This window comes from Vannielia litorea, assembly GCF_018424695.1.
Classification (GTDB): domain Bacteria; phylum Pseudomonadota; class Alphaproteobacteria; order Rhodobacterales; family Rhodobacteraceae; genus Vannielia; species Vannielia litorea_A.
The window spans coordinates 169433-226974 of record NZ_QTNQ01000001.1; the positions used below are offsets into that span (position 1 = coordinate 169433).

53 protein-coding genes (2 of these 53 running past the window's edge) are annotated in these 57542 nt (G+C 60.8%); 23 read left to right on the forward strand and 30 right to left on the reverse strand.

All coding sequences use genetic code 11. From position 1 onward, the window contains the following. The 18 genes from DYI42_RS00830 to DYI42_RS00915 form a co-directional block, all read left to right on the forward strand. Positions 1–75, forward strand: partial view of an acyl-CoA dehydrogenase family protein gene (locus DYI42_RS00830; protein ID WP_238529675.1) — the final stretch only. 1215 nt of this gene lie to the left of the window's left edge; only the last 75 of its 1290 coding nucleotides appear in the window; the start codon falls outside the window, past its left edge; the stop codon is at positions 73–75. Further along, positions 72–851, forward strand: a complete 780-nt coding sequence (locus DYI42_RS00835; RefSeq protein ID WP_009803511.1) for an enoyl-CoA hydratase/isomerase family protein — start codon at positions 72–74, stop codon at positions 849–851. The genes DYI42_RS00830 and DYI42_RS00835 overlap by 4 nt, the downstream gene beginning before the upstream one ends. A gap of 9 nt (positions 852–860) precedes the next feature. Continuing rightward, complete coding sequence (locus tag DYI42_RS00840) at positions 861–2021, forward strand: acyl-CoA dehydrogenase family protein (RefSeq protein WP_009803512.1); 1161 nt, start codon at positions 861–863, stop codon at positions 2019–2021. A gap of 26 nt (positions 2022–2047) precedes the next feature. Continuing rightward, positions 2048–3439: a phenylacetate--CoA ligase family protein gene (locus DYI42_RS00845; RefSeq protein WP_040608814.1), complete on the forward strand. Its 1392-nt coding sequence runs from the start codon at positions 2048–2050 to the stop codon at positions 3437–3439. Further along, on the forward strand, positions 3436–5043 hold the full coding sequence (locus DYI42_RS00850; RefSeq protein WP_088652161.1) for an acyl-CoA carboxylase subunit beta: 1608 nt from the start codon (positions 3436–3438) through the stop codon (positions 5041–5043). The genes DYI42_RS00845 and DYI42_RS00850 overlap by 4 nt, the downstream gene beginning before the upstream one ends. 10 nt (positions 5044–5053) lie before the next feature. Then, positions 5054–7060 carry an acetyl/propionyl/methylcrotonyl-CoA carboxylase subunit alpha gene (locus tag DYI42_RS00855; protein WP_209227029.1) on the forward strand — a complete coding sequence of 669 codons (2007 nt, stop codon included), beginning with the start codon at positions 5054–5056 and terminating at the stop codon, positions 7058–7060. 4 nt (positions 7061–7064) lie between these two features. After that, complete coding sequence (locus DYI42_RS00860) at positions 7065–8024, forward strand: hydroxymethylglutaryl-CoA lyase (RefSeq protein ID WP_009803516.1); 960 nt, start codon at positions 7065–7067, stop codon at positions 8022–8024. A 12-nt stretch (positions 8025–8036) separates the two neighbouring features. Beyond that, complete coding sequence (locus DYI42_RS00865; RefSeq protein ID WP_040608815.1) at positions 8037–8951, forward strand: SDR family NAD(P)-dependent oxidoreductase; 915 nt, start codon at positions 8037–8039, stop codon at positions 8949–8951. After that, positions 8951–9745, forward strand: a complete 795-nt coding sequence (locus DYI42_RS00870; protein WP_009803518.1) for a citryl-CoA lyase — start codon at positions 8951–8953, stop codon at positions 9743–9745. The genes DYI42_RS00865 and DYI42_RS00870 overlap by 1 nt, the downstream gene beginning before the upstream one ends. Positions 9746–9748: 3 nt before the next feature. Continuing rightward, positions 9749–10900 carry an acyl-CoA dehydrogenase family protein gene (locus DYI42_RS00875; RefSeq protein ID WP_209227030.1) on the forward strand — a complete coding sequence of 384 codons (1152 nt, stop codon included), beginning with the start codon at positions 9749–9751 and terminating at the stop codon, positions 10898–10900. A 12-nt stretch (positions 10901–10912) separates the two neighbouring features. Beyond that, the gene (locus tag DYI42_RS00880; RefSeq protein WP_009803520.1) at positions 10913–11764 is read left to right on the forward strand and encodes an FAS1-like dehydratase domain-containing protein; all 852 of its coding nucleotides are present in this window, start codon (positions 10913–10915) and stop codon (positions 11762–11764) included. 187 nt (positions 11765–11951) lie between these two features. Then, positions 11952–12731, forward strand: coding sequence for an ABC transporter ATP-binding protein (locus DYI42_RS00885; protein WP_040608818.1), 780 nt, complete (start codon positions 11952–11954; stop codon positions 12729–12731). Positions 12732–12735: 4 nt separating this feature from the next. Beyond that, positions 12736–14733, forward strand: coding sequence for an AMP-binding protein (locus DYI42_RS00890; RefSeq protein WP_244867363.1), 1998 nt, complete (start codon positions 12736–12738; stop codon positions 14731–14733). Positions 14734–14748: 15 nt separating this feature from the next. Next, positions 14749–15633: a branched-chain amino acid ABC transporter permease gene (locus DYI42_RS00895; protein ID WP_209227031.1), complete on the forward strand. Its 885-nt coding sequence runs from the start codon at positions 14749–14751 to the stop codon at positions 15631–15633. A 3-nt stretch (positions 15634–15636) separates the two neighbouring features. Beyond that, positions 15637–16689 carry a branched-chain amino acid ABC transporter permease gene (locus tag DYI42_RS00900; RefSeq protein WP_244867365.1) on the forward strand — a complete coding sequence of 351 codons (1053 nt, stop codon included), beginning with the start codon at positions 15637–15639 and terminating at the stop codon, positions 16687–16689. A gap of 32 nt (positions 16690–16721) precedes the next feature. Next, entirely contained in the window at positions 16722–17960 is a 1239-nt protein-coding gene (locus DYI42_RS00905; protein WP_040608746.1) for an ABC transporter substrate-binding protein, read from the forward strand. A gap of 61 nt (positions 17961–18021) precedes the next feature. After that, a complete protein-coding gene (locus DYI42_RS00910) occupies positions 18022–18813 on the forward strand; it encodes an ABC transporter ATP-binding protein (protein WP_009803526.1) in 792 nt (263 codons plus the stop codon). A gap of 13 nt (positions 18814–18826) precedes the next feature. Further along, positions 18827–19615, forward strand: a complete 789-nt coding sequence (locus tag DYI42_RS00915) for an SDR family NAD(P)-dependent oxidoreductase (RefSeq protein ID WP_009803527.1) — start codon at positions 18827–18829, stop codon at positions 19613–19615. 22 nt (positions 19616–19637) lie between these two features. Here DYI42_RS00915 and DYI42_RS00920 read toward each other — a convergent pair whose 3' ends face one another. Continuing rightward, positions 19638–20741, reverse strand: coding sequence for a CaiB/BaiF CoA transferase family protein (locus tag DYI42_RS00920; protein ID WP_244867367.1), 1104 nt, complete (start codon positions 20739–20741; stop codon positions 19638–19640). Between the two features lie 113 nt (positions 20742–20854). Here DYI42_RS00920 and DYI42_RS00925 point away from each other — a divergent pair, with 113 nt between their 5' ends. The 3 genes from DYI42_RS00925 to DYI42_RS00935 are packed head-to-tail and all read left to right on the forward strand — an operon-like array spanning position 20855 to position 24081. Beyond that, complete coding sequence (locus DYI42_RS00925) at positions 20855–21643, forward strand: enoyl-CoA hydratase/isomerase family protein (RefSeq protein WP_238529680.1); 789 nt, start codon at positions 20855–20857, stop codon at positions 21641–21643. Positions 21644–21659: 16 nt separating this feature from the next. Next, on the forward strand, positions 21660–22898 hold the full coding sequence (locus tag DYI42_RS00930; protein ID WP_209227034.1) for a thiolase family protein: 1239 nt from the start codon (positions 21660–21662) through the stop codon (positions 22896–22898). 16 nt (positions 22899–22914) lie between these two features. Then, entirely contained in the window at positions 22915–24081 is a 1167-nt protein-coding gene (locus tag DYI42_RS00935; RefSeq protein ID WP_209227035.1) for an acyl-CoA dehydrogenase family protein, read from the forward strand. An 87-nt stretch (positions 24082–24168) separates the two neighbouring features. Here DYI42_RS00935 and DYI42_RS00940 read toward each other — a convergent pair whose 3' ends face one another. The 10 genes from DYI42_RS00940 to DYI42_RS00985 form a co-directional block, all read right to left on the reverse strand. After that, positions 24169–25365 (reverse strand): phenylacetate--CoA ligase family protein, encoded by a 1197-nt coding sequence (locus DYI42_RS00940; RefSeq protein ID WP_244867369.1) that lies wholly within the window; start codon positions 25363–25365, stop codon positions 24169–24171. Between the two features lie 27 nt (positions 25366–25392). Next, complete coding sequence (locus DYI42_RS00945) at positions 25393–26202, reverse strand: enoyl-CoA hydratase/isomerase family protein (RefSeq protein ID WP_209227037.1); 810 nt, start codon at positions 26200–26202, stop codon at positions 25393–25395. A 27-nt stretch (positions 26203–26229) separates the two neighbouring features. After that, a complete protein-coding gene (locus DYI42_RS00950; protein ID WP_009803586.1) occupies positions 26230–27381 on the reverse strand; it encodes an acyl-CoA dehydrogenase family protein in 1152 nt (383 codons plus the stop codon). Further along, positions 27378–28505 carry an acyl-CoA dehydrogenase family protein gene (locus DYI42_RS00955; RefSeq protein WP_244867371.1) on the reverse strand — a complete coding sequence of 376 codons (1128 nt, stop codon included), beginning with the start codon at positions 28503–28505 and terminating at the stop codon, positions 27378–27380. Before DYI42_RS00955 ends, DYI42_RS00950 begins: the two co-directional genes overlap by 4 nt. Continuing rightward, positions 28492–28941 (reverse strand): MaoC family dehydratase, encoded by a 450-nt coding sequence (locus DYI42_RS00960; protein ID WP_209226916.1) that lies wholly within the window; start codon positions 28939–28941, stop codon positions 28492–28494. Before DYI42_RS00960 ends, DYI42_RS00955 begins: the two co-directional genes overlap by 14 nt. Then, positions 28938–29657, reverse strand: a complete 720-nt coding sequence (locus DYI42_RS00965; RefSeq protein ID WP_209226917.1) for a transglutaminase-like domain-containing protein — start codon at positions 29655–29657, stop codon at positions 28938–28940. The genes DYI42_RS00960 and DYI42_RS00965 overlap by 4 nt, the downstream gene beginning before the upstream one ends. Positions 29658–29721: 64 nt before the next feature. Beyond that, positions 29722–30858, reverse strand: coding sequence for a CaiB/BaiF CoA transferase family protein (locus DYI42_RS00970; RefSeq protein ID WP_209226919.1), 1137 nt, complete (start codon positions 30856–30858; stop codon positions 29722–29724). 10 nt (positions 30859–30868) lie between these two features. Further along, positions 30869–31726 carry a MaoC/PaaZ C-terminal domain-containing protein gene (locus DYI42_RS00975; RefSeq protein WP_193371876.1) on the reverse strand — a complete coding sequence of 286 codons (858 nt, stop codon included), beginning with the start codon at positions 31724–31726 and terminating at the stop codon, positions 30869–30871. Between the two features lie 23 nt (positions 31727–31749). After that, positions 31750–32901, reverse strand: a complete 1152-nt coding sequence (locus tag DYI42_RS00980; protein ID WP_209226920.1) for an acetyl-CoA acetyltransferase — start codon at positions 32899–32901, stop codon at positions 31750–31752. Positions 32902–32904: 3 nt separating this feature from the next. Continuing rightward, positions 32905–33282, reverse strand: coding sequence for a Zn-ribbon domain-containing OB-fold protein (locus DYI42_RS00985; RefSeq protein ID WP_040608770.1), 378 nt, complete (start codon positions 33280–33282; stop codon positions 32905–32907). A gap of 104 nt (positions 33283–33386) precedes the next feature. On the opposite strand from DYI42_RS00985, the gene DYI42_RS00990 reads away from it, so the two are divergent. Both DYI42_RS00990 and DYI42_RS00995 read left to right on the forward strand, forming a co-directional pair. Next, positions 33387–34532, forward strand: coding sequence for a CaiB/BaiF CoA transferase family protein (locus DYI42_RS00990; RefSeq protein WP_209226921.1), 1146 nt, complete (start codon positions 33387–33389; stop codon positions 34530–34532). Positions 34533–34550: 18 nt separating this feature from the next. Next, a complete protein-coding gene (locus DYI42_RS00995) occupies positions 34551–35717 on the forward strand; it encodes a CaiB/BaiF CoA transferase family protein (protein WP_009803595.1) in 1167 nt (388 codons plus the stop codon). Positions 35718–35738: 21 nt separating this feature from the next. On the opposite strand, the gene DYI42_RS01000 is transcribed toward DYI42_RS00995, so the two are convergent. The 19 genes from DYI42_RS01000 to DYI42_RS01090 all read right to left on the reverse strand — a co-directional run. Continuing rightward, the gene (locus tag DYI42_RS01000; protein ID WP_009803596.1) at positions 35739–36896 is read right to left on the reverse strand and encodes an acyl-CoA dehydrogenase family protein; all 1158 of its coding nucleotides are present in this window, start codon (positions 36894–36896) and stop codon (positions 35739–35741) included. A gap of 213 nt (positions 36897–37109) precedes the next feature. Continuing rightward, the gene (locus DYI42_RS01005; RefSeq protein ID WP_009803597.1) at positions 37110–38036 is read right to left on the reverse strand and encodes an electron transfer flavoprotein subunit alpha/FixB family protein; all 927 of its coding nucleotides are present in this window, start codon (positions 38034–38036) and stop codon (positions 37110–37112) included. Next, entirely contained in the window at positions 38036–38794 is a 759-nt protein-coding gene (locus tag DYI42_RS01010) for an electron transfer flavoprotein subunit beta/FixA family protein (RefSeq protein WP_009803598.1), read from the reverse strand. Before DYI42_RS01010 ends, DYI42_RS01005 begins: the two co-directional genes overlap by 1 nt. Positions 38795–38836: 42 nt before the next feature. Then, positions 38837–39619, reverse strand: a complete 783-nt coding sequence (locus tag DYI42_RS01015) for an enoyl-CoA hydratase/isomerase family protein (protein ID WP_009803599.1) — start codon at positions 39617–39619, stop codon at positions 38837–38839. Between the two features lie 12 nt (positions 39620–39631). Then, positions 39632–40483 (reverse strand): enoyl-CoA hydratase-related protein, encoded by an 852-nt coding sequence (locus tag DYI42_RS01020; RefSeq protein WP_238529687.1) that lies wholly within the window; start codon positions 40481–40483, stop codon positions 39632–39634. A gap of 15 nt (positions 40484–40498) precedes the next feature. Then, a complete protein-coding gene (locus DYI42_RS01025; protein ID WP_244867373.1) occupies positions 40499–41752 on the reverse strand; it encodes an ABC transporter substrate-binding protein in 1254 nt (417 codons plus the stop codon). A gap of 92 nt (positions 41753–41844) precedes the next feature. Beyond that, positions 41845–43083, reverse strand: a complete 1239-nt coding sequence (locus DYI42_RS01030) for an ABC transporter substrate-binding protein (protein ID WP_342344582.1) — start codon at positions 43081–43083, stop codon at positions 41845–41847. A 32-nt stretch (positions 43084–43115) separates the two neighbouring features. After that, positions 43116–43928: an ABC transporter ATP-binding protein gene (locus DYI42_RS01035; protein WP_209226923.1), complete on the reverse strand. Its 813-nt coding sequence runs from the start codon at positions 43926–43928 to the stop codon at positions 43116–43118. Between the two features lie 11 nt (positions 43929–43939). Further along, complete coding sequence (locus DYI42_RS01040; RefSeq protein ID WP_209226925.1) at positions 43940–45013, reverse strand: branched-chain amino acid ABC transporter permease; 1074 nt, start codon at positions 45011–45013, stop codon at positions 43940–43942. A gap of 3 nt (positions 45014–45016) precedes the next feature. Further along, positions 45017–45904, reverse strand: coding sequence for a branched-chain amino acid ABC transporter permease (locus DYI42_RS01045; RefSeq protein WP_009803605.1), 888 nt, complete (start codon positions 45902–45904; stop codon positions 45017–45019). Beyond that, positions 45905–47824 (reverse strand): AMP-dependent synthetase/ligase, encoded by a 1920-nt coding sequence (locus DYI42_RS01050; RefSeq protein ID WP_209226926.1) that lies wholly within the window; start codon positions 47822–47824, stop codon positions 45905–45907. After that, a complete protein-coding gene (locus DYI42_RS01055; RefSeq protein ID WP_209226927.1) occupies positions 47817–48623 on the reverse strand; it encodes an ABC transporter ATP-binding protein in 807 nt (268 codons plus the stop codon). Before DYI42_RS01055 ends, DYI42_RS01050 begins: the two co-directional genes overlap by 8 nt. Positions 48624–48661: 38 nt before the next feature. Further along, positions 48662–49516 carry an SDR family oxidoreductase gene (locus tag DYI42_RS01060; protein WP_209226930.1) on the reverse strand — a complete coding sequence of 285 codons (855 nt, stop codon included), beginning with the start codon at positions 49514–49516 and terminating at the stop codon, positions 48662–48664. Between the two features lie 106 nt (positions 49517–49622). After that, on the reverse strand, positions 49623–50777 hold the full coding sequence (locus tag DYI42_RS01065; RefSeq protein ID WP_213544060.1) for an acyl-CoA dehydrogenase family protein: 1155 nt from the start codon (positions 50775–50777) through the stop codon (positions 49623–49625). 8 nt (positions 50778–50785) lie between these two features. Continuing rightward, entirely contained in the window at positions 50786–51997 is a 1212-nt protein-coding gene (locus tag DYI42_RS01070) for a CaiB/BaiF CoA transferase family protein (RefSeq protein WP_209226933.1), read from the reverse strand. Between the two features lie 197 nt (positions 51998–52194). Then, positions 52195–55284 carry an efflux RND transporter permease subunit gene (locus DYI42_RS01075; RefSeq protein WP_213544061.1) on the reverse strand — a complete coding sequence of 1030 codons (3090 nt, stop codon included), beginning with the start codon at positions 55282–55284 and terminating at the stop codon, positions 52195–52197. Positions 55285–55317: 33 nt separating this feature from the next. Beyond that, positions 55318–56460, reverse strand: a complete 1143-nt coding sequence (locus DYI42_RS01080) for an efflux RND transporter periplasmic adaptor subunit (RefSeq protein WP_213544062.1) — start codon at positions 56458–56460, stop codon at positions 55318–55320. Then, entirely contained in the window at positions 56447–56989 is a 543-nt protein-coding gene (locus DYI42_RS01085) for a TetR/AcrR family transcriptional regulator (RefSeq protein ID WP_213544063.1), read from the reverse strand. The genes DYI42_RS01080 and DYI42_RS01085 overlap by 14 nt, the downstream gene beginning before the upstream one ends. A 154-nt stretch (positions 56990–57143) precedes the next feature. Beyond that, positions 57144–57542, reverse strand: the 3' portion of a protein-coding gene (locus DYI42_RS01090) for a TetR/AcrR family transcriptional regulator (RefSeq protein ID WP_342344583.1). It continues 183 nt past the right edge of the window; 399 of the gene's 582 nt are visible here — the last part of the coding sequence; its start codon lies beyond the right edge, outside the window; the stop codon is at positions 57144–57146.

A 57542-nucleotide genomic window follows, 5' to 3' on the forward strand; every position in this document is an offset into this window, starting at 1 on the left:
CTTGTGATCGCCCGCGAAAAGGCCGGCCGCGTGGCGCTGCAATATGACAAGAAAGCAAAGGGGGCATCGAAATGAGCGCTCCCGTCGCAGTAATCACCCAAGGCAGCGTCGGCATTATCGAGCTGGCGCGCCCCGAGAAGTTCAATTGCCTGTCGCTTGAGGTGCATGAGTGCATTTCGAGCGCGCGCGCCAGGTTCGAGGCGGACCCGGATATCCGGTCGATCCTGATCCGGGCGCAGGGCAAACATTTTTGCACCGGAGCCGACCTGACCGAGGTGAAGGGCAAACTGAACGATCCCGCCGCGCTGGACCATTTCCTCGCCTTTGGCATGGAAAACCTGCGAGCGCTCGAAACCTCCTCCCTCCCTGTCGTAGTCGCAGTGCAGGGGTTGTGTCTGGCCGGCGGGGTCGAACTGATGCTGGGATGTGACGTGTGCTTTGCGGCCGAAACCGCGCAGTTCGGCGATCAACACGCACAGTTTGGGTTGATCCCTGGTTGGGGCGGCTCGCAACGGCTGACGCGGCTAATGGGGGAACGCCGGGCGCTTGACCTGATGTTCTCAGCGCGCTGGCTCAAAGCCGACGAGGCCAAGGAGGTCGGGCTGGTCAACTACATCGTACCGGATGCGGATCTGCACCAAGCCGCGCTGGAATATTGCGAAAAGATCGCGACCCGATCGCGCCCAGGGATCGCGGAAATGAAGCGGCTGGCGCGCGAAGGCGCAGATCTCGGCATCGACCAGCAGATGCGGCTTGAGCGTGACGCCGCCGTGCGCGCACTGCCCAGCGATGACGTCGCCGAGGGCCTCGACGCATTCGAGAACCGGCGCGCCCCCGAATTCAAGGCTTGAGGACGAAACATGGAATTCACTCTGAACGATGAACAGCGTCAGATTTACGAATATGGCGGTCAGCTGGCGCAGACATATGACAATGCTTATTGGCTGGAACACGCGCGCAAGCACGAGTTTCCCCACGATATGTTCAAGCAGATTGCCGATGACGGTTTTCTCGGCATCATGGTGCCCGAGGAATACGGCGGCGCGGGCCTCGGCATGACCGAAATGGCGCTGTTCATGGAAGGCACCGCCAATCACGGCATTCCGCTTTTGATGATGGTGGTCGGGCCGACCATGTCGCTGGCTCATATCGCCAGCCACGGGAGTGAATTCCACAAGAAAGAGCTGCTGCCGGCGGCCTGCCGCGGTGATATCCAGTTCTGTTTTGCGATCACGGAACCGGGCGCCGGGTCGAACACGATGAAGGCCACTACGCTGGCCAAACGTCGGGGCAACCGGTTCAGCCTGTCGGGCGAAAAGACCTTTATCACTGGCGCCGAGGTCTCGGACTATTGCCTAGTCGTGGCGCGAACCAAGCCGCATACCGAGGTCAGCCGCAAGACCGACGGCTTTACCCTGTTCGCAGTGGATCTGAAGAAAAAGGGCGTCGACAAGCAGCGGGTGAAGATCTCGATCCCCCTGCCCGAGGAACAGTGGACCCTGTTCTTCGACGAGGTGGATCTGGGCCCGGAGGACGTGGTCGGCGAGGTGGACGAAGGGTTCTCGATCCTGTTCGACAGTCTCAACCCCGAACGCATCATCCTGGCCGCCCTGTGCTGCGGCATCGGCCGGTTCGCCCTGAACAAGGGCGTGGCCTATGCCTCCGAACGCAATGTGTTCGGCCAACCCATCGGTGCGCATCAGGGCGTGCAGCACCCGATGGCCAAGGCGCACACAGCGGTCGAGATGGCCAGCCTGATGACCCGTCGGGCGGCCTGGGAGTTTGACAACAAACTGCCGGCAGGGGCGTCGTCAAACATGGCAAAATACGCCGCCGCCGAAGCCGGGATCGACGCGGTGGACGCCGCGCTGCAGGCGCATGGCGGATCGGGCTTCACCGAGGATACGGGACTATACGAGATGTACCCGCTGGTGCGCTTGTTGCGCACGGCGCCCGTGAACCGCGAGCTGTGCCTCAGCTTCATCGGCGAAAAGGTCATGGGTCTGCCGCGGTCTTATTGATCGCTCTGCCCGACATGGAGAACGACATGCAATTTGGAATGCGCTTCAGGCGGCAGGATGCCGCCGACAAGATAAATGATCGCTTCTGGCACACGATCGAGGGCACACCGCTCGACGAGGTGCGCCGTATTCAGGAAGAGCGGCTGCGCGATCAGATGGCGTATCTCAAGGCGAACTCGACCTTCTATCAGGAAAAGTTCGCCGAGGCCGGTGTGGACTTCGACGATATCCGCACCATCGAAGACCTGCAAAAACTGCCCTATACCTACAAGACCGAGATCCGCGAAAGCCTCGCTGCCGAGCCGCCCTTTGGCAAGCACCGTGCCGCGCCCATGTCGGACATCATCCAGATGCAGGCCTCGTCGGGCACGACCGGCAGCCCCTCATATGTGGCCCTGACAGAATCCGACGCCGAGATGTGGCACGAGATGACAGCGCGCTGCTTCTTTGCCAATGGCGTGCGCCCCGGCGACATGGTGTTGCACGCGTTTTCGCTGGCCAAGGGCTTTGTCGGCGGCATCCCCGTGATGCAGGGGTTGCAGTATATGGGCGCGATCGATGTGCCGGTGGGGGCGGATGGCGGTGCCGAACGGCTGCTGCGTGCCTGCGCGGATACGCGCCCGCGCTGCATCGTTGGTGCTCCGAATTTCGTTCTGCACCTGGCCGAAAAAGCGCCCGAAGTGCTGGGCTGCAAGGCTAGTGAGTTGGGCGTGGAACAGGTCATCGTCGGTGGCGAACCCGGCGGCGGCATCCCTGCTATCCGCGCCAAGATCGAAGCGGCTTGGGGGGCGAAATGCACCGAAATGCTGGGCGGAACCGATCTGGGCGTGACTTACTGGGCCGAATGCGACGAACAGTCGGGAATGCATATGGTCAACATGGACTATATCATCACCGAATTGCTCGATCCCGATAGCGGCAGGATCATTCCCTGGGAAAAGGGCGCCGAGGGCGAGATGATCTATACCGCGATCGGCCGCCAGGCGAGCCCGCTCGTGCGGTTCCGGTCAGGCGACTATATCGAGGTCATCGACACCGAATGCGCCTGCGGGCGCACCGGCCCCAAGATCCGCTGCACCGGTCGCACCGACGACATGCTGATCGTGCGCGGGGCCAATGTATTCCCGTCCGCCATCAACAGCGTAATCACCGAGATGGTGCCAGACACCAATGGCGTCATGCGGATCGTCGCTGATTTCGAGGGCCACACCACGCAGGGCGCGCTGACGGTGATTGTCGAACGCGGCCCCGGTCGTGATCCGGCCGATGACGCCGCCCTCAAGAAGAAGATCGAGCAACGCCTGCGCGACGCGCTTGTCTTCAAGGCCGACGTTCACCTGGTGGCGGCTGACACTTTCGAAAAACCCGGCGCCGCCAAGGTCGCCTTTGTTCTCAGGGAATATCCGAACCTGCCATGACCAAAATGAAATCCCTGCTTGATACCGGGTCCGACGACTTTCGGGCAAATGACGCACACTACCGTGAAAAACTCTCCGATCTGCACGCGCTGCGGCTGCTGCAACGTGTCGGCGGCCCCAAAAAGGCGCGCGACCGGCATGTGGAGAAGGGCAAGATCCTGCCGCGGGAACGGATTGAACGCCTGATCGACCCGGGCACACCATTTCTGGAACTCGGAGAACTTGCCGGGTTGAACAAATACAATGGCGTGCCGCCGGGCGCGGGCATCATCACCGGGATCGGTGTGATCGAGGGCCGTCAATGCATGATCATCGCCAATGATGCCACGGTAAAGGGCGGCACCTATTTCGGCATGACATCGCGCAAACATGTGCGGGCGCAGAAGATCGCATGGAAGAACCGTCTGCCCGTTATCACCCTCGTGGACTCCGGCGGCGCCTTCCTGCCGGATCAGGAAAACATCTTTCCCGACGAAGGCCAGTTCGGGTCCATCTTTCACCAACAGGTTGGCATGTCCGGCGATGGTGTGCCGCAAATCGCCGTGGTCATGGGGCCCTGCACTGCGGGTGGTGCCTATATCCCCGCGCTCTGTGACGAAGTGGTGATCGTGCGCGGTCAGGGCTTTATGTATCTGGGCGGACCGGAATTGACCTTTGCCGCAACCGGCGAAAAGGTCGAAGCCGAAGAACTGGGTGGCGGCAAGATGCATTCGTCCGTCTCCGGCGTGACCGACCATTTGGCTGAAGATGACGCCCATGCTCTGGCCATCACGCGCGAAATTGTCAGCCATCTTGGCGAAAAACCCCAACCCCGCAAGACGCCCGAAGCGCCCCGTGCGCCCGCCTACCCGGTCGAAGAGATTTATGGACTCATCAGCCGCGACCCCAAGGTACCGACCGACAACCGCGAAATCGTGGCTCGGTTGGTCGATGAGAGCGATTTTCACGAATTCAAACCGCTTTATGGCGACACGATCATGACCGGCTGGGGTCGCATCCACGGCCACGAGGTCGGTATTCTCGCCAATACAGGTGTGCTTTTCGTCGAAGCCGCGCTGAAGGCCACGCATTTCATCAATCTCTGCGTGCAGCGTGATATTCCGCTGCTGTTCCTGGCCGATGTGAACGGCTTCATGGTCGGGCGCGAGGTCGAGCAGATGGGCATCGCAAAAGCCGGTGCGAAGATGATCACGGCCATGTCTTCGGCCCGGGTGCCGAAATTCACAATCATCACCGGTGGCTCTTACGGGGCCGGATACCTGGCGATGCTGGGCCGCCCGTTCCAGCCGGACGCAATGTTCGCCTGGCCGACGGGACGGTCGGCGATCATGGGGCCGGAACAGGCCGCCAGCGTGCTGGCGCAGGTGCGCGCGCAGATCAACGAACGCGAAGGCAGAAACTGGACCGCCGAGGAGGAGGAGGCCTTCAAGGCACCGATCCGCGAGGAATACGAAGATTTTCAGGGAGCCTATAATTTTGCTTCCAACCTTTGGATCGACAGCGTGATCGAGCCCTGTGAGACCCGTGACGTCATGGCGCTGATGCTAGATGTGACATCGCGCAGACCCAAGGTCGAGACCAACTTCGGCGTGTTCAGGATGTGAGGAGCGAACCGTGAAAATCAAAACGCTTCTGATCGCCAACCGCGGCGAAATTGCCTGCCGGATCGCGCGCACTGCGCGGGCCAGCGGTATCACACCTGTCGGCATACATTCGCAGGCCGACGCCAATGCCCTGCATGTCCGCGAGATCGGCAAATCTGTCTGTATCGGCGGCGGACCGGCCTCCGAAAGTTACCTGAAGATCGACGCGGTGATTGCCGCCGCGCAATCGGTGGGCGCGGATGCGATCCATCCCGGTTACGGCTTTCTGGCCGAAAACCCCGATTTTGCCCGCGCGGTCGAAGCCGCCGGCATGATATTCATGGGGCCGACGCCGGAAACGCTGGAACGTTTCGGCGACAAGGCCAGCGCCAAAGAGGCCGCCGTGGCGGCCAGCGTCCCGGTGATTTCGGGCGCCGAAGGTGCGCGGTCCGATCCCGAGCAGATTGCCGAGGAGGTGCGCCAAATGGGCCTGCCGGTGCTGCTCAAGGCTGTCGGCGGCGGTGGTGGGCGAGGGCAACGGCTCGTCACCGACGAAACCACGCTGGTCGAGGACATCGAAGGCGCGCTGCGCGAAGCAAAATCCACCTTCGGTTCCGAAGGGCTGCTGTTGGAGCGTTTCCTGCCCGAGGCGCGCCATGTCGAAGTGCAGATCGCAGGTGACGGCAAGGGCCATGTGGTGCACCTGTTCGAACGCGATTGCACGCTTCAGCGCCGTCACCAGAAGGTCATCGAGGAAGCCCCGGCCTGGGGATTGCCGCGCACGCTTCTGGACGACATCGCGCGCGACGCGGTGCGCCTCGGTGAAACGCTGGACTATCGCGGGCTGGGCACGGTCGAATTTCTGGTCGCGGGGGACGAATATTTCTTTCTTGAGGTGAACCCGCGCATTCAGGTGGAACATCCCGTCACCGAAGCGATCACCGGGCTGGACCTTGTCGCGCTTCACCTGCGCATTGCCGAAGGCGCGGGCCTCGGGCTGGTGCAGGAGGATCTGGCGATCAACGGCCATGCGGTCGAGGCACGGCTATACGCCGAAGATCCGGCGATGCAATTCGCCCCGTCGACGGGTACGCTCACCACGCTCAGCCTGCCATCGGGCCTGCGTATCGACAGCGGCGTCGAGGAAGGCGATGCCGTCACGCCCTACTACGACCCGATGATCGCCAAGCTGATCGTGCACGCGCCCGACCGGGAAACCGCATTGGCACGTCTGGCCACGGCGCTTGATCATGTCGCGGTCGAAGGTGTCGAAACCAATCGCGCCTTTTTGACGGCGCTGGCGCGAAACCATGAATTCGAACGGATGCAGGTGCATACCCGCTGGATCGACGGCAGGCTGGATGAGCTGACACAGGCACCCGGCCTGACCCGCCCCGATCTGTGGAAAGCAACCGCTGCCATTCTCTTCGTGACCCAGTCGCGCAGCGACACAAACGCCAATCCCTGGACCAACCGTGATGCCTTTACCGGCTGGCGGCTTGGACTGGGCGGCGATGCGATGGAAGCGGGGCAGCGCGTGACGCTTACCGATTCTGACGAGGTATCCGAGGAATTGCGCGTCAGTCCTGTCAAACCGGGTGCCAGATACACCGTCTATTCGGAAAACGGCGAGGCGCTGACACTGTCGGCACGCGAAATCACGCCGGGCCGTTGGCGCCTGAACGAGGGCGACACTGTCCACCTGATCGAGGCACGTCTGCATGCCGGCGTGATCGAACTGGGCACGCCCGAAGGCCGCCTGGTCTTCCGCCCCGCCGCGCCCCTTGCCTTTGCCGGCGGCGATGCCGCGGCGGATCGCGCCGTGACCTCTCCGCTGACCGGCATGATTGTCGAAATCAAGGTCTCCGATGGTCAGAGCGTGGCCGAAGGCGACGTGGTTGCGGTCCTGGAATCCATGAAACTCGAAATCTCGATCCGGGCGGCCGCGGCCGGGATCGCCAGCCACATATCCGTCTCGAATGGAGACATGGTCGACCGGGGCCAGGTCATCGCCGAGATTCTGCCATCCGAGGAGTGATGAAATGAACGACTTTCCCAAATTCGTCGAATTTCGTGAAGAAGGCCCGCGCGAGGGTTTTCAGATCGAAAAGAAGATTTATCCGATCGAAGAGCGGATCGAACTGATCGACATGCTCAGCGAAACCGGTCTGAAGCGCATTCAGGTCGGAAGTTTCGTCAGCCCGAAATACGTACCGCAAATGGCCGACACCGGCGAGTTGTTCCAGCGTATCAAGCGCAAGCCGGGCGTGAATTACACATCGCTGTGGCTGAACGACAAAGGGTTTCGCAAGGCCCTGACCGCGCATGAGGTCGATATCGACCCGCGCCTGCTGTTCTATCCCTCCGAGGCATTCGCCCAATCGAACAACAATTGTTCCTCGGCGGAGATGCGGGAAAAACAACGCGACTGGGTCCGTCTTTACAAGGAAGAAGGATATACCGTCGACGCGGCCTATGTGATGACGGCATTTGGCTGCAACTTCGAAGGCCCCATCCCGCAAGAGCGAATCTTGGACGATTTCCGCTTTATCCTTCAGCTGTGCGAAGAAGAGAACATCCCCGTGCCGATCCTCGTGGTCGCCGACACCATGGGTTGGGGAAACCCCGAGGCGGTCAAACGGATGATCGGCGCGCTGCGCGAAATGGCGCCCGAGGCGCGCATCGGTATGCACATCCATGATACGCGTGGGCTGGGGATCGCCAATCTCCATGCCGCCCTGTCGATGGGCGTGGACATGTTCGAAAGCTCGGTCGCCGGTCTTGGCGGCTGTCCTTTCGCGGGCCACGGTCACGCCCGCGCCGCAGGCAATGTCTGCACCGAGGATGCGGTGTTCCTGTGTCACGAGCTCGGCATCGAAACCGGCATTGATCTGGACAAGCTGATCGCAGCGGCGAACAAGGCAGAAGAGATCATCGGCGTGCCGCTCATGGGCCGGGTCATGCATACCGGCGGCCTGGACAAATATCGCAAGGCAAGCTGAGGGAGAATGAAGATGACAAAGGCACTTGATGGGAAGGTGGTTCTGGTCACCGGGGCCGGCGGTGGGATCGGGCGTGATATCGCCTTGATGGCAGCCTCGGAAGGCGCCGCCGTGGTGGTCAATGATCTGGGCGCGTCACTGAAGGGCACCGGACAGACGGAAACCGCGGCGCAGAAAGTCGTTGAAGAAATCAAGGCGGCGGGCGGCGATGCGATCGCCGATGGCGGCAACGTCACCGATCCGGACGCCGCGCGCGCGATGATCGAAGCCGGAGTCAGCGAATTCGGCCGCATCGACGCGGTGGTGAACAACGCGGGCATCCTGCGCGACGGGTTCTTCCACAAGATGACCTACGAGGATTTCGACGCGGTTGTGAAGGTCCATCTCTACGGTGCGTTCAACACCAGCCGCGCGGCGGCCGATTATTTCCGCGAACAAGAGGGCGGTGCTCTGGTGCACATGACCTCGACCTCGGGGCTGATTGGCAATCTGGCGCAGGCGAATTATTCGGCGGCAAAGCTGGGCATCGCGGCCTTCTCGAAATCGGTCGCGCTCGACCTGAAACGCTGGAACGTGCGGTCAAACTGCATCGCGCCCTTCGCCTGGAGCCGGATGATCTCGTCTATCAAGACAGACACCCCGGAACAGGCGGCACGGGTCGAAAAGATCAAGGAAATGACACCGGCCAAAGTCGCTCCAATGGCCTGTTTCCTGATGAGCGACCGCGCGGCCGACGTGTCCGGACAGATCTTTGCGGTTCGCAAGAACGAAATCTTCCTGTTCAACCAGCCCCGCCCGGTGCGGTCGGTTCATTCCGGTGATGGCTGGACCGCCGACGAAATCGCCGAGCGTGCCATTCCCGCGCTCAAATCGCAATTCACACCGCTCGAAGTTTCGGCGGATGTCTTTTCGTGGGATCCTGTCTGATGGGAAGACGCAAAGAAAAAATCAGCTCCGACATTGCCTGGAGCACCTCTGACAAGATCAGCGTGCGCGGGCTCGATCTGCCCAACGAAATCCTGGGCCACATGAACCTCGGCGATCTGGCGTTTCTTCAGTTGACGGGTCGCAAGGCCACATCCGAGGAAAGCCGGGTGTTCAACGCCATCGTCATTACCCTGGTCGAACATGGCATCACGCCGTCGGCCCTGGCGGCGCGGATGACCTATATGGGGGCGCCGGAATCGCTTCAGGCGGCCGTGGCGGCTGGCTTGTGTGGGCTGGGCACCGTCTTTGTCGGTTCTATGGAAGGTGCCTCGAAAATGCTTTACGAGGCACTGCCACAGGACAAGTTGGGCACCGGTGTCGATCTGGATGCGCTGGCCGTCGAGACGGTGGACAAATTCCGTGCCCGCAAGGCCATCGTGCCGGGGCTGGGCCATCCGGTGCACAAGCCCGTCGATCCGCGCACCCCGCGCCTTTTCCAAATCGCCGCCGAGAACGGAAAATCCGGCGAATACATCGCGTTGATCCAGAAAATTCAGACCGTGGCCGAGGAAAGATCGGGCAAGATGCTGCCGATCAACGCCACCGGCGCGATCGGGGCGATCTGCTGCGAATTCGGCTTCCCCTGGAAGATCGTGCGCGGTTTCGGCGTCATGGCGCGGGCCATCGGCCTGGTGGGACATATCCTCGAGGAAAGCGAAAACCCGATTTCCTATGAGCTGTGGCAGCGTGCCGAAGAAGAAATCCTTGAAACCTCCGGACCGGGGGCGAAATAGGCGATGCAGACCTCGGCCCCCGACACCCATAATGATCTGCGCGACGCAATGCGCGCGCTTTGTGCGCAGTTTCCGCCGGAATATCATCGCCGCGAAAGCTACCCCGAGGAGTTTGTCGATGCGCTGACCCGCGAGGGCTGGCTTGCCGCGATGATCCCAGAGGAATACGGTGGCTCGGGTCTGGGGTTGACGGAAGCCTCGATCATCATGGAGGAGGTGAACCGCTGCGGCGGAAACGCGGGCCATTGCCACGGGCAGATGTATAACATGGGCACGCTTCTGCGGCATGGTTCGGATGAGCAAAAGCAGAAATACCTGCCCGGTATTGCCAGCGGCGCGTTGCGCCTGCAATCCATGGCCGTGACCGAACCGACAACCGGGACCGACACCACCAAACTGAAGACGACCGCGGTCAAGAAGGGTGACCGGTATGAGATCAACGGCCAGAAGGTCTGGATCAGCCGTATCCAGCATTCCGACCTGATGATCCTGCTGGCGCGCACCACGCCCTTGAAAGAGGTCAGGAAAAAGTCGCAGGGCCTGTCGATCTTCATGGTCGATCTGAAGGCGGCAATCGGCAAGGGCATGGAGATCTGCCCGATCGACAACATGCCCAACCACGAAACCAACGAAGTGTTCTTCGACAACCTGGAAATACCCGCCGAGAACCTGATCGGCACCGAGGGGCGCGGGTTTTACCATATCCTTGACGGTCTGAACGCCGAACGCACCCTGATTGCTGCGGAATGTATCGGTGACGGCTACTGGTTCACCGACAAGGCCCGCGCCTATGCCGGCGAGCGGATCGTTTTCGACCGTCCCATCGGGCAGAACCAGGGCGTGCAGTTTCCCATTGCCAAGGCCTATGTCAACATCGAGGCCGCCAATCTGATGCGCTTTGAAGCCTGCAGGCGCTTCGATGCCGGGCTGGATTGCGGAGCGCAGGCTAATATGGCCAAGCTGCTGGCCTCGGAGGCCAGCTGGGAAGCGGCCAATGCCTGCATCCAGACCCACGGCGGCTTTGGCTTCGCACGGGAATACGATGTCGAGCGCAAGTTCCGCGAGGCGCGGCTTTACCAGGTGGCCCCGATCTCGACCAACCTGATCCTCTCCTATGTCGGTGAACATATCCTCGGCATGCCGCGATCCTTCTGAGGTTTGAGGCCCATGAGCGAGATTGACCTTGAGGCGCTGGCACCCTGGCAGGGGCGCACCGAAACCCGCGAAGACTTGCTGACACAGGGGCTGATCGACAAGTTCCGCGCCACGTTTGGCGGCCATCTTTGGGACGGCGCGGGCGATGTTCCGCTGGGCATTCACTGGTGTCTGGCCCTTGATGCCGAGCCGACCTCGGCCCTCTCAGAGGACGGCCATGCCGAAAAGGGCGGGTTTCTGCCGCCTGTCCCGCTGCCTGCCCGCATGTGGGCTGGCGGCAATGTCACCCATATCGCGCCGCTGGCAATCGGCGAGACCGTCACCCGACGCTCGACGATCGGGGATATAGCGGCCAAGCAGGGCCGCAGCGGCGTGTTGGTCTTTGTTGACCTCGAACAGGAGTTTCAAAGCGGCGACCGGCTTTGCATCCGCGAGACACAAACCATTGTCTTTCGCGGGATCACACCGCCCGGCCCGGCGCGGACCGCACCTGCACCAGCCCCCGCAGCGCCCGACGCCGCCACGCTGGCATCAAGCCTGACACCCGATCCGGTGCTGCTGTTTCGCTATTCCGCGCTGACGTTCAATTCGCATCGCATCCATTATGACCACGTCTATGCGACCGAAACCGAGTCCTATCGCGGACTGGTTGTGCACGGCCCCTTGCAGGCCACGCTGCTTCTCAACCTGGCCGCGGATGCCTTAAAAGAACCGCCAGGACGGTTTTCTTTCCGGGGTCTTGCCCCGTTGACGCTGCCCTGCAACTTGCAACTGCATAATGATGGAACCGGTGCCTCCGGAACAGTATGGTGCCAGGATCAAACCGGGATGCGGAGTTTTTCCGCCGAATATTCAGAAGTCTGAATGGTTCTTTAGGGTCAACGGACTCCGGTGTTGATTTAAATTTCTAACATATGTTAGTTTTCAGCAAGCCTCTGAAAAAAGAGGTGGGAGGAGAAACGATGCGACGAAACCATGTCACAAGCGGATCACCGTTCGATCGGGTTGAATACGGCCCGGCGGGTTGCTCAGGCCAGTCATGTGCCTTGTCATGACACTGGATGCGGGACATGCTTCAACACCGCTCGCCGTGCGCGGCGCTACACTGAAATTCGGCGGTGTGACTGCGCTCAACGATGTGAGCATTTCTGTCAACGACGATGAATTGCTTGCGATCATCGGCCCGAACGGTGCCGGGAAAACATCTTTTCTGAACGTGACCGCCGGCTTTTACCGCCCGCAAAAGGGACATGTCGAAATCTCGGGGCAGAACGTGACCGGCCTGCGCGTCGATCAGATCGCCCGGCGCGGTGTGGCGCGTACGTTTCAGGGCACCCATCTTTTTGCCGGGCAGACCGTGGTGGAAAACATCATGATTGGTCGTCACATGCTGATGAAATCGAATGTGGTCCAGGCCTTCTTCCAGTTCGGTCCCGTGATGCGCGAGGAATCGGAACATCGGGAAGCCGCAGAAGAGATCATCGACTTTCTAGAGATCGAGGCAATCCGCAACCGGCCGGTGGGCACGTTGGGATATGGGCTGCGAAAGCGTGTCGATCTGGGCCGTGCATTGGCGCAGGAACCGTCGATCCTCCTGATGGATGAACCGATGGCCGGCATGAACTCGGAAGAGAAAGAAGACCTGGCGCGCTTCATTCTCGATGTGCGCGAGGCACGCAAGATCCCAGTGGTTCTGGTCGAGCACGACATGGGCGTTGTCATGGACCTTGCCGACCGGATCGTGGTGCTGGATTTCGGGCGGGTCATTGCCGAAGGCACCCCGGAAGAAATCCAGAAGGACCCGGCTGTCATAAAGGCATATCTGGGGTAGCGGCATGGTCAAACAACGGACAGCAATGGTCTTTTCGGACCCGGCAGTGACACCTAGCGAAACCCTGCCGCAGGTTTTGCTCGCGCGAGCGACATCTACACCGACCAAACTCGCGGAACGGCACAAGCGCCTGGGTATCTGGCGTGAGTTCACCTGGGCCGATGTTCTCGACAGGGTTCGCGCCTTGGCTCTCGGGTTGGAGAACCTGGGCTTGTCGGCCGGCGAATCCGTCATGATGATCGGCGAAAACGAACCCGAACATTTCTGGGCTGAATACGCGGTGCAGTCGCTGGGTGGTAAGGTTCTTTCCGTCTATCCGGATCAGACCGCCGAGGAGATCCTCTATCTGGCTGAGGATTCCCAGACGCGGATATTCCTGGCGCAGGATCAGGAGCAGGTCGATAAATGCGTCGAGATCTCTGGCACGTACTCGGGTGCGTTGGCGATCGTTTACTGGGACGATTCCGGCCTGTGGGGCTATGATCATCCCCTGTTGCATTCCTTTGAAAGTGTAAGCGCGGCAGGACGTCAGATCCACGCCAAGGAACCAACCAGATTTGAAGAACACGTAAAACGTGGACGGGCGGATGATATCGCGTTGCTGTCCTATACGTCGGGGACCACCGGAAAGCCCAAGGGTGTGGTCATCAGCCAACGCTATCTGTTCGACAACTGTTCGCGGGTGATGGGGGCGGTCGATATCGCGCCGGGCACCGAATACCTGACCTATATTTCCCCCGCCTGGGTAACTGAACAGATTTTCGGCCTTTCGATCGGACTGCTCGCGCCCATGGTCGTCAACTTTCCCGAAGGCCCCGAGGATGTGCTTGCCAACATCCGCGAACTGGCGGTTGACGCCCTGGTGTTCAGCCCGCGGCAATGGGAAAACCTTGCCTCGATCGTTCAGGCCCGGATGCTGGGCGCGGGCAAGTTTCGCAATGCGATGTACGACTGGGGTATGAAGGTTGGCCGCGACGTTCATGTCGAACGGCTGGAAGGGCGAAAGCCCAGGCTTGCCGCGCGCCTGCAGCTTCCCTTTGCCGAGGCGCTTGTGCTGCATCACCTGCGCGACAATCTTGGCCTTGGTAAGGCCAAAAACGCAATGAGCGGCGGCGCCCTGATGGCGCCAGACGTTTTTCGTATGTTCCACGCGATGGGGGTTAAGCTGCGCAACGTGTATGGCGCGACCGAAATCGGCCTTTTGACCGCGCATGTCGGCGAAAGCTATCAGCTGGAAACCAGCGGCAGTTGGATGCAAAGCAACAAGAACTACGGCGAACCGCTAGAATACAGGGTTTCGGACGAAGGGGAGCTTCAGGTGCGTGGCGGATCGGGCTTCGGTGGCTATCACGGCAAGCCCGAGAAGACCGCCGAGGAGCTGACCGAAGACGGTTGGTACAAAACCGGTGACGCGGTGTCGATGACCGACAGTGGCGAACTTTTGTTCTTTGACCGCGTCAAGGACATGCGCCGTTTGGCAAACGGGCACAGCTATCCGCCGCAATTCATCGAGACGCGGTTGCGCTACAGCCCCTATATCAAGGATCTCATGACGCTGGGCGACGAAACCCGAAACTTCGTCAGCGCGTTGATCAATATCGATATGGAAGTCCTTGGCCGCTGGGCGGAAGAGAACAATATCAGCTTTTCGACCTACACCGATCTGTCGCAAAAAACCGAGATTCTGGAACTTATAAAAAGCGAAGTGGCGCGCATCAATGCGCTTTTGCCCGAAGGCTCACGCCTGGAGCGGTTTGCGAATTTCCCAAAGGAACTCGACCCGGACGAAGGCGAGTTGACCCGCAGCCGCAAGCTTCGGCGTGCCTTTCTGGAAGAGCGATATGCCAAGCTTGTCGATGCAATCTATGGCGGCGACAACCAGACTGACCTTGAGATCGCCGTGACCTATCAGGATGGACGCCAAGGCGTGCTCAAAGCCACGGTTCGCATATCGGACGTCAAAAACGCATCGAAGGCTGCCAGCCGGCAGTCGCAAAATTAGGGGAGGTCGGCGACAATGGTCTATTTCATAAATGACATCATAACCGGGGCTTTGATCGGCCTGCTGTATGCATTGGTGGCCATGGGGTTCGTGGTGATTTACCGGGCCAGCAAGGTGTTCAACTTCGCTCAGGGTGAACTGGTGATCATCGGCGGTTTCATCGTCTGGTTCACGACGATGCAGGCAGGGCTTAGCCTGTGGTTGTCGATACCCCTTTCGCTGGTTCTGGCCGGGCTGGTCGGGTACGCAATCGAACGAATTTTCTTGACAAAGCTGATCGGTGAATCGGTCTTTTCGATGGTCATGGTCACGGTTGGCCTGCTGATCCTGTTGCGCGGTCTGGTGCTGCTTGTGTTCGGTCCCGCCGTGCGGCCCTTCCCGATCATTTTCCCACTGAAGCCCCTGTTCGTCGGCGATATGCTGATCCCGATGAACCTGCTGATCGGCGGGATCATCACCATTGTTGCCGCTGTCGGCCTGTCGTGGTTCTTCAACCGGACCCGGTCGGGCCTGCGGATGACCGCAGTGGCGGAAGATCACGTCGTCGCATCCTCGATGGGCATTTCGGTCAAGGGTTCGATTGCCTTTGCCTGGGTTCTCGGGGCAATCCTGTCCACGATTGGTGCAATGATCTTTCTCAGCGGCAAGTCGCTGACCTTTCTGGCCTCGGATATCGGGTTTGCCGCGCTGCCGGTGGCATTGTTTGCCGGGTTGGAATCTATCGGCGGGCTGATCCTGGCGGGTGTGATCATCGGTGTCGCCCAGAGCCTGACCACCAACTACCTTGATCCGTTGATCGGCGGCTCACTTGGCAGTGTCGTGCCTTACATCATCATGCTCGCCATCCTACTGATCCGGCCCACCGGCCTGTTCGGCTGGCGCACAATCGAGCGGGTGTAAACCATGGATCCTTCCGGCATTTTTTCCACAAGCTATCGCAGTGACAGACGTGTTGTCCGGACGCGCTGGCAGGCGCTTGCCCTGGTCGTTTTCATGGCTCTGATGCTGGCAGCACCCTATCTGGTGAGCGGGCGCATCATCGCCATCCTGAACATGATGCTGATCAGCGCCGTCATTGCTGTCGGGCTTCAGATCTGCACCGGTTATGCGGGCCAGATCAACCTGGGCCAGGCGGCGTTCATGGGGGTCGGGGCCTATACGGCTTCGATACTGGCCTCCAAGACCGGTCTGACATTCCTGCTGACGATTCCCCTGGCCGGGATCTCGGCCGCCCTGTTCGGTTTTCTCTTTGGCCTGACTGCGGCACGGATCAAGGGATTTTACCTGGCTCTGACCACGATTGCGGCGCAGTTCATCTTTCACTTTGCCGTCCTGAACCTGCCATCGAGCTGGATGGGCGGGTCAAACGGGATCACCGTCCCGCCGGCAGAACTTTTAGGACTGCGCTTTGTCGGCGAGTCTTCTCAGTTCTACCTGAATCTTGCAGTCGCGGCAATCATGATCGCGGGCGCGTTCGGGATCGTGCGATCCCGCTTTGGCCGCGCATTTGTGGCGGTCCGGGACGACGACGTGGCAGCGGGGATCATGGGGATCAATGTCGCGGCCACAAAGGCGAATGCCTTTCTGATCGGAGCGTTCTATGCCGGCGTCGGCGGGGCGCTGTGGGCCTATCTGATCCGCTTTGTCGGGGTGGATCAGTTCACCCTGTTCCATTCGATCTTCTTCGTGGCAATGATCATCGTCGGCGGCATGGGCTCGATCGTGGGGGCTCTGGTCGGGGTCTTCGTCATCCGCATCATTCAGGAAATCATCGCGACGGTTGGCCCCAATATCGCCGAGTCGGTGTCCTTTCTTGGCGGCGATATCGTGTTCGCCGGCATGAATGTCGTTCTTGGCGGCGTGATCGCGATGTTCATGATCCTTGAACCCAAGGGGCTGATGCACCGCTGGAACATCCTGAAATCATCATACCGTATCTGGCCGTTTCCTTACTGATCTGGGGCGGCATTCAACCTGGGAGGAAGAACATGACATACCAAACGAAACGGGGGCTTCGCGGCTTTCTGGCAGCGGGCGCCATGGCCGTCGCGGCGACCATGCCTTTGAAAGCGAAGGCCGAAGAGATCTATAATCTGGCCCTGCTGTCGGACTTTTCCGGCCCCTATGCTGACATCATGCCCATTCTGGCCGGCGGACGCGAAGCCGTGTTCACCTGGTGGAATGAAACCCGAGGTCAGGACCTTGGCGTCACGCTGAACTACAAGAATTACGAAACCCGCTATGACGCGGCACAGGTGGCAAGTCTCTGGCCCGGGATCAAATCGGAACTGGACCCGATTGCGGTTGTCGGGCTCGGCGGGCCTGACGTGGCGGCTCTTTCCGAACGCCTGCCGGAAGACAAAATTCCGATGTTCATGGCGACAGCGGCCTACGGTTTTGCCTGGCAGCCGGATGCCTGGATTTTCAACCCACGCCCGACCTACTCGCACGAAAGCGCGGGCTTTCTGAACTGGATGCGTGAACAGCGCGGCGGAGACGAACCGTTCAAGGTTGCAATCCTCGCCTCCGAAGCCTCGCCTGCCTATGTCGACATGGCAAAGGGCCTTGAACTCTATGCCGAAGAGCACCCCAAAGAGATCGACCTCGTAGAGGTCATTTATACCGAGGTGCAACCCACCGATCTGACGGGGCAAATGCGCCGCGTTGTACGGGCCGGGGCCGAGGCGCTGATTATCCAAACGAACACCTCTATCGTGGTTGCCGCGAAACGTGGCCTGCAGGCCAATGGGGCGAACATCCCGATCATGATGAGTTCGCATAACGGTCTTCCAGCCTCGGGGGCGGCACTTGGCGGCCTTGAGCAACTGGAGGGAGACTTTGAAGCCTACGGCATGGCGATTGCGGCCGATGAGGACACTCCCGCGCGACAATTCTACGAGACATTGGTTACAGAGTACGGGCTCGAGGCACCTTGGAACGTCGTGACAGCAATGGGTGTGTCGCAGGGTCTTTATACCGTGACCGTGATCCAGCACGCGATCGAGGCGAACGGCGCCGAAGGACTGACCGGCGAGAAAGTACGCGAAGCCCTCTTTGCTCAAACGATCACGACCGAAGAAACCCACGGCTTTCTTCCCTCCCTCACGTTTACTCCCGAAGCGCCTTTTCCATTGGAAGGCCTCAAAGTGAATGTCGGGACCGTCAAAAACGGGAAAATCACCATCGAAGCGACCGGCGTCGATATTCCTGAAGTCAAGAAATGGTGAACCAAACTGGGCACCGCATCAGCGGTGCCCGTCCTTATCCTCAGCCCCGGGCAATACGACCATGCTGGAACTCAACAACGTAGAAGTGACATATTCCGATGTCATCCTGGCGCTCAAAGGCGTGTCCATGACAGTGCAGGAAGGTCAATGTGTTGCGCTGCTGGGCGGCAATGGCGCGGGCAAGAGCACGACACTCAAGGCCATCTCGGGAACGCTCAAATCCGAGGATGGCAACGTCTCGGCGGGGTCCATCATTCTGGACGGCACCCCTGTTCAGAACATGGAAGCGTCGAAGGTTGTGAAGAACGGCCTGATCCACGTAATGGAGGGCCGGCGCGTGCTGCGTCATCTGACGTCTGAGCAAAACCTGATCGTGGGCGGGCATATGGTGCCCAACGCCGCCGAGCTGAAAACCCGGCTGGATCATGTTTATACCCTGATTCCGCGGCTTGCGGACCTGCGCAACCGCACCGCGGGCTTCATGTCCGGCGGCGAACAGCAACTGTTGCTGATCGGCCGGGCTATGATGGCCAAGCCCAAGATCATCGCGATCGACGAGCCGTCCCTGGGACTGGCGCCGATGATGATCCGGGATGTCTATGACGTTCTCAAGCAGCTCAAATCCGAAGGCACCACCTTTTTCCTGGTCGAACAGAACAGCGCAGCAGCGCTGTCCATCGCCGACTATGCCTATGTGATGGAAAACGGACGGATCGTGATGGACGGCCCGGCAGACAAGCTCGCCGACAATGAGGACATCAAGGAATTCTACCTTGGCGTTACCGCGTCCGGCGAACGAAAGAGCTATCGCGACATCAAACATTATCGCCGCCGCAAGAGATGGCTGGGATAGGAAGGGAACTGAAATGAGTGAATTGCTTGCCATCAAGGAACGCACCGCTTTCGTGACCGGGGCCGGTCAGGGCGTGGGCCGTCAGGTCGCGCTGTATCTGGCGGAACACGGCGCGGGTGCTGTTGTCGTCAACGATTTCCATGCCGACCGGGCACAGAGCGTTGCCGCAGAAGTGGAAGCCGCCGGGGCAAAGGCGCTGCCGCTGGCCTTCGATGTCTCGGATTTCGATGCCGTCCGCGCGGCGTTTGCCGAGGCGCAGACCGCCTTTGGCGGCGTGGATATTCTGGTCAACAACGCAGGCAATGCCGGGCCGACATCGGGGCTGGACGATCTTGTTCCGTTCTGGGAATCCGATCCCGCCGAATGGCGCCGCTGGATGGCCACCAATTTCGACGGGGTTCTGAACTGCACCCGACACGCCATGCCCCTGATGGTCAAGGGCGGCTATGGCCGCATCGTAACCGTCATTTCCGATGCCGGTCGCGTCGGCGAACCGCATCTGGCGGTTTATTCCGGGGCCAAGGCCGGCGCGGCGGGCTTCATGCGGGCAATTGCCAAGGCCGGCGGCCGGTTCGGGATTACCGCGAATTGCGTCGCTCTGGGTGGCACAAGAACCCCGGCGGTTGCCGACCTGATCCCGGATGAAGCGACCGAGAAGCGGGCCTTGTCGCAATATGTGATCCGCCGTCTGGGCGAACCGGAAGATCCCGCCGGAATGATCCTGTTTCTCTGCTCTGATGCCGCCAGCTGGATCACCGGCCAGACCTATCCGGTGAACGGGGGATATTCCTTTGCCTGCTGACCGCAAATGTGGGTGGGCTCCGTCAAACGGAGCCCACTGCAAGAACGCTGTCAGTGTCAGCGCCCAGCTCTGGCGGCAGGCCAGGCGTCGCACATTCGAAATCGTCGAATTTCAGAGGTTGGACGAGGAATGTCTCGGTCTTGCCGCCTTCATGCGCAATCGTGCGCAGCAACTGCCGCGCACGAACATGCGGGTCGTCCAGCGTTTCGACCAGCGAATTGACCGGTCCCCATGGCACGCCCGCCTTGTCCAGAAGATTGCCCCATTCGGCGCGCGTCTTGCCCACCATGACCGCCGCGATCTCTTCGCGGAGCGCGTCTTTGCGGGCGACACGGTCGCGGCCTGTCAACGGCGCAAGATCCGCTCTGTCGATCACATCGCAGAACGGTTGCCAGAACCAGTCCTCATGCGCGATGGACAAGGTCATGAGCTTGCCGTCTTTACAGGTGAACACGCCATAGCCCGGCTCGGCGATGAACTCGCCCAGCGGCGTGCCGTTGGCGGCCGGAACGAGGAAAGCGGTCAGCATGGAAACCACCGCATCCGACATCGAGACATCCACATAACGCCCCTGCCCCGTCCGCTGGCTCGACACCACCGCCGACAGGATTGCGATCGCCGCGAACAGCGCCGCGCCAACATCCGCCAGCGGGATCGCGGGCACGGCACCGGGCTGCCCGGCATCGGCCTGTTCGGCCAGCAGGCCCCCAACGCCCTCATAGCTCAGGTCATGCCCCGCCCTGTCACGGTAAGGGCCGTCCTGCCCGTAGCCCGAAATCGACACATATACCAGCTGTGGGTTGACCCGGCGCATGTCTACGAACCCGGCACCAAGGGCTGCCAGTTTGCCGGGTCGGAACCCTTCGACGATAACATCCGAGTCCTTGGCCAGACCGCGAAACCGTGCCAACCCCTCGGCGGATTTCAGGTCAAGCGCCACGCTGCGCTTGCCGCGATTCAGAGCCCGAAACAGCGGCGGAAACTGCCGGGCCGGATCGCCGACGCCCGGTCGTTCGATCATGATCACCTCGGCCCCCATGTCCGACAACAGCATGGTCGCATAGGGACCGGGGAATTGTTCGGCGAGGCTGAGGATTTTCAGGCCGGCCAGGGGTGCGTTGCTCATATCGGGCTCCAATGTTCGGTTTATCCGCGTGCGGGTCCGCCTCATAGCAGCGCAAATTGCTGGAAATGACAAGTTGAAAATGGCATAATATCCATATCTTTCAGGAGCTTACCGTGATTGAAGCCAAGCAAACGCTATCCGTCGAACGGATAGCCCGAACCGAATGGATCACCTTCCAGCGGACCGACCAGTTAAACGCCATGTCCACGCAGATGCTGCGCGAGATGACAGATGTGCTGGAAGCGGCGATGGCAGACGACGCGGTGCGCGCGATCGTCCTGACCGGTTCGGGCCGGGCGTTCTGCGCCGGCGCCGACCTGAAAGAGGTTGCCGGCGCCAAACATGCGCCCGGCGAACCGGATCTTCTCGACCTCGTCGATCACACGTTTGGACTGATGCGACATGGCCCCAAACCCATGATCGCCGCCGTGAACGGGCTGGCCATGGCGGGCGGTCTGGAAATGGTGATGGCCTGCGATCTGGTCTTTGCCGCCGAAAGCGCGCAGATGGGCGACGCACACTCCAATTTCGGGGTCTTTCCCGGAGCAGGCGGTGCGGCGGTCCTGCCGCGCAGGATTGGCCTGAACCGCGCGAAATACCTGCTGTTCTCGGGCGAGAACGTTTCGGCGCGGGACATGATGGACTGGGGGCTGGTCAACAAGGTCGTCGCGGACGAAGACCTGCGCGACGCGGTGCAGACCTTTACCGACAGACTGGCAGACAAAAGCCCGGCGGTTTTGCGCCGTATGAAGGCGGTTGCCAACCGATCAATGGACGTGGACGGAACCGCCGCCCTGTCCGAAGAGATGCTGAACCTGCGCGCGCACATGCGGTCCTGGGACATGCACGAGGGCCTGTCGGCGTTCAACGAAAAGAGAAAACCGCAGTTTCGCGGATACTAGATCAGGAGGACAAACGATGCAGGACATTTACGTCGTTGGCATCGGGATGACGCCGTTCGGAAAATTCCGGGACAAAACCATCAAGGCCATGACCGGCGAGGCCGTCGTCGCCGCCCTTTCAGACGCCGGAGTTACGGTTGATCGCATCGACGGCGCGTTCTTCTCGAACGCGGTGCAGGGTCACATGGAAGGCCAACACATGATACGGGGCGAGATCGCACTACGCGAGATGGGCCTTCAGGGCATTCCGGTGGTGAATGTCGAAAACGCCTGTGCCAGCGCCTCGACCGGGTTCAAACTGGCGGTGGATTTTCTCAAGGCGGGCAATGGCGATTGCTGCCTCGCCGTAGGCGCCGAAAAGATGTATTCCGACGACCGCGCGTTAATGTTTTCGGCCTTCGACAGCGGCTGGGACGTCAGCAACGGCGACGAGGTCGCGCAACGGCTGGCCGATCTGGGTGCCGGAGTCGAGGAACCCGAAGGATCTAAATCGCCCAAGCCCTACAGCGTGTTCATGGATGTCTATGCAGGCTTCGCGCGGTTGCATATGAATACCTTTGGCACCACGCAGGAACAGTTCGCCGCCGTCGCCGCCAAGAACCATGCACATTCCGCGCATAACCCGCTGGCGCAGTACCGCGATGTAATGAGTGTCGATCAGGTTCTGGCCGCCCCGCCCATCACCTATCCGCTAACGCTGCCGATGTGCGCCCCGATTTCGGACGGTGCCGCGGCGGCGGTGCTTTGTACGGGCGAGGGCCTCAAACGGCTGGGGCTCGATCCCGCCCGCGCGATCAAGGTCAAGGCCGCGATCCTGCGCTCGGGCACCGATCGTCCGCCGGAAGATTACAAGAACCACCTGACCCGGCTGGCCGCGCTTCAGGCCTATAACCAAGCCGGGCTCGGCCCCGAGGATATGTCGGTGGCCGAAGTGCATGACGCCACCGCCGTCGGTGAAGTAATCCAGATCGAGAACCTCGGGTTTGTCGAATTCGGTGAGGGCGGCCCGGCCAGTTTGCGCGGCGACACAAAGATCGGCGGACGCATTCCGGTGAACCCCTCGGGCGGATTGGAATCCAAGGGCCACCCGGTCGGGGCCACCGGTATCGGGCAGGTCTTTGAACTGGTCACGCAACTGCGCGGCGAAGCCGGCGCGCGTCAGGTCGAAGGGGCGCAGAACGCCATCGCCGAAAACGGTGGGGGCTTGCACGGGGTAGAAGAAGCTGCCGCCTGTGTCACCATTCTCGGCCGCTGAAACAGGGAATAGAATTATGGAAAACGTGATCGCCGCCGCTCAGGCAATCTATACAGACGAGCAACGCATGTTGCTGGAGAACTTCCGCAAGATGGCCGAGGCAGAGTTCGCTCCGCTGGCGGAGAAATACGAAGAGCTGGGCCACCCGCCCGACGCGGACACGTTGAAATCATTGTTCGCCAAGGTCGAGGAATTTGGGCTGATCAGCGGCTTGATCCCCGAGAAAGACGGCGGTGCCGGAATCGACCGCATGACCTATGGCATCCTTTACGAGGAACTGGCCCGGATATGGGCAGATCTGGCAATTGCGGTCCTGATCCAAGGCCACGCCGTGTTTGCGGTCAACCTTCTGGGAAATCCGGCGCAGAAAGAGGCCTATCTGAAGCCGCTCCTGCGCAGCGAACGGATCTGTGCCACCTGTATTTCCGAACCAGAGGTCGGCTCGAACGTGCGCGAGGTCAAAACCCGCGCAGACCGCGAGGGCGACAAGATTTTCGTCACCGGCCAGAAGCTCTGGATTTCCAATGGGGCCCAGTCGGATTTCGCCATCGTTGTCTGCAATCTGGACGACGGTATTTCCATGGTCATCGTCGACCGTGACACCGGCGGATACGAAAGCCGCGAATTGCGCAAGCTGGGGCTTGTTGGTGCATCGACCTGCGAATTGTTTTTCGACCGGGCCGAAACCACTGCCGAACATGTTCTCGGTAGTGCAGGCGGGGGCCTGTTCCAGACTTTGAAGCTGTTTGAAAGCGCCCGCGTGTTTGTCGGCCTGACCAGCATTGGCATTGCCCAGGCAGCACTGGAATGTGCCGTCAAATATGCGCAGGAACGCGAACAGCACGGCAAGCCCATCGGCGGGCACCAGTTGATCCAGGGCTACCTGGCCGACATGGCCACGCACCTGGATGCAGCGCGCCTGTTGTGTCAGCGCGGCCTGCAGCTTCTGGATCTGGGCGTGCGGTGCGACACACAGACCTCGATGGCGAAATGGTATGCGACGGAAATGGCTGTCGAGATTGCCGGCAAGGCCGTCCAGATTCACGGCGGCAACGGCATCACCAAGGAGTTTCCCGTCGAACGGCACTTCCGCAATGCCAAGATCATGCCGATCCCGGACGGGACCACCGAGATCCAGAAACTGGTCATCGGGCGTAACCTGACCGGGCTGAACGCGTTCTGACGGTTGAACTGAGCTGAAATGAAATGGGAGCGGCCGGGAAATCCCGATCGCCCAGCATATGCGAGCATCATCCGGTTATGGCCAGGCTCAGCCGTCCTTATCGTTGACGATCAACTCGGCATTTTCCGGCAACTCCGCGACCACGCCCACCGCGTCGGCGCGGATTCTGGCCTGCAGTTTGAAGGCCTCGGCGGCGGCCTCTTCGGCAGCGGCCGTGTCGGCACCCTCATCCAGCACCAGCGAAAGCCGGATCATGTCGCGGTCGTTCTCGCGCGTCACAACGGCCTGTGCAGACTTGGCGCCGGGTGTCGCGATCACGACTTCCTCGATCACGCGGGGATAAACGAAGATCTCGCGCACCTTCACTGCCGCGCCCACCCGGCCCTGCAGGGCGGACAGGCGACTTACGCTTCCATCCGCGTTGCTTTCCAGCGCAAAGGCGCTGTCGCCGGTGCCGAACCGGATCATCGGCCAACCTGCATCGCGCGCGGTCACGACGACCTCGCCCGGCTCGCCCTGCGGCAGTTGTTCGCCGCTGACCGGATCGCAGATCTGCACCACGCGGTCGGGATGAACCACATAGCCTTCGCCGCCATCCTCATAGGCGACAAGGCCCAGATCCGCAGTGGCATAGGCAGCCCAGGTGGAGACGCCATAGTCGGCCTTGATTCGGCGGCGTTTGGCCATCCAGTCACCCATCTCGCCACCAAGAAACGCGCTTTTCACCTTCCACGCGTCGCGGCCATAGGCTTCGATCACCTTATCCGCCAGCGTCAGGAAAAACGCGGTCGAGGCGCAGATCGAGGTCACGCCGGTTTCGACGATGATCTGTGCCTGAAGCTCGGTATTGCCGACCCCGCCGGGGATCACCGTGGCGCCCGCGGCCTGCGCCGCTTCATCGAACAGAAGCCCCGCAGGCACGAGGTGGTACATCCAGGTGTTCAGGATGACATCCCCCGGTCCCACGCCGGCCGCCTTGAACAGCAGGTCAAGACCGTGACCGCCACCGCCCGAAAGGGCCGGTTCGAAGATCGGGCCGGGCGACACGTAGATCCGCCCGACATCCTTCAGATCCGAGGCAAGGAAACCGCCGAAAGGCGGGTTGTCGCGCTGGATCTTCAGAAGCTCTTCCTTCTTCATCACCGGAAGACGCGACAGGTCTGCCAGCGACGAAACAGCAGCCGGGTCGAATCCGGCAGCCGCAAACCGTGATTTCAGGCCCGCAGCCTTTTCAGCCGCGGCGGCATAGGCTTGCGCGATACCTTGATAGATGTTTTCGGACATGACCATGCCTCCTTGACCGTTCGCCGCTTAAATCGGGCAATCCTTGCGGAAGTTCGGCGCGCGCTTCTCGCGGTGCGACAGCACGCCTTCCTTGACGTCGTCGCCCATGAAGCCGAGCATTTCCAGCGCGGTCGACGCATCGAAGATCGGGCCGGCCTGACGCAGCCAGTTGTTCAGCGAATACTTGGTCCAGCGGATCGCGCTTTGCGAGCCGTTGGCCAGCTCGACGGCCGTGTCCAGAGCGATCTGCTGCAGCTCGTCATCTTCAACGCACATCGACACAAGACCGATGCGCTCGGCCTCTTCGCCCGAAACCGGCTTGCAGGTCATCAGGTAGTATTTTGCCTTGGCCATCGAGGTCAGAAGCGGCCAGATGATCGCCGCAACATCACCGGCGGCAACCCCCAGGCGCGGGTGACCATCGACGATCTTGGCCCGCTTCCCGGCAATCGAGATGTCCGCGAGGATGCCGACAACCAGACCGGCGCCGGCCGCGGGGCCGTTGATCGCGGAAATGATCGGCTTGTTGCAGTTGATGATGTTGTAGACGAGGTCCTTGGCCTCTTTCCACGTCTTCATGATCTCGTGCGAATTGCCGATCATGTTTTCGATCAGGCTGAAATCGCCGCCGGCAGAGAACGCCTTGCCCGCGCCGGTCACGATGACGGCGTTGATGTCCGGGTCACGGTCGATGTCGATCCACATATCCGTCATCTGGGTATGGGTTTCGGCATCCACCGAGTTGAAGCTCTCGGGCCGGTCGAACGTGATGCGCAGCACGCGATCCGCGGGATAGTCAAATTTCAGTTTGTCGTATTTTGCATAACGCTCCGACATGGGTCTTTTCCTCCGTAGGGTATGGGTTCAGCCTGGCAGTCCGAGAACGGCCTTGGACAGGATGTTTCGCTGGATTTCGTTCGATCCGCCGTAGATCGTGGTCGGCCTGGCCTTGTAGAAGCTCGCAAGGACATCGACACTTACGTTGCCGACCTGAAGCGGGCCGACGGTGCCGCCATCGGGTCCGGCGGCCTCGATCATCAATTCGGTGATGCGCTGAAAGCACTCGGTCACCCAGATCTTGAGCATCGAGACATCCGCGCCCAGCGTTTCGCCTCGCTTCAGTTGGTCGGCGAAGCGGGCGTAAAGCGCGGCGTGATCCTCTACATCAAGCGCGGCCTGTGCAAAACGGTCACGGAATACCGGATCGTCGAAAGCGCCACGGCCCCGGGCAAAGCTCTCAAGCTGACCCAGGGCGTTCTGGGCCAGGCTGGGCGCGCCGATGAAGATGCGCTCGAAGCTCAGGAGCGCCTTGGCCATGCTCCAGCCCTTGTTCAACTCGCCCACGAGGTTTTCGCGCGGCGTGCGGGCATTGTCGAAAAAGACCTCGCAAAACTCGGTTTCCCCGGAAAGCGTGGTGATCGTGCGCACCTCGACGCCGGGCTGATCCATCGGGGCCAGGACAAAGCTGATGCCCTGCTGTTTCCTGGGCGTGTCCGGTTCGGTGCGCACCAGCATGAAGATATGCGTGGCGTCATGCGCCATCGTGGTCCAGATCTTCTGCCCGTTTATGACGAACTCGTCGCCGTCAATCTCCGCGCGGGTGCGCAGGTTGGCCAGATCGGACCCGGCACCGGGTTCGGAATAGCCCTGGCACCAGATGTCCTCGCAACTGAGAATGCGCGGCAGCCAATAGTCCTTCTGTTCCTGGGTGCCAAACTTGATGATCAGCGGGCCGACCATCTGCACACCCATATCGCGCCCGCGATTGACACCCCAGCGTTGCTGTTCTTCGTAAAAGATCAAGAGTTTGGCGGCGTTCAGCCCCATGCCGCCATATTCCGCAGGCCAAGCCGGCGCGACCCAGCCTCTGGCGTGCAGCTTGCGGTGCCAGGGTTCGATCTCGCAAAATTTGGGTCGGTGCGGCAGGTGGCGCAGCTCCTCGGGGTACTCGGCCTCAAAAAAACCGCGCACTTCCTTGCGGAACTCCGCATCGCTCATTGCGTTCCAGTCGGTCATTGTGCGGCCCCCTCTTCTTCGCGCGCGTCGAACCAGGCCCGGCGGTGATAGGCGTCGTCGCCCAGCCAGGCCGACAGCACCAGCGCCCGGTTCATGTAAAGCCCGATATCGAACTCGTCGGTGTAGCCGACTGCCCCGTGCAGCTGGATGGCGTCGCGGGTGACTTTCCTTGCGGCGGTGACGGCCCGCGCCTTGGCCCGGCTGGCCAGCCTTGACCGGGTATTTGCGTCTGTTTCACCGTCCATCCGCGCCAGAACTTCGCGCACTCCGGCCTGGGCGACCTCGCACATCACGTTAAGATCGACGGCACGGTGCTGGATGACCTGGAACGACCCGATCGGCTTGTCGAACTGCTCGCGCGTCTTGATGTAGTCGAGGGTAATCTCGAAGGCGCGTTGGCACAGGCCGACAAGCTCTGCCGCGGCAAGCGCCGTGGCATCGGCCACAGCCTCGGCCAGAGCATTCCGAACCGCGGCGCCGCTGGCCAGTTCCTCGGCCGGGGTTGCCGAGAACGAAAGCTCGCCCAGGGAACTGCCGTCGGCCTGCGCCCGCGTGTTCGTGACAAGCCCGGCCGCACCGACCTCGGCCAGAACCAGGACCGGGCCATCGTCACCTTCGGCCACAACAAGGAAACCCTGCGATCCCGCCGCGCCGACCACCCAGGCCTTGCCACCTGTCAGCTTGCCCTCCGCGTATCGGCAGGTCGCTTGGGCGGGCGCGCCGCCCGGGCCACGTTCCTGCCAGGCAACCGCCAGCGAAGCCTCGCCGCCGATGAGCTGGGCCAACTTCGGATGGTCCGGGCAAAGGCGGTGCAGAAGCCCGAGACCCAGACCGATCGTCGCCACCACCGGTTCCGGTGCGATTACGCGGCCGGCTTCCTCGGCGATGACGCCGCCGGCGGCGAGGCCCATGCCAAGCCCCCCCTGGTCTTCGGGCACCGCCACGCCGAAAACACCGGCTTCGGCCAGTTCCCGGATCATATCCGGGTCAAATTCGCCCCCGGCATCGCGGAGTTTTCGCGCCCGTCCACTTCCGCCCGCTCGGTCAAACAGCGTGCGCGCGCTTTCACGCAGCAGGCGAAGGTCTTCTTCTTGTTCGCTGGATTGCATGTCAGTCTGTGTCATTTTGTTTTCGCTGGATCATCACGGGGGTATCGGTTGAAAAAACCACCTCGCCGATCGGATTCTTGGCGCTGAGCGTATAGTGCAAGACACCCCTGTCGGGCTTGCTTTTGGACGGCGTCACCGAGTTGACCGTCATCTCAACATCAAGGGGTTCATCCGGGCGCACGGGCCGCAACCAGCGCAGATTGTCAAAGCCCAGACCGCCGATATTGGCAACATCGACCATCATCTCGGCCATGACCGGCCTGAACACCTCTAGCATCGTCTGAAACCCCGAGGCGATCAGGCTGCCATGGATGCTGGTCGCATAATCTTCGTCGATGTGCAGCCGCTGCGGGTCCCATTCCGTGGCGAATGCCTTTATTGAATCCGCGCTCAACGGGGCGGTTCGGAAGCGATAGACCTGGCCCGGCGAGAAATCCTCCAGATACCTCAAGAGGAACCCTCCTTCGCGAATCCGGCATCGTACCCGTTCGCATCCCTGGAAATCCGAATGCGGTTGAACTCTTCCAGTTTCGGGTAGGTTGCGCTGAAGGCGTTCAGGAACTCCTCAATCGGCGCATCGAAATAGAGCCCCCGGTCGTTCACATATTCCATGTGGCGCTGGTCCTGTTCGTCGAATTCATGAAACAGGGCGTCGTGATAGCCGTCAAAGACCAGAGGCTTGACCCCGAACCTTTCGCACAGATCCATGTTGAAGGCAGGCGTGACCTTGTAAGGCTCTCCATCCAGCCACAACTGAACGTAGCCGTGATAGATGAAAAGATCGGTGCCCATCAGCTCCTGCAGCTTGGGTGTGTTCAGGTGGTTGCGCACATCCGCAAACCCCAATGCGGCGGGAATGCCGACGGCACGCAGACAGGCGGCAAGCAAGATCGCCTTGGGAACGCAAAAAGCCGCCTCTGCCCCGGCAATATGGCTTGCACGGTAGGAGTCTTCATCCAGCGCGAATGTGTATGGATCATACCGGATGTCATCGCGGACCGCTTCGAACAGGCGGATCGCCTTGTCCCGCTTGGACGCATCCGGCGAGAGATCGCGCAAGGCCGTTGTCACAAACCCCTGCACTTCCAGGCTGTCGCTTTCGACATAATGCGATGGCATGACATAGCGTTCGGCTTCTGTCGGCAGGTCGTCATTGGGCTTGACCATCGTGCATCTCCGTTTTTCTAACACCTGTTAGAATAGTGAGTCTCAACCAGCGCGTCAACCGGGTTTACTCTGTCTCAGGCTCGTCCAGCCCGTAACGCGCGTTGTCTTCGCCAAGGACGGCCGCACGCCCCGCCGAACTCGCCGGAGCGCGGAATGCCGGCGCGATTGGCAGCGGCAATGCGGGCGCCTCCTGTCCGGATATGTTCAGGGTCCGTCCGAATGCGCCGCGCGCGGTGAAATGCGCCTCGGTCGACGCCTCTGCGGGCGTTTTCACGACGGAACAACAACAATCGGCCGCCGCCAGCAAAGGCCCCCAATGGGTCGAGGGTTGCTCGCCCAAAAGGCGCGCGACTTCGGCGGCGCTGGCATCGGGGTCGGACCAGTCATCGCGAAGATCCTGCGGCAGGCCAATAACATCGCAGAACGATTGCCAGAACTTTTCTTCCAACGCACCAACCGCAATCTGGCGCCCATCCGCAGCGGTATAGAGCCGATAACGGGCCAGCCCGCCGGTCAAACGGCCAGAGGCGTTTTCGATCTCTTGCCCCGCGATCACACCTTCCGCATGCGCCCAATAAGCAAAGGCAAACGCCCCTTCGGACATGGCGATATCCAGATGCGTCCCCTTTCCGCTCTGTTGCCGCGCCATCAGCGCCAGCAGGATGTTGACGACCGCTGGATAGGTGCCGCCCCCGATGTCGGCGATCAGACCGTATGGCATAGTCGGCTGTTCGTCCGGGCCCCGGCTCAGTGACAGGATACCCGCATCGCCCACGTAGTTGAGGTCATGACCGGCGGCGCTGGCCTTCGGTCCGGTCTGTCCGTAACCGGTAATCGAGCAGTAGATGAGGCCCGGATTGATCTCGCGGACGGTGTCGTATCCCAGCCCGAGCCTGTCCATCACACCGGGGCGAAACTGCTCTACCAGAACATCGGCCTTTTCAAGCAAAGGACGCAGAACTTCTATTGCGCCCTTTGACTTGAGGTCGATCGCCACCGACCGCTTGCCGTGATTCAGAACGGAGAAGCCAATGCTCTCACCGTCAATTTTCGGCGCGGTCAGGCGGGCGTCCTCGCCCGTGCCCGGGCGCTCGAACTTGATCACCTCGGCCCCAGCCTCTGACAGTATGAGCGTGGCCATCGGACCGGGAAGAAGGGTGCTGAAATCCAGCACCAGGATATCCTTGAGCGGTTGAGCCATCTTCACTACCTCAGGCGAAGCGTGCCGCGCCGTTGTTCAGAACCACCACATCGCGGGTCGGGATCGACGCGCGGAACCGGGCCTCGCCGTTCTCTTCCCAAATTTCGAACCGCACGGTTTCGCCGGGATAGACCGGTGCCGAGAACCGGACATCCAGACCGACAAGCCGGGCGGCATCATAGTCGAGCAGCGTCTTGAGGATCGCCCGCGCCGCCAGCCCATAGGTCGCCAGACCATGCAGGATCGGGCGATCGAACCCGACCGAGCGGGCGACATCCGGATCGGCATGAAGCGGGTTATAGTCACCGCTGAGACGATAAATCAGCGCCTGGCGCGGCAGGGTGTCGATGTCGCAGACATGATCGGGCGCGCGATCAGGCAGCGCCGCCGGAGCCGGGCCGGGCCTGTTGTCGCCGCCAAAGCCGCCGTCGCCGCGGCAGAAGGCCGACATCGCCACGCGCGCCAACTTGTCGCCGGTGTCCGCGTCGACGATATCGCGGCTCTGGTAGATGACGGCGCCCTTGCCCTCGCCCTTGTCCGAGATGAAGTCGATCTTGCTGCGGCCGACAATCCGGCCATGGGTCGGCAGCGGCTTGTAGATATCTAGCCACTGTTCGCCGTGCAGCACTTTCTGCCAGTTCACGCCCGTCTTGGGATCGCGCAGCCAGAAGCCCGGATACCCCATGACGACAGCCATCGAGGGAACGGCCTTGAGCCCGTCCTCATAGACATAGGCCAGTTCCTTTTTGTCGGCCGGATCTTCGCCGAACCCAAGGCCGAGCGCATAAAGGATTGTATCCCGCTCGGTCAGCGTCTGTTCGACTTCCTCAAAATCCCAGTTCGATAGTGCATCGAAATCCAATGGCATTTACTTTCCTCCCTTAGTTGCCGTCAGAGCGTGTTTTGCGACCCCAGAATGGCCGTGACCTGGCTGGACAGCACACCGCCGTTGCCATGCGCCAGCGCCAGGTCGATATCGTTCAACTGAATGCCCGGCGCGTCGCCCCGAATCTGACGCGCGGCCTCGATCACGGTAAAGATGCCGTACATGCCGGGGTGCACACAGGACAGGCCCCCGCCGTTGGTGTTCACCGGCAAGGCCCCGCCCGGCGCGATACGCCCGTCCCCGACAAAGGCCCCGCCCTCGCCCTTGGCGCAAAAGCCGAGATCTTCCAGAAACAGGATCGTGTTGATGGTAAACGCATCGTAAAGCTCGACCGCCTGAATGTCCGAAGACGACACGCCCGCCGCGGCAAAGGCGCGTACGCCGGATTCGCGGGCGGCCGTCACGGTGAAATCCTTCATCTGCGAGATTTGCCGGTGCGAGCTTTCCGCCGCGCTGCCCAGGACGTAAACTGGCGCCTTGGGGAAGTCGCGTGCGCGCTCGGCGCGCACCATTACGATCGCCCCGCCGCCATCGGTGACCAGACAGCAATCGCGCACAGTCAGCGGATCACCCACCATGCGCGCGCCCAGCACGTCCTCGCGGCTGAGCGGGCCGCGCTCGAACGCCTCGGGGTTGGCCTGCGCCCAGGCTCGCGCGGCCACCGCCACATCGGCCAGATTTTCACGGGTGGTGCCATATTCATGCATGTGCCGTGCCGCCGCCATCGCATAGGCGGAAATCGGATAGCGCGGATTATATGGCGCCTCATAGGCGGGCGGACGCGAGGCCGTCACCAGCCTGCCCGACGCCGTGCGCTGGTTGGAGCCATAAACGATCAGCGCCACGTCACACAAACCTGCCTCCAGCGCCATGGTGGCGGAGGTCAGGTAATTCACGAAGGACGATCCGCCCGTCATGGTGCCGTCGATGAACCGGGGCTGAATACCCAGATATTCAGCCGCCATCAGCGCCGGCATGCTGTCTTCCATCATGGTGCAGAACAGACCATCCACATCTGACAGCTTCAGCCCCGCATCGCCAAGTGCCGCAAGCGCGGATTGCGCCATGACATCATAGGCGGTCAGCCCATGCGCCTCGCCAAACCCTGCGTGGCCGGTGCCCACAATGGCGGATTTTCCCCGAAGTTCAGTGGTCATGGCTTATCCCTCCGACGGCTTGAAAAGTACGGCGGGGGCGCCCTCGGCCTCGCCCACGAAAGCGGTCACGGCCATGTCGATGGTGACATCACCCGGGGCGATGCCCTCGACCCGGCTCATCATCCGGACACCTTCCTCCAGCTCGACCATGCAAATATTATAGTCGCCGCCGCGCTCGGGTTTGCGGCGCACGACCGTGGTGGTATGAACCCGGCCCTTGCCGCTGGCCTGCGACCACGAAATCGCGGTGCCATGGCAATGCGGGCACAGGATTCTGGGAAAGAAGTGATAGGCCCCGCAATCATCGCATCTGGGCAGCACGATCTCTCCCATTGCCAGCGCGTTCTGGAATATCTGGTCTGGTCCTGTGGCATCCGGCACCGGCGTTCTCCTCAAAATGTCTCAGTCACTGGTCAAGCGTGTTGCCAATATTTCTAACATTTGTTAGATTTAGTCAAGCGCCCAGGATCATCTGCGAGAAACTCATGTCAGGTTCAGACTTAACCCCCCTTTCCGGCAAGCTCGTCGTCACGCTCGAACAGGCGGTGGCGGCACCCTTTTGCTCTTCGCGGCTGGCCGATGCCGGCGCGCGTGTGATTAAAATCGAACGCAAGGGCACGGGGGATTTCGCGCGCGCCTACGATACCGCCGCCAATGGCGAAAGCGCCTATTTCACATGGCTGAACCGGGGAAAAGAATCGGTCGCGCTGGATATCAAGGCGGACGAGGACCGGGAAGTCTTGCTCAGGATGCTCAAAAACGCGGATGTGTTTATTCAGAACCTGCTGCCGGGCGCGCTGGCCAAGCTCGGGCTCGACTCCGCGACCCTGCGAGAAAGGTTCCCGCGCCTGGTGACCTGCGACATCACCGGATACGGCGAAGACGGCCCGATGCGCAATGCCAAGGCCTACGACCTTCTGGTGCAATGCGAAAGCGGTCTGGCATCGGTGACGGGCACGCCAGACGGACCGGGGCGGGTTGGCGTGTCGGTCTGTGACATCGCAACCGGCATGGCAGCCCATGCCGGGATCTGCGAAGCGCTCGTCGGGCGCGACCGCACCGGCAGGGGCAGCGGCGTTTCGGTGGCCATGTTCGACGTGATGGCCGACTGGATGTCGGTTCCGCTGCTCTATCACGATTACCTTGGCAAGGAGACGCCACGTGTCGGGCTGAACCACACGGTTATCTGCCCCTACGGGGCCTACCCGTGCAAGGACGGTGAGCTGGTCGTCGTTGCCGTGCAGCACAGCGGCGAATGGCAGCGGTTTTGCGAACACATACTGGGCGACGCAACACTGGCATCGGACCCGCGATTTCATGACAACACATCGCGCCTGAACAACAAGCCCGCGCTGGAGGCGCTGATCAAGGCGGAGTTCGCCGCGCATGAGCGTGCCGGAATGCTGAAACGGCTCGATGCTGCGGGCATTGCCTCCGGTGCCGTGAACGACGTGGCGACCCTGTCCGCGCACCCGCAGCTTGACAGGTCCGCCATTGCCACGCCCTCTGGCGAAATCAATGTCCCGACGCCCCCGATCCGGCGCAGCGGCGGTGAGGCGACGCTTGGCCCCTGCCCTGCCTTTGATGCGGAAGGCAAAGCTCTGCGCGCCGAATTCGGGCCGCGTTCATAACAAAGGTTACGGAAATTAATGACCGCAGCAAAAAAGCCCGCGATCCTTGACGGCGTGAAGGTCGTCGATCTGACTTCGGTGGTCTTCGGACCTTTGGCCACGCAAATGCTGGGCGATCTGGGGGCCGATGTGATCAAGGTCGAAGGCCCTGAGGGCGATCTTCTTCGCCAGGTCCAGCCCTCCCGCAGCAAGCTGATGGGCGCGGCCTTCCTGGGCACCAACCGCAACAAGCGCAGTGTTGTGCTCGACCTGAAAACGCAAACCGGCCGCGACCGGCTGCGCAAGCTTCTCTCGGATGCCGATGTGATGATTTCAAGCATCCGGCCCGCCGCACTTGCGCGCCTTTCGCTTGATCCCGAAACCCTGCGTCACGAGAACCCAAAGCTGATCACGGTCTCGGCCACCGGCTTCGGGCAGGACGGACCCTATGCCGCCAAGCCCGCCTTTGACGATTCCGTCCAGTCGGTTTCGGGTCTGGCCGGCCTAGCAACATTGCGTGACCCCGAGGCTCCGCCCGCCTATGCCCCGACGATCCTCGCCGACAAGCTCGGCGGCGTGACAGCTGCCTACGCCGTCATGGCGGCCCTTTTCCACCGCGAGCGCACGGGCGAAGCCCAGCATGTCGAGGTTCCGATGTTCGAAACGCTGGCCTCCTTTCTGATGGTCGAGCATCTGGACGGCGCCACTTTCGAAGAAACCCCGCGGGATTTCGGCTATGCAAGGATGCTGGTTCCGCACAGGCGCCCGGTTCAGACGGCGGACGGCTACATCACGATTCTGCCCTACACCAACGTCCAGTGGGCGCGGTTCTTCATGGCGGTCGGGCGCGACGACATGATTGACCACATCTGGGTCACCGACATGGATGCGCGCAGCCGCAACATCGGCGCGGTATACGATATGGTGGCGCAGATTGCCCTGACCCGGACAACGGATGACTGGCTTGCCCTGATGGAGCAGGCCGACATCCCCGCCATGCCAGTGAACAACCTGTCGGATTTGCCCAGCGACCCCCATCTTGCCGCGACCGGGTTCTTTCAGCAGATCGATCACCCGAGCGAAGGCGCCATCTGGACAACACGCCCGCCGATCCGGTTCTCGGCAACACCGGCGCGGCATGACCACCGCCCTGCCCCCGGACTGGGAGAGCACGACGAAGAGATCTTCGGACCGGGCGGGGAATAACCCCACCCGGCACCGGGTCGATCACACATCCATCGAACGTGCGATCAGTTCCTTCATGATCTCGTTCGTGCCGCCATAGATCATCTGAACACGGCTGTCGGCATAAAGCCGCGCGATCGGATATTCCATCATGAAGCCATAGCCGCCATGCAGTTGCAGACATTCATGCATGACCTCGTTCTGCGTCTGGCTGCCCCACCACTTTGCCATCGAGGCCGTGGCCGCATCAAGCTCGCCCGCTTCCAGCCGTGCGATCCCGTCATTGACGAAACTGCGCAGCAATTCGGCCTTGGTCTTGCATTCCGCCAGCTTGAACCTTGTGTTCTGGAAATCCATGATCCGGCTGCCGAACGCCTTGCGGTCCTGCACGTATTTCACGGTTTCGGCGATGGCAAAGTCGATGAAGCCTAGCGCGGTGATGCCGATCATCAGCCGCTCCCATGGCAGTTGCTTCATCAGCTGATAAAACCCCTGCCCCTCTTCCGGGCCGAGCAGGTTCGCCGTCGGCACGCGCACGTCCTCGAAGAACAGCTCCGCCGTGTCCGACCCCTTCATGCCCAGTTTCTTCAGGTTGCGCCCCCGGCGAAAGCCCTCGGCATCTTCGGTTTCCAGAACGATCAGCGAAACACCCTTGGCGCCGGCGCCCCGGTCGGTTTTTGCCACGACGATCACCAGATCGGCGGTGTGCCCATTGGTAATGAAGTTCTTCGACCCGTTGATCCTGTAATGGTTGCCGTCCTTCTCCGCATGGGTCTGGACGTTCTGAAGGTCAGAGCCGGTTCCCGGCTCGGTCATCGCGATGGCCGCGACACGGTCGCCGCTGACCAGCTTCGGCAGCCACTTTTTCTTCTGCTCTTCGCTGCCATAGGCGTCGATGTAATGGATCACGATGGACTGGATGCCATAGCCCCACCCCATGTCTCCGGTACGCCCTTGTTCGTAAACGGTAATCGCATCGAACCCGATACCGCCGCCGAACCCGCCATAGTCTTCGGCGATCGAGCCCCCCATGATGCCCTGCTGTCCGGCGGACTTCCAGAACTCGCGGTCCACGATCCCCTGCTCGGCCCATTTTTCGATATTCGGGGCCATTTCGGCATCAAAAAGCTTGCGCGTGCTATCCGCAAATATCTTGTGTTCATCCGCCGCCCAACCAGGCGAGTTCTTGATCAGAGACATGTTTCTTACCTATCGAGCCAAGCTTTCATTTGGAGGAATCTAACGAGCGTTCCGTTTCTTGACAACGATCCTGAGCAGCTGATGACGAAGCGTCACCGGCTCTTGCACCACGCGTCTCCGGGTGGTTCCGTTGGGCCCGCCTTCCACTCGCCACACGCAAAAAAAGGCCCGCCGGTCTGGCGGGCCTTTCCGTGAAGCACCGTGTGCCGCGCCTCAGAGCTTCTCGACGAACTCGGGGACGGCGGTGAAAAGATCCGCGACCAGTCCGTAGTCGGCGACCTGGAAGATCGGGGCCTCCTCGTCCTTGTTGATCGCGACGATGACCTTGCTGTCCTTCATGCCTGCCAGGTGCTGGATCGCGCCGGAGATGCCGACGGCGATGTAGAGCTCGGGCGCGACAACCTTGCCGGTCTGGCCGACCTGCCAGTCGTTCGGGGCATAGCCCGAGTCGACGGCTGCACGGGACGCGCCAACGGCGGCGCCCAGCTTGTCGGCGAGGCCCTCGATGATCGCGAAGTCGTCCTTGGAGCCGACACCGCGGCCACCGGAGACAACCACCTTGGCGGAGGTCAGTTCCGGGCGGTCCGACTCGGCCATCGCGTCCTCGACCCATTCCGAAAGGCCCGGATCCTCGGCCGTGGCCGCATCCGCGACAGAAGCGGAGCCGCCGTCACCGGCCGCGTCGAAGGTGGAGGTCCGGAAGGTGATAACCTTCTTTTCATCCTTCGACTTTACAGTCTGGATGGCGTTGCCGGCGTAGATCGGGCGCTCGAAGGTATCGGCGTCGACCACTCCGGTCACGTCGGTCAGGATCATGCTGTCCAGCAGGGCAGCAACACGCGGCATGATGTTCTTCGCATCCGTCGTGGCGGGGGCCACGATGTGCGAATAATCCCTCGCGAGGGAAACGATCAGCGCCGACACAGGCTCCGCCAGGCGGTGACCGTAAAGCGCATCCTCGGCGACCAGAACCGATGCGACGCCGTCGATCTTGGCGGCAGTGTCGCCTGCGGCCTTGGCGGAGGCGCCAACGGCCAGGACGGTCACATCGCCCAGAGCCTTGGAGGCAGAGACAGCCTTGGCGGTGGCGTCCAGCGCCAGTTCGCCGTTGTTGACTTCGGCAAGCAGAAGAACGGCCATTACATAATCCCCTTCTCTTTGAGTTTCGCCACGAGGGTATCCACATCGGGCACCATCTCACCGGCTTTGCGCGCTTCGGGCTCGGAGGTCTTCACGATCTCCAGTCGCGGCGAAACGTCGACGCCGTAGTCGTCGGCCGATTTCTCATCCAGCGGCTTTTTCTTCGCCTTCATGATATTGGGCAGCGAGGCATAGCGCGGTTCGTTCAGACGCAGGTCGGCGGTGACGATGGCGGGCATCTTGACCTTGATGGTCTGCAGACCGCCGTCGACTTCACGCTTCACGACGGCGCTGTCGCCGTCGATGTCCAGCTCGTTGGCAAAGGTTGCCTGGGACCAGCCGAGCAGGGCCGCCAGCATCTGGCCGGTGGCGTTCATGTCGTTGTCGATCGCCTGTTTGCCCGCGATGACGAGGCCCGGGGCCTCCTCGTCGATGACACCCTTGAGGATCTTGGCGACGGCCAGCGGTTCGATGTCGGTGTGCACGTCATCGGCGGCGACAACCAGGATGGCGCGGTCTGCACCCATGGCGAGCGCGGTCCGCAGGGTTTCCTGCGCCTGCTTCACACCGATGGAGACGACGACCACCTCTTCGGCGTTCCCGGCCTCCTTCAGGCGGATGGCCTCTTCGACGGCGATTTCGTCGAACGGGTTCATCGACATCTTAACGTTAGCGAGATCGACACCGTTGCCATCCGCCTTGACGCGGACCTTCACGTTGTAGTCGATCACGCGTTTCACAGGCACGAGTACCTTCATTGGCGTGGATCTCCTTGATTTTCTGGTTTGGTTTCGACCGGTTCAGCGGTCTTGGAATTCCGGCTTTCGTTTTTCCGAGAACGCTTTCATGGCCTCCGGAAAGTCGTGCGCGCACAACAGGACGCTTTGGCAATCACGCTCGATGTCCAGTGCCTCAAGATAACTGCATTCCGCGGCGGCGCGCATCACACGCTTGGCGGTCTGAACACCGAACATCGGATGCTGGGTAATCTCGCGCGCGATTTCCAGCGCGCGGGTCTCGACCTGGTCGGCCGGAACGCAGTCTTCGACGATGCGCAGTTCCTGGGCGGTCCGCCCGTCGATCTCGCGCCCGGTAAGAACAAGCATCCGCGCCACACCCGCGCCGGCACGTTGCTGCAAAAGCCAGCTCGACCCGGTGTCGGGACAGCCGCCAACGCGGGCAAAGACCTCGCACAGCCGGGCATCTTCTGCCGCCACGACAATATCCGCCGACAGGGCCAGGCTGAGGCCCGCACCGAAGGCGACGCCGCACACGGCGGAAATCAGCGGTTTGCGAAACAGATAGGCCGCGCGCCCGCCATCGTGGACCTTGTCCACCATTTCCGATGTCGCGCGCGCGCCTTTGGCGATCTCAGTTTGAAACCCGACGAGATCGCCGCCGCTGCTGAAATGGTCGCCACCGGTCATGACAACGGCACGGATCGTATCGTCGCGTTCCGCTTTGCGCAGGTGGGTCACCAGTTCATCGACGAAGGCGATGCTGTAGGGGTTGCGCTTTGCTGGCTGAAGAAAGCGCAGGACGCCGATGGGGCCTTCCCTGTCCAATCGCATCAAGTCGCTCATGGTATGTCTCCTTCAGGTTCCGGTCCAGACCGGCCTGCGCTTTTCGGCAAAGGCCTTGGGGCCTTCAATGGCATCATTGCTGGCATAGACCACCTCGTGCAGGCGCTTGCCTTCCTCAAGGCCACCCGCACAGCCCAGATCCATGGTTGCGCGAACGCTGCCTTTCGCCGCAATCACCGAAAGCGGCGCCGCGCTGGCGATGCGTCTGGCCAGTTCGAGCGCGCGTGAGCGAACGGCATCGGGCGTCTCTTCGAGGTAGTTGGTGAACCCGTAATCGTGCAAACGTTCGATCGGCATCAGGTCGCCGGTCAGAACAATTTCCATCAAGATGGGCTGCGGCAACATCGACAGCGCCGGCGACGCCCAAGGCGATCCACGACCGATCTTCACCTCGGTGATGCCGACCTTGGTCCCCTTGAGACCGACCCGGAGATCGCAATTCAGCGTCAGCATCATGCCACCCGCCATCAGCGACCCCGTCATCGCCGCGATGATCGGCTTCTTGCAGGCGCGCATGGTCTCGTGAAACGGATCACGCATCTTGGACAGGATATCGACACCCTCGTCGCGTTTGATCTGCGTGGCTTCCTTCAGATCCAGCCCCGCGCTGAAAACCCCGCAATCGGCAGAGGTTAGAATTGCCACGCGCACGTTGTCATCCGCTTCGATCTGTTCCCAGGCATCGGTCAACCCGTTTGTCGCGGCCACGGAAAGCGCATTCTTGCGCTCGGGCCGGTTGATTGAGACGGTCGCGATACCGTCCGCGATGTTCACGTCAATGGGGCTCATGATGCCTGCCTCGTATTCTTTGGATAAACTTGGGGCGAAGCTTCCCCGCGACAGGTTTGCCGCGGGGAAGTTCATGCTTGTTCGGCCGACTTATTCGGTGGTGAACGTCGCCGAGCTGTGCTTGATGACTTCCCACACAACGTCGAGATAATCGGCGCTCCAGTCGGTCAGCGGAACCCAGGTTTCGCCATTCCATTGTTCGACGCGCGTCTTGCCGCCGCCACCGTGGTCTTTGTCGGTCACTGTAACCGGAGCCATCAGGCCATTGGCGTCGAAGTTCTCGATCGATTCATAGGCCGCCTTCATGCTCTCCGGCGTGATCGGCCAGCCGTTTTCGGAAATTGCGATACGTGCAGCCTCAAAACCGGCCGAGTAAATCGCCATGCCAGTGTTGTAGTAAACGTCACGGACCAGTTCTTCGGGCCCGCTGCCCTTGCCATTGGCATAGTAGGTGTCCAGCATCGTCTTCACGATCGGAACTTCCTGACCACCGGCCACGTTGGTTCCGCGCAGGATGCCCTTCGCCTCTTGTGCGCCGATGTTGGCGATATCCACTTCGTTCAGCCAGTTTACCGACAGATAACGATCAATCGGGAAACGGTTGCGGCGCATTTCTTTCGAAGCGACGACATGCCCGCCCGCCAGAAGCCAGCTGATCACATAGTCTGGCTTGTCACGGCGGATATTGCTCCAGGCACCGGCCTGATCCGACCCGGGAAGCGGCACGGGATAAAGCTCAAGTTCAAACCCTTCCTTATCGGAAAGTGTTTTCAGGATCTCGATCGGTTCCTGACCGAAGGGGTAATCCAGATAGATAAAGCCAATCTTCGCGTTGGACAGATCACCGTCCATCTGGCCCTTGATGAAGGCAACGTCATTTGCCGCCTGCTGCCAGTACGTCGGACCGACCGGGAAAACCCATTCGAACACTTCGCCATCCACGGCGTCGCCGCGGCCAACGAAGGATTGCATCAGAACGTTGCCGTCTTTCATCGCACGCGGCAAAACAGCGTTCGTGACCGGGGTGGACAGGAAATTGAAGATGAAGACACCGTCGCGCTTGAGTTGCTCATAACATTCAACGCCACGCTGGGGTTCGTTGCCGTGATCGCGCACGATTATTTCCACCGGATGCCCTTCGATGCCACCGTTGTCGTTGGTGTACATCGCCAGATCCTGCGCGGCCTGGGCCACTTGTGGCGAGATGAAGGTATACGATTTACTGAGGTCGAAGCACAGCCCGAACCGGATCGGTTCCTTGTCTTGCGCGGACGCAAGCGTCCCACCTGTTGCCAACGCTGCGGCAAGAGCCACAGTCTTGAGTTGCTTTGTAAGGTTCACCATGTTTTCCTCCCATGGATGATGGTCTACCGGCTTGATTCTGTTCCGGGCGCGCCGCAGCCGTTCACGGCAGTTGCCCATCTTTCGGTCGCTTTTTATTGTTCGTATTTCGAAGAGCTTTCCTTCACCACTTCCCATACGACATCGGTGTATTCCGCGATCCAGTCGGTTTGCGGCACCCAGGCCTCGCCATCCCACATCTCGATACGCGTTTTGCCGCCACCGCCATGATCGTCGGCGGTCACCGTGATCGGTGCCATCAGCCCGTTCGCGTCATAGCCGTCAAGCGCTTCCAGCCCCGCCTTGTAAGACTTCGCGGTGATCGGAAGACCTTCGTTTTCGACCGCTTTGCGCGCGGCCTCAAACATGATCGAATACATGGCCAGTCCGGTGTTGTAGAAAACGTCCTGCGTCTTCTCCAGCGGGCCGGAACCTTGTCCCTTATCATAGAGCTCGGTCATGATTTCCTGGTACAGGGCAACATTCTGTCCACCCACGACATTGGTGCCGCGCTTGATACCGATGGCTGCTTCGTTGCCGATATTGGCAATGTCCACCTCGTTCAGCCAGTTGACCGATATGTACTTCTCCATCGGGATGCCATTTCTCTTCATCTCTTTCGAGGCGACCACATGCGCGCCTCCCAGCATCCAGACGATCACGTGGTCAGGCTTTTCGCGGCGCACCTTGGACCACACACCGGCCTGATCATTGCCCGGAAGCGGCACGGGATAGAGTTGAAGCTCGAAACCCTCTTTTTCGGACAAGGTTTCCAGGATCTCGATAGGCTCCTGCCCGAACGGGTAATCGAAATAGACAAAGCCCACCTTCACATCCGACATATCGCCGTCATGCAATTGCTTGATATAGGCAACGTCGTTGGCGGCCTGCCCCCAGTAAGTCGGTCCAATCGGATAGACCCAGTCAAACACCGTGCCGTCCACGGCATCGCCGCGGCCCACGAGCGACTGCATCAGAATGTTCCCATCTTCCATAGCCCGCGGCAGCACTGCTAGGGACACAGGCGTGGACAGCGTGTCAAAGACAAAGACGCCCTCGCGGCTGAGCTTGGAGTAGCACTCGATCCCGCGCTGCGGCTCGTTGCCGTGGTCGCGCACGATGACTTCGACCGGCTCGCCGCCAATCCCGCCCTTCATGTTGATCAGCTTCGCCAGATCCTGCGCCGCCTGGGCCACTTGTGGTGTGGCAAAGGTATAGGCCTTGCTGAGGTCGTAGCAGACGCCGACCTTGAATGGTTCGGTCTGGCCCTGCGTTCCGGCTGCCATGCCGGTCATCAGCGATATGGCGGCTAACGCCTTTGTAAGTGTCTTCATCATGTCCTCCCTGAACAGTCTTGGTTAAAACCTCAACTCAGCCAGCGTTTGCGGCGGCTGTAGTGTTTGACATTGTGAAAATCGGTGGCCTCCCCGCCGCCGAGATAAAACTCCTGAATATCGGAGTTGGATTTGAGCGCCTCGGCCGTGCCGTGCATGACAACGCGGCCGTTTTCGATCAGATAGCCTTCGGAAACGATCTCCAGTGCGGCCAGGGCATTCTGTTCCACCAGCAAAACGGACATGCCCGCCTCCTGATTGATCTTTTGCAGGATGCCAAAGATCTCTTCGACCAGGAACGGGGCAAGGCCAAGACTTGGTTCATCCAGCATCAGTAGTTTCGGCTGGGTCACCAGGGCTCTGCCGATGGCGAGCATCTGTTGCTCGCCACCCGACAAATAGCCTGCTTGCGAATTGCGGCGCTCGGCAAGCCGTGGGAAATAGGCGTAGATTTTCTCCTTTTCCGCATTCAGCGCCGACCGGGACATGCCGCGTGGCGCGGCGGCGGTCAGGTTCTCGTCCGGCGTCAGATGTTCAAAGACCCGTCGCCCTTCGATGACGTGACAGATGCCCATCTCGACGCGCTTCTGGGCAAGCATCTCGGTGATGTCCGTTCCCTGGAACATCACTTCGCCCCGGCTGATACGTCCGCGCTCGGCCTTCAGTAGACCGCTGATCGCTTTCAGCGTGGTGCTTTTCCCCGCGCCGTTCGAGCCCAGCAGCGCGATCATCGCGCCCGTTGGCACCTGGACTGAAACACCTTTGATCGCCAGCATTACATTGTCATACAGCACCTCGACACTGTTCATGGACAGGATGGGCTGGGCCTCAGCTTTTTCTTGCATCGACATTTCCCTCATTTCTTGAACTGATCGAAGGGCCAGACCATCAGGTAGTCCCTGATGTTGCCGTAGAGTTTCCCCAGACCAAGCGGTTCGATCAGAAGGATAACGACGATCAGCGCGCCATAGACCGCGTTCGGGATATGGGCGAGCGTTTCGATGTTCACTTGCATGCCCAGCCCTTCGCTTATCGAAACGACAAGACCGTTCACAAGCCCGGGAACCAGCAGGATCAGGGCAACACCGAAATAGGATCCGATGATGCTGCCAAGCCCGCCAACGATCACCATCGCAAGAACCTGGATCGAAACGGCAACCGAGAACTGCTCTGGCGCGGCAAGAAAGAAGAAGGTGGCAACAAGCAACGCACCGCTGACGCCGGCGATAAACGACGATGTCGCGAAGGCCAGGATCTTGTAGTAGAAGCTGTTCACACCCAGGATCGCGGCGGCAAAATCCTTTTCCCGCACGGCGACCAGGGCACGTCCAAGCCCGGAGCGCTTGAGGTTGAGCATGAAGATCGTGACCAACACACACCATCCAAAAGCGACATAGTAATACCCGGTATCCGACGTGATGTCCTGCCCGAGCAGCGCAAGTGTCGGCGATTGCAGCGATGCGTGCGAGCCCCCTGAGATCATTGGCGAATGGGTCAGAACCCAATCCATCACAAACTGCATCGCAAGAGTCGTGAGGGCGAGGTAGAGACCCTTGACCCGCAATGCGGCAAAGGCGAACAGGCTGCCAATCACGGATGACATCAGCCCGCCGATGATCAGGGCAAATTCCCACGGCACCCCAAATCGAGCGGCGTGGATCGCCGAGTACGCCCCGACCGCCATCACCGCGGCATAGCCCAGGTGCAGCTGCCCAGCCCAACCTGTCACCAGGTTCAGCCCGAGTGCGGCTGCCGTCCAGATCAGCCACGGGAGCATGTAACCGTTCAGGTAGAGCGAAGGTATGATGAATGGCGCAGCAAGGCCCAACAGGAGGATGAACGCGGCCAGGTTCCGGTCGGCAGGGACCTTGAAGATACGGCTGTCCGAGACATAGTTCGCGTGATGGACGCCGGAAAGTCTGTAAAACATGCCTTACACCCTTTCGATGTCGTGACGGCCGAACAGACCGTGCGGGCGGATCATCACCGTAAGAATGAGCACGGCGGCGACGATAAGCTCGCGGCTCCCGCCTCCGACCAGCGGATCGAGGAAATCGGCGCCGACGTTTTCGACCACGCCCAGAATGATGCCCGCGACCACGGCGCCAAGGATGGAATCGAGACCGCCAAGAACGGCCACCGTCAGCCCTTTGAGCAGCAACAGCGACAGCGCCTGATCGACACCCTGGATTTCGCCCCAGATCACACCTGCCGCCACGGCCACCACAGACGCCAGCGCCCAGGATAGCCCGACACCGCGCTCGACCGAGACACCAACCGACCACGACGCCATGTAATCATCCGCGATCGCCCGCAGCTTGATCCCGGTGCGGGTCCGGAAGAACAGCATGAACGCGACGAACAGAGCCAGCGCGACGCCTGCACCGACAAGATGGATGCGGCTAACGAAGATGTCGCCCAGGAACAGCGGCTCATAGCTGACGCCCAGTTCCATCGAACGCGACGTCCCGCCCCAGATTGCAAGCGTTGTGCCCCGCAGGAAAATATCGAGGCCAAGTGTCAGCATCAGGATCATGACGACCGGGCGTCCGGCAAGACGCCGCAGCGCCACCCGCTCGATGCCAAAACCCAGGCCGAACATGATGACCGCAGCCAGCGGAATGGCCAGCCACAAAGGCAGACCCGCATCGTACGACAGGGCAAGAACCACGTAGGCCCCCACCATCGTCAGCCCGCCCTGCGCCAGATTGGGCACCGAGGACGCCTTGTAGATCAGCACAAGTCCAATGGCGAACAGCGAATACAACAGGCCCGTCAGGGCCCCGTTGATCGCAAGCTCGGCTAGAAATATCCAGTCCATTTATACCTCCCTGACGGGAAGGATTCTTTCAACCTTCCCTACTTCCCCGGTCTCGTAAGTCACCTGCGCGCTTACATGGACCTCTTTTGAACCGTCGTAGAGTGCCGCGATCACGTCAGCGTAGCGTTCCTGAACGACCTTGCGCCGCAGTTTTCGGGTTCGCGTGATCTCGCCATCGTCGGGGTCGAACTCTTTCGGCAGACTGACAAAGCGCTTCAGGCGCAATGGTTTGGTGACGGCCTTGTTGACCCGCTCAAACGCCTCGCCCAGCAATGCCGCGACCTCTTCGCGCTGCGACAGATCGGCATAAGACACATAAGGCACGCCATTCACCTCGGCCCAGTGCCCCACAGCCTCGAAATCCACACAGACCATCGCCGTCAATTCATCAAGGCCCGCGCCGATCACCGCCGCGTCCTTGATATACGGGCTGAATTTCAGCCGGTTCTCGATGTAGTTTGGCACATAACGTTCACCGCCAGCCGTATGCATGACCTCGGAGACACGGCCCAAAACGACGAGGTGGCCGTCATCCTCCAGATAACCGGCATCGCCCGTATGCAGCCAGCCGTCCGCAAGGGCCTCGGCGGTCGCTTCGGGCTTGTTGAAGTAGCCTTCAAACACGCTGTCCGAACGCACCAGGATCTCGCCGTCCTCGGCGATGCTCAGCTCGACACCCGGCGCGGGTTTGCCAACGGTATGCAGCCGCACCTCGCCCGGTGCCTGGATCGCATTGATCGCGCTGTTTTCGGTCTGACCGTAGAGCTGGCGCAGCTTGATCCCCAGGGCGCGGTAGAACACAAACGTGTCTTCACCGATCGCTTCGCCGCCGGTGAAGGCGTTCTTCAGACGGCTCATGCCGAACTGGTCTTTGATCGGACCGAACACGATCGCCTCGCCCAGCAAGCGGCCCAAAGGCTCCAGTGCGCCGCCGCTCTTGCCATTCAGCTTGGCCGTCTCGGCCGCAACGGCCCGGTCCATGAAGAAATGGTACAGCCATTTCTTGAGAGGGGTCGAATTTTCGATGCCGACCTGGATTGTCGTCAGCATCTGGTCCCAGCTTCTTGGCGCCGCCAGATAGAAGGTCGGCGCAATCTCACGCATGTCGCGGATCACCGTTTCCTGCCGCTCGGGCACGTTCACTGTGAACCTCAGCAGCAACGCCGCCGCGACGGTAATGGCGTAATCCCCCACCCAGGCCATGGGCAGATAGGCAAGCACATCCTCGTTTTTGTCAAAGGCCCCCGCCGCATGGCCGTTGCGGGCCGCGGCAAGCACGTTTTTTTGGCTTAGAACGATCCCTTTGGGCGCGCCCGTGGTGCCGGACGAATGCATGAAGATCGCCGGATCGCCAGGCTTTGCCCGCTGCAAAAGCGCGTCACGCAACCCCGGTGCTTCGTTCAGGTCGTGCAGACCAACCTCGATCAGGTGATCCCAGGACATCAGGCCTTCGACCTCATAGAACCCAAGGCCGCGCGTTTCATCATAGATGATGTGGTCGATGCCTTTCGCGCCGGCGTCCTTCAGTTCAAGGATCTTGTCGACCTGTTCCTGATCCTCGGCGATGGCCGCGACAATCTCGACTTCGCCGAGAAAGTGCTGGAGTTCCGCAAGCGTCGCGCCCGCATAGGCAGGCATTGCATAGGCCCCCAGCAATGAGACGGCCAGCATCCCGCCATACAGACGTGCCCGGTTGTCGCCCAGAATAAGCACGGCTTTGCCCGGCTCTACACCGATCTTCTCCAGCCCGGCGGCACAGGCAAGCACCTCTTCGGCATACTCCGCCCAGGTGGTTTCCTTCCAGATCCCGCGTTCCTTTTCACGAAGCGCGATTTCGCTTCCGTGGCGCGACGCGTTATGCGCCAGCAAGGCACCGATCGTATCGCCGTCCGAAGACTGGTTCTTCGTAAAATCAGTCATGCGACCCTCCGATATATGCCTCGACGACCCGCGGGTCCTTTACGACTTCTTTCGGAATGCCGCTGGCGATCATTTCGCCATAGTTCAGGGCCAGCATCCGGTCACAAATGCCGGTAATGACATCCATATGGTGCTCGATCAGCAGGACGCTGACGCCCCGTTCGGCACGGGCATCCAGAATGAAGCGGGACATATACCCCTTCTCTTCCTGGTTCATGCCTGCCATCGGCTCATCCAGAATCAGCATTTCCGGTTCTGCCACCAATGCCCGCGCCAGCTCGACCCGTTTTTTCAACCCGATCGGAAGACCATCGACCAACTCATGCCGGATGCTCTCGAGTTGTAGAAACTCGATCACCTCTTCGACGATCTTGCGGTTCTCGATCTCTTCGCGCTGTGCGGCCCACCAATAAAGCGCGGTGCGCAAGACGCCCGGCTTCATGTGGATGTGCCGCCCGAGCAGAATGTTGTCCAGCACGCTCATCCCGTTGAACAGGGCAAGGTTCTGGAACGTCCGGGCAACCCCGAGTTTGGCAACCTTATGAGGCGCCGTGCCCGTGATGTCCTCCCCCCCCAGCCGGACAGTGCCAACATTTGGTGGGTAAAACCCGGTGATTGCGTTGGTCAGTGTTGTCTTGCCACTGCCATTCGGGCCGACAAGTCCGAAAATTTCGCCCTGGCGAATAGTAAGATCCACACCGGTGACAGCGACGATGCCGCCAAACCGGCGTTCGATCCCGCTGCATTCCAGTATCGTCCCGTCACCGGCACCAATTGCTGTTTTGCTCTTCGTCGTCATTTAAGTCCCATTGTCCCCACTTAGGTTCATGGCTTTCATCAGGAAATCCGGAAGTAGTCCGGTCGCCCCGTTGGCCATGGATCCCCCCACAATTGTTGCCCGCCGTCGATGTTCAGAACTTCGCCGGTTACAAATTTTCCTGAATTGGCCGCCATATAGACAACGCCTTCTGCGACATCCCATTCATCTCCGGCATGCCGCATCGGATTGGAGTCCTGAAAGGTCGCAGAGCCCTCGGCTGGGTAGTTCCCGAAACCGTTGCTTTCGCAGCACCCCGGTGCCACGCAGTTCACGCGGATATCATGCGGTGCCCATTCTACCGCCACCGACTTGGACAGGTAAATCACCCCTGCGCGGGCCGCACAGGTATGCGCGATCCCGGGCATGCCGCGCCAGATATCGGCCACGATGTTCACGATGGAGCCCGGCTGCTTGTTCTCGACCCAGTGGCGCGCCATGGCTTGCATCATCCACCAGGTGCCGTTGAGGTTGGTGTCAATGACCGCGTTCCAGCCGTTCGGGCTGAAGTCCAGCGCCGCCTGGGGGAACTGGCCCCCGGCATTGTTCACCAGCACGTCGATCGAGCCGAATTCCTGATTTGTCCCGGCGATAAACTCCCCAACCTGTTCGGGGTCGCGGATGGTCATCGGCATCGCGAAGACCTTCGCGCCCAGGCTTTCGAGGAATGCCTTGGCCGAAGCCAGCTTTTCCTCGTTGCGTCCATTGATCGCCAAGTTGGCACCCAGTTTGGCGAACAGGGCCGCAATTGCCAGCCCCAAACCGCCACCTGCTCCGGTGACAACGACGGTTTTGCCTGCGAACAGGTCGCCAGCATATACAGTCGAGCGTGTTGCGAGGTCTTCTTTCGAAGACCCGAACTGCGTCTCACTCATGACGCCTCCTCCCATTCCCCATTCAGGGCAGTTGATGCAAATCTAACGCGTGTTAGAAAAAATATCAAGAAAACATTTCGCAGGTGTTACCGCCCGTCCCCTCCGTTCAGTAAGACTTTGGAAGCCCAAGAGCTTTTTCTGCTATGAACGACAAAAGCATCTGTGGCGTCACCGGTACTATTCGGAACAGCAGCGCCTCGCGCACCAGCCGCTCCACATGATATTCCTTGGCGTATCCGAATCCGCCAAACGTCATCTGCGCGACTTCGGTCGCTTCGACCGCGGCGTCTGCCGCCAATAGCTTGGCCGCGTTCGCCTCGACTCCGCAGGGCTCTCCGGCGTCGTAAAGGGCGGCGGCGTGCATCACCATGAGGTTGGCGGCCTCCACCTGCGCCCACGCCTTGGCCAGCGGATGCTGAACGCCCTGATTCTGGCCGATTGGCCGGTCGAAAACCACCCGTTCCCTGGCATATTGCACCGCGCGCGCCAGAGCGTTGCGGGCGATGCCGATGCACTCGCCGGCCACAAGGATGCGCTCAGGGTTCAGCCCGTGCAGAATCTGCCGAAAGCCCTTGCCCTCTTCTCCGATCAGGTCTTCAGCAGGTATCGGCAGCCCGTCGATGAAGACCTCGTTCGAATCGACCGCCTTGCGCCCCATCTTCTCGATCTCTCGAACATCAACGAAATCGCGGTTGAGATCGGTATAGAACAGACTCAGACCATCGGTCGGGCTGGTCACATCCTCAAGACGCGTTGTTCTCGCCAGAAGCAGCATCTTGTCCGCCACCTGCGCTGTTGAAATCCAGACCTTCTGCCCATGCACGACATACCTGTCCCCCTGCTGCACCGCCATCGTCTTCAACTTGGTGGTGTCCAGCCCGGTTGTTGGCTCGGTCACGGCGAAACAGGCCTTTTCATCACCCGCGATTAGGGGGGGCAACATGCGCGCGCGCTGTTCATCAGTCCCGAACTTCACCACCGGGTTGAGCCCGAAAATGTTCATGTGGATGGTCGAGGCCCCGCTCGCGCCAGCCCCGGACTCGGCAATCGCCTGCATCATGATCGTCGCTTCAGTGATCCCCAGGTCGGCGCCGCCGACCGCTTCAGGCATGGCGATGCCAAGCCAACCGCCATCGGCCATTGCCCTGTGCAAATCATGCGGAAAACCACCGTTGCGATCCCGGTCCAGCCAGTAGTCATCGTCGAATTGTGCACAAATCCGCAGAATATGGTCCCGGATTTCCTGTTGGTCGGTGGTCATTCTAAATGTCATGGCGTCCCCTTGCCTTCCAGTCTCACGAGTCCTGCCTCACAAAGGTCAGAGATCTGCTCATCATCGAGGCCAAGATCGTTTAGAATACTTCGGCTGTCTGCGCCGGGCGATCTTCCCAGCCAGCGAAGTTCACCGGGCGTCGCGCTTAGATGCGGGATCGGACCGATGACTTGGGTCTGCTCGCCGTCGACCGATACGATGTTCCCGCGATGGCGTATCTGCTCATTGGTCGTGATCTCCTCGACGCTAAACACCCGAGAGGCAACCGCATCATGTCGGGCGAATACAGCCGTAACTTCTTCAGCGGTGTGCTGCGTGACGAAATCATTGATCGCGTCAAAGACCACCGCCATGTGCTGCGACATCTCGCCGAGTGTCTCGAACCGCGGGTCATCGGCCAAAGAGTCCCCTCCGACCGCCCGCAACAGGCGTTGCGCTGTTTCCGCGCTACCTGCCGAGACGGTCAGCCAAACCCCATCAGACGTGCGGAACATGCCCCCCGGCGCAAAGTCCATCGGCTGGCGCAGCCCGTTGCGCCGCGGCGAAAGGTTAGCACCCGTCAACGCGGGAACAGGATAGTCCATCAATCGAAGCAGCGCTTCGAATACCGCCAGATCGACAACCTGACCCCGTGCTATCCCCTTTTCGCGGGCGAACAGCGCAATCATGATTCCCAATGCGCCCATCAGACCTGTCGTGCTGTCGGCCGCCGGAAATCCGGGGTGCATCGGCGGCCCGTCGGGGAAACCAGTCAGATAGGCCAGACCGCTCATAGCCTCAGCCGCGCGCCCGAAAGCCGGCACGTCGCGCATCGGGCCATCCTGACCGTAACCCGATACACGCAGAATAACCAGATCCGGGTTCCATTCATGCAGGGTTTCAGGCCCGACACCCGCACGTTCAAGCACGCCTGGCCGGAAATTTTCAACAAGTACGTCGGCGCTTTCAACCAGTCTGCGCAGGATGTCCCGGCCTTCGCCCGACTTCCAGTCTAGGCTCAGAATTTTTTTGTTGCGGCCCAGAGTTTTCCACCAAACGCCAACCCCGTCCCCGGCCCTTGGTCCGAGATCGCGCATCATGTCCGTCCGGTTGGGTGCCTCAATCTTGATGACGTCTGCCCCAAAATCAGAAAGCAGCGAGGTCGAGAGTGGTCCAGCAATAACATGACCGAGCTCGATGATTTTCAGCTGATGAAGTGGGGAGGTCATATGGTCTCTTCGCTAATAATCTAACATCCGTTAGATTATTAGCGAAGATGCGGATCAAATTCAAGCGGTGAGTGCGATTCGAATGGCTCGGGAAAGGGTCAACGATTGCTGTCTTTTAGAAATTTGCGGTCAGACAGAGAGAATGTTTGTCCACAAAGTCGTCACCTTAATCACGGGCTATCGACCAGTTCGCAAAGTCAGGAAGAGGTCGCCTTCGAATGCAACGTGGTCGGATTCATCTCCCGCCTCGGAGGACGGATCCGAAACAGGAGCGCGTAGAGAACGGGCACTGCCACCATTGTCAAGACCGAAGCAAAGGCAAGGCCGCCCATGATGGTCACAGCCATCGAGGCGAAGAAGGCATCCGGCAGGAGCGGAACCATGCCGAAAATCGTCGTGCCGGCCGCGAGCACCACTGGGCGCAGACGGCTGACCGATCCATTCATCACGGCCTCGTAGTCCGCAACACCATCTGCACGTTGCAGGTCGATCTCTTCGACCAGAACGATGGCGTTTTTCATCAGCATGCCCGAAAGCGACAGGAAGCCGAGCAGGGCGGTGAAGGTGAAGGGCAGTCCGGTGAACAGGAGCCCCAAGACCATGCCCGTCACGGACATAGGCACGACGAGCCACAGTATGAGCGGCTGGCGAACTTTGTTGAACATCAAAATCGAGATCGTCAGCATGACGAGAAAGCCCAAGGGAAGCTGTTTGCCAAGGCTTGCCTGAGCATCCTTGGCGCTTTCGTACTCGCCGCCCCATTCCATCGAATAATCATCGGGAAGCGGGAGGGCCTCGATTTGTGTCCGGACACTTCGGAAGGCTTCGTCGGCGGTCAGGTCGCCGCGTGCGCCGCCGAGGGCGGTGATCGTTCGTTCACGGTTGCGCCGGTGAATGAGTGCCTCGACGAGTCGTGGCTCGAACCGCTCGGCAAGGTTGGCCATCGGAACGTATGATCCTCCCCCATCGGACCAAACCGACAGGTCAAGAAGACGGTCGACACCGTCGCGGTCACTCTCGGGAAGACGGAGATGGATTGGGATGACCGTGTCGTCCTCGCGCAGCTCGCCTACACGCAGGCCGGACGTTCCGTAGCGAATGGTATCCGCGATCGCGCTTCGTGTCGCGCCAGCAATGCGCATGCGTGACTCGTCAACAATGGGTTCGACAAGGATCTCTCGCTGTCGCCAATCGGTACGCGGATTGGTGATTGTCCCTGCTTTCTCGAAAATCCTGGTGGCATCGTCCGCGAGCTGGCGCAGGATGACAGGATCTGGTCCCGAAAAGCGGACTGCCACATCGGCGCCGGCGGGCGGACCGAACACGATTTCTTCGACGCGGACCAAGGCGTGGGGGAATTCGGCGGGCAGATCCCGGTTGAGCCGCCTCGCGATGGACGTGATAGCCTCGGCGTCGGCAACTCGAACGATAAGCTGACCGTAGCTCGGATCCGACTGCTCGGGATTATAGGTCAGCATGAAGCGGCTCGCCCCTCTCCCGACGAGGGCGGTCAGGTCCGTCACGCCGTCCTCGTCCAGAAGCATCTGCTCCAGCCGCCGCATTTCAGTGTCGGTGACGTTGATGTCGGTTCCTTGCGGCATCTGGAACTCGACATAGAAGATCGGTGTGTTCGAAGCGGGAAAGAAGGCCTGCTTGACCTGCCCGAAGGCCATGACGGACCAGACGGTCACCCCCACAATCGTCAGGACGACCAGCACACGGTTTCGCAGCGCCAGCCACAGAAGCGCGCGGTAAAGCCCGTAGAATGCGCCCTTGTAAGGATCGGTCGACGTGTCCTTCGGCGCTCGGAGCAGCAGCTTGCCGAGGTAGGGCGTAACCGTAACGGCAAGCGCCCAGCTCATCAGCAGCGAGATCGCAATCACCGCAAAGAGCGAGAACAGAAACTCGCCCGTCGCATCCGGCGACAGGCCAATTCCGGAAAAGGCCATGATCCCGATCACGGTCGCACCGAGCAGCGGGATCGACGTCGCGCTTTCCGTTTCTGCCGCCGCCTCCTCTGCGGATTTGCCGCGCGCCATGCCGATCACCATCCCTTCGGTAATGACGATGGCGTTGTCGACGAGCATTCCCATCGCGATGATCAGCGCACCGAGGCTGATCCGTTCCATCGCGATCCCGAAGATCGACATGAAGAACAGCGTCGAGAAGACGGTCAGCCCGAGCGTCGCGCCAACCACGAGCCCTGCGCGCCAGCCCATGGTCAGCATCAGCGCCGCGATGACGATGGTGACCGATTGTCCGAGGCTGACGAGAAAGCTTGAAACCGCTTCATCCACGACGACGTGCTGTTCGTAGATCGGAATGATCTCAGCGCCTTCCGGAAGCTCCGCCTCGAGGCGCTCCAGCCGTGCCGACACCGCCTCGCCGACTTCGACCACGTTTCGGTCCGTTAACGCCGAAACGCCGAGGGTGAAGGCTGGGGCGCCGTTTTGCCGGATGATCTGGCTGGGCTGTTCGGCCGACTCACGGGTCACGCGGGCGATGTCATGGACCGCGACCTGGCCGACGTTTCCGGCCGTGCCCAGCCGCAGCGACTCTATACCTTCGGGACTTACATAGCCTGGCGGAACCGATAGGCCGATTCGGGCGGGGCCCTCGGTGATCTCGCCGTTCAAGAACACCTGGTTCTCGTCCGCCAGAATACCCAGGATTTGGTTCGGCGGAAGGCCCAGTTCGGTGAGCCGTGCGGACGGGATCGAGATGTTGATCACCTCTTCGGCAAGGCCCTGAACCTCGACTTTCGCGACGCCATCGACAGTGACCAGCCCGAGCCGCAGGGTCTTGGCCAGGTCGCGCTGTTCCTTCGGGCTCAAACCTTCCGTCGTCACCGCATAGAACATGCCATAGACGTCGCCAAAATCGTCGTTGATGATCGGCGGGCGGGCGCCCGCGGGCAAGTCCCCCTCCACGTCGCGGATGCGGCGGCGCATCTCGTCCCAGACCTGCGGGATTTCGTCCGGCCCATAGGTCATCTCGATCTCGACAGTGATCTGGGCCATGCCCGGCATGGACTTGGACTCCACCCGGTCAAGCTGCTTCATCTGCTGCAACGCATTCTCAACGACGTCGGCGACCTCCTCTTCAACCTCTACGGCCGTAGCGCCGGGATAGGCCACGAAGACAAGCGCCGTCTTGAGGGTGAAGCTGGGGTCTTCGAGGCGGCCGACCGTATTGAGGCCCCAATAGCCGCCAACGAGGCAGAAGATGATGGCGAGCCAAACCGCCACCGGACGCCGGATGCTTGCGCGCGATATGCTGAGTGCCATAGATCCTTTTCCGCCTATCCCAGGAGCACGGGGTCAGAGTCCCGAGACTGCCACCGTCTGGTTTTCTCTAAGCCGCCACCAGCCGCCGGATACGACCACTTCGTCACCTTGGAGGCCTTTCAGAATGGCGATCTCGTCGTCCATCGGAAGGCCCAGACGAACCGTTTTGCGGGCGACCTGGCCAGACGCTTCCTCGTAGATCCAAATGGACGGCTCGGTCCGGCTCGTCGTGTCCACCGCCGATACCGGAACGATGACGGAGTGCGGGCGATCTTCCTCCGCCGCGATCGAGATGCGCACATCCGCCGTCATTCCCGGAAGCAGGCGTGGGTCGATCTTGCCCGTGATTGCGAATTCCACGTCGTAGGTCTGCGCCATGGGATCCACATCCGTGGCGAAGGACCGCAGCACCAGCGGCGCCGTGTAGCCCGGCACCGCCGGGAAAGTCGCAACAACGTCGAAGGCGTCGGGGGACGCCCGCGCGATGGCGGCCAGTTCCTCGGGCAGCGAGATCACGATCCGCATCTCGCTGATATCCTGGAGCCGCACGACCGGCGCGGCCGAGGTGACGTTGACATACTCTTCGATGAAGGCGCGTGCGACGATCGCATCGAAGGGCGCGACGAGCTCGGTTTGTTCGAGGCGCCGCTCGGCCTCGCGAAGCGCAGCGTCTGCCTGTGCCAACTGAGCGCGTGCAGTGTCGAGACGGGCGTCGGCCGCGACTCCCCGTTCGGCGAGACTCGACGCGCGTTCGAATTCGGACTCCGCAAGCTCGAAGGACGCCTGAGTCCGAACGACCGTGAGTTCGAAATCGACCTGATCGAGCTTGGCGATCACCTCGCCCTCGCGTATCCTGTCGCCCGGTTCGACGTGAAGTTGAATAATCTGTCCCGGCACCTGAAACGCAATATCCACCGTGCGGGCGGGCTCGACGCGGCCGGCAACAGTGCGGGACCGATTGACAGCCCGGGTGAGTGCTCGGGTTACCTCTACCACGACCGGTTGGTCGAGTTCGGGCGCGACCGCCGCTTCGGCAGTTTCATTGGTATCTTTCCTCGCTTGGGCCAACACATCGCTCAGAGGCGCCGGAAGGAACGGAATGGCCAGAGCCGCCGCGACTGCGCCCGCAAGCACGGAAGCGACCCGTTTCCAATTTCGCTTTCTATTCGAGTTCATCGATCATGGTCCTCAAGCGTTCGATGGCGCGACCTCTGAGATCTGCGCCGCCGTCGGGAAGATTCAGGAGTTTCTGGAACCGCAGTCCCTGGATTGCCAGGACAGCGACCATAGCACCCGGAGCGTCTTGCGTCTCGGACACGATACGTTCAAGGTCGTCGGCCAGTTCAACTCGTAGCGGATCGAGCAACGGCGGGTCCAATGCGGCAGCCGCAAGAATGGCCATAGACAGGTCATCGGTAACGCCTTCGGACTGCAGTGCCGTTTCGAGATGACCACGTAAAGTGCGTAGCGGGTGCTGCTCCGGCACACTTCCCAGCAGATCCCGATGTTCGGCCAACATCTGATCCAACAGCCCGGAAAGCAGGGCTTTCTTCGTCGGGAAATTGTAAAGCAAGCCACCCTTGCTGAGGCCTGACTCTTTTGCGACCGCGTCGATCGTGATCCTTCCCGCTCCCTCACGCGCGGCTATCGCACGCGCCGCAGAAAGTATCCTGCGGGACGCATTTCTGGATTCTGCAAGGGGCATGTGCTCACTCAAAACTGTACCGTCCGGTCGGTTCACGTTGACTTTCAGGTAGTCTGGGGTTCCATCAAGGTCAAGCGTTCAATCGAATCCGACCCGGGTGGCTCACCATGACGCCCGCAGACCATGCGAAGCCAAGCGGTTGAGCGCCCCCGCTCTACAAGTTATTTCGTCCGGCATAGATCCTCAGAAACGCGTCAGCCGCCCTCTTTGAGTGCTCAGATGCATCGACGGGCTGGTCGACGGCCAGCAAGCGCGGCATGATAACGCCGGCGATTGACAGATGAATAAACTGACTGGCGGCGCCTTGAATGTCTTGCACGTTCAGTGATTTTGCCTCGTGCAAGCGTTCGAGTATTTGCGCGACTGTCCTGATGGCGCGTGTTGGGCCTGAGCCCATGTATATTTCGCCTGCCTCCGGCAGAACCGAGGCCGCGCCGATGCAAACACGCAGGAGGCGAATATAGTCATCATCCATGACCAGCCCGATCATCCGCTGCGAGAGTTCTTCCAGCACGCTCCGCGCATCGTTCTGGCTTGAAAGCGGACGGCAGAT

What these genes read in the sequence shown, in the direction of transcription:
- DYI42_RS00835 (WP_009803511.1), top strand. Translation starts at nt 72, where the DNA reads ATGAGCGCTCCCGTCGCAGTAATCACCCAAGGCAGCGTCGGCATTATC.
- DYI42_RS00840 (WP_009803512.1), top strand. Translation starts at nt 861, where the DNA reads ATGGAATTCACTCTGAACGATGAACAGCGTCAGATTTACGAATATGGC.
- DYI42_RS00845 (WP_040608814.1), top strand. Translation starts at nt 2,048, where the DNA reads ATGCAATTTGGAATGCGCTTCAGGCGGCAGGATGCCGCCGACAAGATA.
- DYI42_RS00850 (WP_088652161.1), top strand. Translation starts at nt 3,436, where the DNA reads ATGACCAAAATGAAATCCCTGCTTGATACCGGGTCCGACGACTTTCGG.
- DYI42_RS00860 (WP_009803516.1), top strand. Translation starts at nt 7,065, where the DNA reads ATGAACGACTTTCCCAAATTCGTCGAATTTCGTGAAGAAGGCCCGCGC.
- DYI42_RS00865 (WP_040608815.1), top strand. Translation starts at nt 8,037, where the DNA reads ATGACAAAGGCACTTGATGGGAAGGTGGTTCTGGTCACCGGGGCCGGC.
- DYI42_RS00870 (WP_009803518.1), top strand. Translation starts at nt 8,951, where the DNA reads ATGGGAAGACGCAAAGAAAAAATCAGCTCCGACATTGCCTGGAGCACC.
- DYI42_RS00875 (WP_209227030.1), top strand. Translation starts at nt 9,749, where the DNA reads ATGCAGACCTCGGCCCCCGACACCCATAATGATCTGCGCGACGCAATG.
- DYI42_RS00880 (WP_009803520.1), top strand. Translation starts at nt 10,913, where the DNA reads ATGAGCGAGATTGACCTTGAGGCGCTGGCACCCTGGCAGGGGCGCACC.
- DYI42_RS00885 (WP_040608818.1), top strand. Translation starts at nt 11,952, where the DNA reads ATGACACTGGATGCGGGACATGCTTCAACACCGCTCGCCGTGCGCGGC.
- DYI42_RS00890 (WP_244867363.1), top strand. Translation starts at nt 12,736, where the DNA reads ATGGTCAAACAACGGACAGCAATGGTCTTTTCGGACCCGGCAGTGACA.
- DYI42_RS00895 (WP_209227031.1), top strand. Translation starts at nt 14,749, where the DNA reads ATGGTCTATTTCATAAATGACATCATAACCGGGGCTTTGATCGGCCTG.
- DYI42_RS00900 (WP_244867365.1), top strand. Translation starts at nt 15,637, where the DNA reads ATGGATCCTTCCGGCATTTTTTCCACAAGCTATCGCAGTGACAGACGT.
- DYI42_RS00905 (WP_040608746.1), top strand. Translation starts at nt 16,722, where the DNA reads ATGACATACCAAACGAAACGGGGGCTTCGCGGCTTTCTGGCAGCGGGC.
- DYI42_RS00910 (WP_009803526.1), top strand. Translation starts at nt 18,022, where the DNA reads ATGCTGGAACTCAACAACGTAGAAGTGACATATTCCGATGTCATCCTG.
- DYI42_RS00915 (WP_009803527.1), top strand. Translation starts at nt 18,827, where the DNA reads ATGAGTGAATTGCTTGCCATCAAGGAACGCACCGCTTTCGTGACCGGG.
- DYI42_RS00920 (WP_244867367.1), bottom strand. Translation starts at nt 20,741, where the DNA reads ATGAGCAACGCACCCCTGGCCGGCCTGAAAATCCTCAGCCTCGCCGAA.
- DYI42_RS00930 (WP_209227034.1), top strand. Translation starts at nt 21,660, where the DNA reads ATGCAGGACATTTACGTCGTTGGCATCGGGATGACGCCGTTCGGAAAA.
- DYI42_RS00935 (WP_209227035.1), top strand. Translation starts at nt 22,915, where the DNA reads ATGGAAAACGTGATCGCCGCCGCTCAGGCAATCTATACAGACGAGCAA.
- DYI42_RS00940 (WP_244867369.1), bottom strand. Translation starts at nt 25,365, where the DNA reads ATGTCCGAAAACATCTATCAAGGTATCGCGCAAGCCTATGCCGCCGCG.
- DYI42_RS00945 (WP_209227037.1), bottom strand. Translation starts at nt 26,202, where the DNA reads ATGTCGGAGCGTTATGCAAAATACGACAAACTGAAATTTGACTATCCC.
- DYI42_RS00950 (WP_009803586.1), bottom strand. Translation starts at nt 27,381, where the DNA reads ATGACCGACTGGAACGCAATGAGCGATGCGGAGTTCCGCAAGGAAGTG.
- DYI42_RS00955 (WP_244867371.1), bottom strand. Translation starts at nt 28,505, where the DNA reads ATGACACAGACTGACATGCAATCCAGCGAACAAGAAGAAGACCTTCGC.
- DYI42_RS00965 (WP_209226917.1), bottom strand. Translation starts at nt 29,657, where the DNA reads ATGGTCAAGCCCAATGACGACCTGCCGACAGAAGCCGAACGCTATGTC.
- DYI42_RS00970 (WP_209226919.1), bottom strand. Translation starts at nt 30,858, where the DNA reads ATGGCTCAACCGCTCAAGGATATCCTGGTGCTGGATTTCAGCACCCTT.
- DYI42_RS00975 (WP_193371876.1), bottom strand. Translation starts at nt 31,726, where the DNA reads ATGCCATTGGATTTCGATGCACTATCGAACTGGGATTTTGAGGAAGTC.
- DYI42_RS00980 (WP_209226920.1), bottom strand. Translation starts at nt 32,901, where the DNA reads ATGACCACTGAACTTCGGGGAAAATCCGCCATTGTGGGCACCGGCCAC.
- DYI42_RS00990 (WP_209226921.1), top strand. Translation starts at nt 33,387, where the DNA reads ATGTCAGGTTCAGACTTAACCCCCCTTTCCGGCAAGCTCGTCGTCACG.
- DYI42_RS00995 (WP_009803595.1), top strand. Translation starts at nt 34,551, where the DNA reads ATGACCGCAGCAAAAAAGCCCGCGATCCTTGACGGCGTGAAGGTCGTC.
- DYI42_RS01000 (WP_009803596.1), bottom strand. Translation starts at nt 36,896, where the DNA reads ATGTCTCTGATCAAGAACTCGCCTGGTTGGGCGGCGGATGAACACAAG.
- DYI42_RS01005 (WP_009803597.1), bottom strand. Translation starts at nt 38,036, where the DNA reads ATGGCCGTTCTTCTGCTTGCCGAAGTCAACAACGGCGAACTGGCGCTG.
- DYI42_RS01010 (WP_009803598.1), bottom strand. Translation starts at nt 38,794, where the DNA reads ATGAAGGTACTCGTGCCTGTGAAACGCGTGATCGACTACAACGTGAAG.
- DYI42_RS01015 (WP_009803599.1), bottom strand. Translation starts at nt 39,619, where the DNA reads ATGAGCGACTTGATGCGATTGGACAGGGAAGGCCCCATCGGCGTCCTG.
- DYI42_RS01020 (WP_238529687.1), bottom strand. Translation starts at nt 40,483, where the DNA reads ATGAACTTCCCCGCGGCAAACCTGTCGCGGGGAAGCTTCGCCCCAAGT.
- DYI42_RS01025 (WP_244867373.1), bottom strand. Translation starts at nt 41,752, where the DNA reads ATGGTGAACCTTACAAAGCAACTCAAGACTGTGGCTCTTGCCGCAGCG.
- DYI42_RS01030 (WP_342344582.1), bottom strand. Translation starts at nt 43,083, where the DNA reads ATGAAGACACTTACAAAGGCGTTAGCCGCCATATCGCTGATGACCGGC.
- DYI42_RS01035 (WP_209226923.1), bottom strand. Translation starts at nt 43,928, where the DNA reads ATGCAAGAAAAAGCTGAGGCCCAGCCCATCCTGTCCATGAACAGTGTC.
- DYI42_RS01040 (WP_209226925.1), bottom strand. Translation starts at nt 45,013, where the DNA reads ATGTTTTACAGACTTTCCGGCGTCCATCACGCGAACTATGTCTCGGAC.
- DYI42_RS01045 (WP_009803605.1), bottom strand. Translation starts at nt 45,904, where the DNA reads ATGGACTGGATATTTCTAGCCGAGCTTGCGATCAACGGGGCCCTGACG.
- DYI42_RS01050 (WP_209226926.1), bottom strand. Translation starts at nt 47,824, where the DNA reads ATGACTGATTTTACGAAGAACCAGTCTTCGGACGGCGATACGATCGGT.
- DYI42_RS01055 (WP_209226927.1), bottom strand. Translation starts at nt 48,623, where the DNA reads ATGACGACGAAGAGCAAAACAGCAATTGGTGCCGGTGACGGGACGATA.
- DYI42_RS01060 (WP_209226930.1), bottom strand. Translation starts at nt 49,516, where the DNA reads ATGAGTGAGACGCAGTTCGGGTCTTCGAAAGAAGACCTCGCAACACGC.
- DYI42_RS01065 (WP_213544060.1), bottom strand. Translation starts at nt 50,777, where the DNA reads ATGACCACCGACCAACAGGAAATCCGGGACCATATTCTGCGGATTTGT.
- DYI42_RS01070 (WP_209226933.1), bottom strand. Translation starts at nt 51,997, where the DNA reads ATGACCTCCCCACTTCATCAGCTGAAAATCATCGAGCTCGGTCATGTT.
- DYI42_RS01075 (WP_213544061.1), bottom strand. Translation starts at nt 55,284, where the DNA reads ATGGCACTCAGCATATCGCGCGCAAGCATCCGGCGTCCGGTGGCGGTT.
- DYI42_RS01080 (WP_213544062.1), bottom strand. Translation starts at nt 56,460, where the DNA reads ATGAACTCGAATAGAAAGCGAAATTGGAAACGGGTCGCTTCCGTGCTT.
- DYI42_RS01085 (WP_213544063.1), bottom strand. Translation starts at nt 56,989, where the DNA reads ATGCCCCTTGCAGAATCCAGAAATGCGTCCCGCAGGATACTTTCTGCG.